57 protein-coding genes and 1 pseudogene (1 of these 58 running past the window's edge) are annotated in these 55085 nt (G+C 62.2%); 44 read left to right on the plus strand and 14 right to left on the minus strand.

The features are described from left to right. Window positions 1-16 precede the first annotated feature (16 nt). The 10 genes from PVZ78_RS21990 (at window position 17) to PVZ78_RS22035 (ending at window position 9302) form a co-directional block, all read left to right on the plus strand. Window positions 17-2239 carry a type VI secretion system Vgr family protein gene (locus PVZ78_RS21990; RefSeq protein ID WP_273829260.1) on the plus strand — a complete coding sequence of 741 codons (2223 nt, stop codon included), beginning with the start codon at window positions 17-19 and terminating at the stop codon, window positions 2237-2239. Continuing rightward, complete coding sequence (locus tag PVZ78_RS21995; RefSeq protein ID WP_233146653.1) at window positions 2236-3252, plus strand: DUF2515 family protein; 1017 nt, start codon at window positions 2236-2238, stop codon at window positions 3250-3252. Before PVZ78_RS21990 ends, PVZ78_RS21995 begins: the two co-directional genes overlap by 4 nt. A gap of 71 nt (window positions 3253-3323) precedes the next feature. Then, the gene (locus tag PVZ78_RS22000) at window positions 3324-4130 is read left to right on the plus strand and encodes a hypothetical protein (RefSeq protein WP_233146652.1); all 807 of its coding nucleotides are present in this window, start codon (window positions 3324-3326) and stop codon (window positions 4128-4130) included. 27 nt (window positions 4131-4157) lie between these two features. Next, the gene (locus PVZ78_RS22005) at window positions 4158-4316 is read left to right on the plus strand and encodes a hypothetical protein (RefSeq protein WP_158484748.1); all 159 of its coding nucleotides are present in this window, start codon (window positions 4158-4160) and stop codon (window positions 4314-4316) included. Between the two features lie 79 nt (window positions 4317-4395). Continuing rightward, window positions 4396-5235: a DUF4123 domain-containing protein gene (locus PVZ78_RS22010; RefSeq protein WP_273829261.1), complete on the plus strand. Its 840-nt coding sequence runs from the start codon at window positions 4396-4398 to the stop codon at window positions 5233-5235. Window position 5236: 1 nt separating this feature from the next. Further along, the gene (locus tag PVZ78_RS22015) at window positions 5237-5719 is read left to right on the plus strand and encodes a DUF3304 domain-containing protein (RefSeq protein WP_273829262.1); all 483 of its coding nucleotides are present in this window, start codon (window positions 5237-5239) and stop codon (window positions 5717-5719) included. 91 nt (window positions 5720-5810) lie between these two features. Continuing rightward, window positions 5811-6311 carry a DUF3304 domain-containing protein gene (locus PVZ78_RS22020; protein WP_273829263.1) on the plus strand — a complete coding sequence of 167 codons (501 nt, stop codon included), beginning with the start codon at window positions 5811-5813 and terminating at the stop codon, window positions 6309-6311. Between the two features lie 127 nt (window positions 6312-6438). Further along, a complete protein-coding gene (locus tag PVZ78_RS22025; protein ID WP_273829264.1) occupies window positions 6439-6939 on the plus strand; it encodes a DUF3304 domain-containing protein in 501 nt (166 codons plus the stop codon). Continuing rightward, complete coding sequence (locus tag PVZ78_RS22030) at window positions 6936-8756, plus strand: phospholipase effector Tle1 domain-containing protein (RefSeq protein ID WP_273829265.1); 1821 nt, start codon at window positions 6936-6938, stop codon at window positions 8754-8756. The genes PVZ78_RS22025 and PVZ78_RS22030 overlap by 4 nt, the downstream gene beginning before the upstream one ends. A 285-nt stretch (window positions 8757-9041) precedes the next feature. Beyond that, window positions 9042-9302 (plus strand): DUF2790 domain-containing protein, encoded by a 261-nt coding sequence (locus PVZ78_RS22035; RefSeq protein WP_038579170.1) that lies wholly within the window; start codon window positions 9042-9044, stop codon window positions 9300-9302. A gap of 148 nt (window positions 9303-9450) precedes the next feature. Here PVZ78_RS22035 and PVZ78_RS22040 read toward each other — a convergent pair whose 3' ends face one another. After that, window positions 9451-9720: a DUF1652 domain-containing protein gene (locus tag PVZ78_RS22040; RefSeq protein ID WP_009048914.1), complete on the minus strand. Its 270-nt coding sequence runs from the start codon at window positions 9718-9720 to the stop codon at window positions 9451-9453. Between the two features lie 474 nt (window positions 9721-10194). Here PVZ78_RS22040 and eco point away from each other — a divergent pair, with 474 nt between their 5' ends. Next, entirely contained in the window at window positions 10195-10677 is a 483-nt protein-coding gene (gene eco, locus PVZ78_RS22045; protein WP_009048913.1) for a serine protease inhibitor ecotin, read from the plus strand. 186 nt (window positions 10678-10863) lie between these two features. On the opposite strand, the pseudogene ilvA reads toward eco, so the two are convergent. Beyond that, window positions 10864-11871 (minus strand): annotated as a pseudogene (gene ilvA, locus PVZ78_RS22050) (threonine ammonia-lyase, biosynthetic); the annotation flags it as partial. A 264-nt stretch (window positions 11872-12135) separates the two neighbouring features. Between ilvA and PVZ78_RS22055 the strand changes: the two are divergent. The 3 genes from PVZ78_RS22055 to map all read left to right on the plus strand — a co-directional run bounded on the left by PVZ78_RS22055 (window position 12136) and on the right by map (window position 13514). Beyond that, entirely contained in the window at window positions 12136-12471 is a 336-nt protein-coding gene (locus PVZ78_RS22055) for a DUF2834 domain-containing protein (protein ID WP_101282417.1), read from the plus strand. A 78-nt stretch (window positions 12472-12549) separates the two neighbouring features. Beyond that, complete coding sequence (locus PVZ78_RS22060) at window positions 12550-12753, plus strand: ParD-like family protein (RefSeq protein WP_009048910.1); 204 nt, start codon at window positions 12550-12552, stop codon at window positions 12751-12753. Continuing rightward, the gene (gene map / locus PVZ78_RS22065) at window positions 12750-13514 is read left to right on the plus strand and encodes a type I methionyl aminopeptidase (RefSeq protein WP_009048909.1); all 765 of its coding nucleotides are present in this window, start codon (window positions 12750-12752) and stop codon (window positions 13512-13514) included. The genes PVZ78_RS22060 and map overlap by 4 nt, the downstream gene beginning before the upstream one ends. A gap of 4 nt (window positions 13515-13518) precedes the next feature. Here map and PVZ78_RS22070 read toward each other — a convergent pair whose 3' ends face one another. Further along, window positions 13519-14460, minus strand: a complete 942-nt coding sequence (locus PVZ78_RS22070; protein WP_009048908.1) for a magnesium transporter CorA family protein — start codon at window positions 14458-14460, stop codon at window positions 13519-13521. Window positions 14461-14467: 7 nt separating this feature from the next. Next, window positions 14468-16054, minus strand: a complete 1587-nt coding sequence (locus PVZ78_RS22075; RefSeq protein WP_124301551.1) for a RimK family protein — start codon at window positions 16052-16054, stop codon at window positions 14468-14470. Between the two features lie 92 nt (window positions 16055-16146). On the opposite strand from PVZ78_RS22075, the gene PVZ78_RS22080 reads away from it, so the two are divergent. After that, the gene (locus PVZ78_RS22080; RefSeq protein ID WP_273829266.1) at window positions 16147-17253 is read left to right on the plus strand and encodes a GNAT family N-acetyltransferase/peptidase C39 family protein; all 1107 of its coding nucleotides are present in this window, start codon (window positions 16147-16149) and stop codon (window positions 17251-17253) included. A gap of 112 nt (window positions 17254-17365) precedes the next feature. On the opposite strand, the gene PVZ78_RS22085 is transcribed toward PVZ78_RS22080, so the two are convergent. Next, entirely contained in the window at window positions 17366-18517 is a 1152-nt protein-coding gene (locus PVZ78_RS22085; protein ID WP_273829267.1) for a PQQ-dependent sugar dehydrogenase, read from the minus strand. Window positions 18518-18584: 67 nt separating this feature from the next. Next, a complete protein-coding gene (locus PVZ78_RS22090) occupies window positions 18585-18941 on the minus strand; it encodes a hypothetical protein (protein WP_009048904.1) in 357 nt (118 codons plus the stop codon). A 215-nt stretch (window positions 18942-19156) separates the two neighbouring features. Between PVZ78_RS22090 and ku the strand changes: the two genes are divergently transcribed. Both ku and ligD read left to right on the plus strand, forming a co-directional pair. Then, window positions 19157-20029, plus strand: coding sequence for a non-homologous end joining protein Ku (gene ku, locus PVZ78_RS22095; RefSeq protein WP_041984006.1), 873 nt, complete (start codon window positions 19157-19159; stop codon window positions 20027-20029). Window positions 20030-20061: 32 nt separating this feature from the next. Then, window positions 20062-22587 (plus strand): DNA ligase D, encoded by a 2526-nt coding sequence (gene ligD, locus PVZ78_RS22100; protein WP_273829268.1) that lies wholly within the window; start codon window positions 20062-20064, stop codon window positions 22585-22587. Window positions 22588-22673: 86 nt separating this feature from the next. Here the strand turns inward: ligD and lpxO are convergent, their stop codons facing one another. After that, window positions 22674-23573, minus strand: a complete 900-nt coding sequence (gene lpxO / locus PVZ78_RS22105) for a lipid A hydroxylase LpxO (protein WP_009048901.1) — start codon at window positions 23571-23573, stop codon at window positions 22674-22676. Window positions 23574-24110: 537 nt separating this feature from the next. On the opposite strand from lpxO, the gene PVZ78_RS22110 reads away from it, so the two are divergent. Together PVZ78_RS22110 and PVZ78_RS22115 are read left to right on the plus strand one after the other, a co-directional pair. Next, window positions 24111-25697: an ABC-F family ATPase gene (locus PVZ78_RS22110; RefSeq protein ID WP_009043780.1), complete on the plus strand. Its 1587-nt coding sequence runs from the start codon at window positions 24111-24113 to the stop codon at window positions 25695-25697. A 243-nt stretch (window positions 25698-25940) separates the two neighbouring features. Further along, entirely contained in the window at window positions 25941-27128 is a 1188-nt protein-coding gene (locus PVZ78_RS22115; protein ID WP_053268989.1) for an MFS transporter, read from the plus strand. Window position 27129: 1 nt separating this feature from the next. On the opposite strand, the gene PVZ78_RS22120 is transcribed toward PVZ78_RS22115, so the two are convergent. Next, window positions 27130-28167 carry an alpha/beta hydrolase family protein gene (locus PVZ78_RS22120; RefSeq protein ID WP_009048899.1) on the minus strand — a complete coding sequence of 346 codons (1038 nt, stop codon included), beginning with the start codon at window positions 28165-28167 and terminating at the stop codon, window positions 27130-27132. A gap of 243 nt (window positions 28168-28410) precedes the next feature. Continuing rightward, window positions 28411-29022 carry an FMN-dependent NADH-azoreductase gene (locus PVZ78_RS22125; protein ID WP_273829269.1) on the minus strand — a complete coding sequence of 204 codons (612 nt, stop codon included), beginning with the start codon at window positions 29020-29022 and terminating at the stop codon, window positions 28411-28413. Between the two features lie 129 nt (window positions 29023-29151). Here PVZ78_RS22125 and PVZ78_RS22130 point away from each other — a divergent pair, with 129 nt between their 5' ends. Both PVZ78_RS22130 and PVZ78_RS22135 read left to right on the plus strand, forming a co-directional pair. Further along, a complete protein-coding gene (locus PVZ78_RS22130) occupies window positions 29152-30060 on the plus strand; it encodes a LysR substrate-binding domain-containing protein (protein WP_009048897.1) in 909 nt (302 codons plus the stop codon). A 23-nt stretch (window positions 30061-30083) separates the two neighbouring features. Further along, the gene (locus PVZ78_RS22135) at window positions 30084-30428 is read left to right on the plus strand and encodes an MmcQ/YjbR family DNA-binding protein (protein ID WP_009048896.1); all 345 of its coding nucleotides are present in this window, start codon (window positions 30084-30086) and stop codon (window positions 30426-30428) included. On the opposite strand, the gene PVZ78_RS22140 is transcribed toward PVZ78_RS22135, so the two are convergent. Continuing rightward, complete coding sequence (locus PVZ78_RS22140; protein ID WP_009048895.1) at window positions 30425-30850, minus strand: DUF1294 domain-containing protein; 426 nt, start codon at window positions 30848-30850, stop codon at window positions 30425-30427. The two genes, PVZ78_RS22135 and PVZ78_RS22140, sit on opposite strands and share 4 nt — an antisense overlap. Next, on the minus strand, window positions 30850-31680 hold the full coding sequence (locus tag PVZ78_RS22145; RefSeq protein WP_009048894.1) for an undecaprenyl-diphosphate phosphatase: 831 nt from the start codon (window positions 31678-31680) through the stop codon (window positions 30850-30852). The genes PVZ78_RS22140 and PVZ78_RS22145 overlap by 1 nt, the downstream gene beginning before the upstream one ends. A 285-nt stretch (window positions 31681-31965) precedes the next feature. Between PVZ78_RS22145 and PVZ78_RS22150 the strand changes: the two genes are divergently transcribed. The 9 genes from PVZ78_RS22150 (at window position 31966) to PVZ78_RS22190 (ending at window position 40186) form a co-directional block, all read left to right on the plus strand. Continuing rightward, window positions 31966-33600 carry a methyl-accepting chemotaxis protein gene (locus PVZ78_RS22150; protein ID WP_110175784.1) on the plus strand — a complete coding sequence of 545 codons (1635 nt, stop codon included), beginning with the start codon at window positions 31966-31968 and terminating at the stop codon, window positions 33598-33600. Between the two features lie 107 nt (window positions 33601-33707). After that, window positions 33708-34274 carry a nicotinamide riboside transporter PnuC gene (pnuC, locus tag PVZ78_RS22155; protein WP_009048892.1) on the plus strand — a complete coding sequence of 189 codons (567 nt, stop codon included), beginning with the start codon at window positions 33708-33710 and terminating at the stop codon, window positions 34272-34274. Continuing rightward, window positions 34271-34795 (plus strand): AAA family ATPase, encoded by a 525-nt coding sequence (locus tag PVZ78_RS22160; RefSeq protein ID WP_009048891.1) that lies wholly within the window; start codon window positions 34271-34273, stop codon window positions 34793-34795. Before pnuC ends, PVZ78_RS22160 begins: the two co-directional genes overlap by 4 nt. A gap of 357 nt (window positions 34796-35152) precedes the next feature. Next, window positions 35153-35614, plus strand: coding sequence for a hypothetical protein (locus PVZ78_RS22165; protein ID WP_135006553.1), 462 nt, complete (start codon window positions 35153-35155; stop codon window positions 35612-35614). Between the two features lies 1 nt (window position 35615). Then, complete coding sequence (locus tag PVZ78_RS22170; protein ID WP_124340118.1) at window positions 35616-36194, plus strand: adhesin; 579 nt, start codon at window positions 35616-35618, stop codon at window positions 36192-36194. Between the two features lie 63 nt (window positions 36195-36257). Beyond that, window positions 36258-37313: a heme utilization protein gene (locus PVZ78_RS22175; protein ID WP_273829270.1), complete on the plus strand. Its 1056-nt coding sequence runs from the start codon at window positions 36258-36260 to the stop codon at window positions 37311-37313. 63 nt (window positions 37314-37376) lie between these two features. After that, the gene (locus PVZ78_RS22180; RefSeq protein WP_009048887.1) at window positions 37377-38057 is read left to right on the plus strand and encodes a C39 family peptidase; all 681 of its coding nucleotides are present in this window, start codon (window positions 37377-37379) and stop codon (window positions 38055-38057) included. A gap of 44 nt (window positions 38058-38101) precedes the next feature. Further along, a complete protein-coding gene (locus PVZ78_RS22185; RefSeq protein WP_039968451.1) occupies window positions 38102-38848 on the plus strand; it encodes a hypothetical protein in 747 nt (248 codons plus the stop codon). 45 nt (window positions 38849-38893) lie between these two features. After that, entirely contained in the window at window positions 38894-40186 is a 1293-nt protein-coding gene (locus PVZ78_RS22190; protein ID WP_009048885.1) for a transporter, read from the plus strand. A gap of 61 nt (window positions 40187-40247) precedes the next feature. Here PVZ78_RS22190 and PVZ78_RS22195 read toward each other — a convergent pair whose 3' ends face one another. Further along, window positions 40248-41573 (minus strand): sigma-54 dependent transcriptional regulator, encoded by a 1326-nt coding sequence (locus PVZ78_RS22195; protein WP_009048884.1) that lies wholly within the window; start codon window positions 41571-41573, stop codon window positions 40248-40250. A 352-nt stretch (window positions 41574-41925) separates the two neighbouring features. On the opposite strand from PVZ78_RS22195, the gene PVZ78_RS22200 reads away from it, so the two are divergent. Further along, the gene (locus PVZ78_RS22200; protein WP_009048883.1) at window positions 41926-42192 is read left to right on the plus strand and encodes a hypothetical protein; all 267 of its coding nucleotides are present in this window, start codon (window positions 41926-41928) and stop codon (window positions 42190-42192) included. 273 nt (window positions 42193-42465) lie between these two features. Here the strand turns inward: PVZ78_RS22200 and paaX are convergent, their stop codons facing one another. After that, complete coding sequence (gene paaX / locus PVZ78_RS22205; RefSeq protein ID WP_009043762.1) at window positions 42466-43389, minus strand: phenylacetic acid degradation operon negative regulatory protein PaaX; 924 nt, start codon at window positions 43387-43389, stop codon at window positions 42466-42468. Between the two features lie 87 nt (window positions 43390-43476). Then, a complete protein-coding gene (gene paaY / locus PVZ78_RS22210; RefSeq protein WP_009048880.1) occupies window positions 43477-44073 on the minus strand; it encodes a phenylacetic acid degradation protein PaaY in 597 nt (198 codons plus the stop codon). Between the two features lie 357 nt (window positions 44074-44430). Between paaY and paaF the strand changes: the two genes are divergently transcribed. The 13 genes from paaF to PVZ78_RS22275 all read left to right on the plus strand — a co-directional run. Continuing rightward, window positions 44431-45204 carry a 2,3-dehydroadipyl-CoA hydratase PaaF gene (gene paaF, locus PVZ78_RS22215; protein WP_009048879.1) on the plus strand — a complete coding sequence of 258 codons (774 nt, stop codon included), beginning with the start codon at window positions 44431-44433 and terminating at the stop codon, window positions 45202-45204. 51 nt (window positions 45205-45255) lie between these two features. Beyond that, complete coding sequence (gene paaG, locus PVZ78_RS22220) at window positions 45256-46047, plus strand: 2-(1,2-epoxy-1,2-dihydrophenyl)acetyl-CoA isomerase PaaG (protein ID WP_009048878.1); 792 nt, start codon at window positions 45256-45258, stop codon at window positions 46045-46047. Window positions 46048-46049: 2 nt separating this feature from the next. After that, window positions 46050-47567 carry a 3-hydroxyacyl-CoA dehydrogenase PaaH gene (gene paaH, locus PVZ78_RS22225; RefSeq protein WP_257373837.1) on the plus strand — a complete coding sequence of 506 codons (1518 nt, stop codon included), beginning with the start codon at window positions 46050-46052 and terminating at the stop codon, window positions 47565-47567. Beyond that, window positions 47560-48009, plus strand: a complete 450-nt coding sequence (gene paaI / locus PVZ78_RS22230) for a hydroxyphenylacetyl-CoA thioesterase PaaI (RefSeq protein ID WP_273829271.1) — start codon at window positions 47560-47562, stop codon at window positions 48007-48009. The genes paaH and paaI overlap by 8 nt, the downstream gene beginning before the upstream one ends. After that, window positions 48002-49207, plus strand: coding sequence for a 3-oxoadipyl-CoA thiolase (pcaF, locus tag PVZ78_RS22235; RefSeq protein WP_273829272.1), 1206 nt, complete (start codon window positions 48002-48004; stop codon window positions 49205-49207). Before paaI ends, pcaF begins: the two co-directional genes overlap by 8 nt. Before the next feature lie 102 nt (window positions 49208-49309). Further along, entirely contained in the window at window positions 49310-50632 is a 1323-nt protein-coding gene (gene paaK, locus PVZ78_RS22240; RefSeq protein WP_273829273.1) for a phenylacetate--CoA ligase PaaK, read from the plus strand. 177 nt (window positions 50633-50809) lie between these two features. After that, window positions 50810-51799: a 1,2-phenylacetyl-CoA epoxidase subunit PaaA gene (gene paaA / locus PVZ78_RS22245; RefSeq protein WP_016704782.1), complete on the plus strand. Its 990-nt coding sequence runs from the start codon at window positions 50810-50812 to the stop codon at window positions 51797-51799. Between the two features lie 65 nt (window positions 51800-51864). After that, the gene (gene paaB, locus PVZ78_RS22250) at window positions 51865-52146 is read left to right on the plus strand and encodes a 1,2-phenylacetyl-CoA epoxidase subunit PaaB (protein WP_007926505.1); all 282 of its coding nucleotides are present in this window, start codon (window positions 51865-51867) and stop codon (window positions 52144-52146) included. Between the two features lie 8 nt (window positions 52147-52154). Beyond that, a complete protein-coding gene (paaC, locus tag PVZ78_RS22255) occupies window positions 52155-52916 on the plus strand; it encodes a 1,2-phenylacetyl-CoA epoxidase subunit PaaC (RefSeq protein WP_198918827.1) in 762 nt (253 codons plus the stop codon). Then, window positions 52903-53436 (plus strand): 1,2-phenylacetyl-CoA epoxidase subunit PaaD, encoded by a 534-nt coding sequence (gene paaD, locus PVZ78_RS22260; RefSeq protein ID WP_273829274.1) that lies wholly within the window; start codon window positions 52903-52905, stop codon window positions 53434-53436. Before paaC ends, paaD begins: the two co-directional genes overlap by 14 nt. Before the next feature lie 24 nt (window positions 53437-53460). Continuing rightward, complete coding sequence (paaE, locus tag PVZ78_RS22265) at window positions 53461-54537, plus strand: 1,2-phenylacetyl-CoA epoxidase subunit PaaE (RefSeq protein WP_273829275.1); 1077 nt, start codon at window positions 53461-53463, stop codon at window positions 54535-54537. A 178-nt stretch (window positions 54538-54715) separates the two neighbouring features. Beyond that, entirely contained in the window at window positions 54716-55024 is a 309-nt protein-coding gene (locus PVZ78_RS22270; RefSeq protein ID WP_009048869.1) for a DUF485 domain-containing protein, read from the plus strand. Beyond that, window positions 55021-55085, plus strand: the 5' end (the start) of a protein-coding gene (locus tag PVZ78_RS22275) for a cation acetate symporter (protein WP_009048868.1). The gene runs 1582 nt beyond the window's last position; the window shows 65 of its 1647 coding nt (coding positions 1-65); it begins with the start codon at window positions 55021-55023; the stop codon falls past the right edge of the window. Before PVZ78_RS22270 ends, PVZ78_RS22275 begins: the two co-directional genes overlap by 4 nt.

The following is a 55085-nucleotide window of genomic DNA, read 5'->3' on the forward strand; positions in this document are numbered from 1 at the left end:
GGATGGATTTCACGGCATGCTGGATGCTAACGCTACCCATATTTCCCTGACGATCGAAGGCGCCTCGGTCGACCTTCAGGTCCTCAGTTTCGTTGGCCGCGAAGCCCTCAATCAGCCCTTCTGCTTCGATATCGAACTGGTCAGCGCGCGTCCCGACCTCAAGCTCGAGGAACTGCTGCACAAGCCGGCCTGCCTGACCTTCGGCGGCTTAGGCAAAGGCAGTGGCAAAGGCCTGATCCATGGCCTGGTGTACCGCATCGCCCAGGGTGATTCCGGGCGCAAGCTGACCCGCTACAGCATCAGCCTGACCCCGCAGCTCAACTACCTGCGCCACAACTTCAACCAGAAGATCTACCAGCACCTGAGCGTGCCGAAGATCATCGCCCAGGTCCTCGAGGCCCGCGGCATCCTGGCCGACGCCTACAGTTTCCAGCTCGGCGCCACCTACCCGGAACGGGTCTACTGCACCCAGTACGACGAGTCCGACCTGCACTTCATCCAGCGCCTGTGCGAAGAAGAAGGCATTCACTTCCACTTCCAGCACAGTACCGGCGGCCACAAGCTGGTGTTCGGCGACGACCAGACGGTGTTCCGCAAGCTGGCGGCCGTGAACTACCAGCAGGACTCCGGCATGGCCGCCGAACAGCCGGTGATCAAGCGCTTCAACCTGCGCCTGGAAACCCGCACCAGTCGCGTCAGCCGCCGCGACTACGACTTCGAGAAACCACGGCTGCTGCCCGAAGGCGCGGCCAAGTCCGGGGCCATGCCGGACCTGGAAGACTACGACTACCCCGGCCTGTTCACCCAGCAGGCCCGCGGCAAGCAACTGGCGACCCGCGCCCTGGAACGCCACCGCAGCGACTACCAGCTGGCCGAAGGCAAAGGCGACGAGCCGAGTCTGGTCAGCGGCCACTTCCTGACCCTGGCCGCCCACCCGCGCAGCGAATGGAACGACCTGTGGCTGCTGCTGGAAGTGATCCATGAGGGCAAGCAACCGCAGGTGCTGGGCGAGAACATCACCAGCGATGTCACCAGCCACAAGGACGACTTCCACCAGGGCTACCGCAACCGCTTCCTCGCCACGCCCTGGGACGCCCACTACCGCCCGCCGCTGGAACACCCGAAACCCAAGTCCCTGGGCAGCCAGACCGCCGTGGTCACCGGGCCCAAGGGCGAAGAAATCCATTGCGACCAATACGGCCGGATCAAGGTGCAGTTCCACTGGGACCGCGACGGCCTGGCCGACGACAACACCTCCTGCTGGGTCCGCGTCGCCAGCGGCTGGGCCGGCAAGGCCTACGGCGGCATCGCCATCCCGCGGATCGGCATGGAAGTGTTGGTGACCTTCCTCGAAGGCGATCCCGACCAACCGCTGGTCACCGGCTGCCTGTACCACAAGGAAAACGTGGTCCCCTACGACCTGCCGGCGAACAAGACCCGCAGCACCTTCAAGACCCTCAGCTCGCCGGGCGGCAAGGGCTATAACGAACTGCGCATCGAAGACAAGAAAGGCGCCGAGCAGATCTACCTGCACGCCCAGCGCGACTGGGACGAAAACGTCGAGCACGACCAGCGGATCCGCGTCGGCAATGAACGCCACGACACAGTCGAAGCCAACACCCTCACCGAACTCAAGGCCGAAGAACACCGCATCACCCACCTCGACCGCAAGAGCGAAATCCGCGCCAACGACCACCTCACCGTGGCCGTCACCCAGCACGCCAACATCGGCACCGCGCAATTCGTCGAAGCTGGCCAGGAGATTCACTACAAGACCGGCAACATCGTGGTCCTGGAAGCCGGCGCCGAACTCACCGCCAAGGCCGGCGGCAGCTTCGTCAAGCTTGATGCCGGTGGCGTGACCATCAGCGGGGCCGATGTGAAGATCAATTCCGGCGGCGCGCCGGGAACGGGTACAGGACTGAATATTCTGATGCCCGGGATGCCGCTGATTGCCGATCAGGATAGAGCGGGAAGCGTGTTAAAGAGCAAAGAGATCAGCAGCAGCTTTTACGAGCGGTGCAAGTTCGTCACCAGTTCTGGCACGCCCGTCGAAGGTCTCAAGGCTGCCTTTATCTTACCGAGCCTCACTGCACCATTGATCTTCAAAAGCGACGCCGATGGCCATTCCCCACAAGTTGAGGCGCAGACCGTACAAACAGCCAAGGTTCATCTTCTTTGGGATGACTTTGACGTCCCGGATGGGGCAGATGATTATGAACGGAGTCGGAAGCAATGAGCACACCTCCAGTTGCCACACCCGAGATCAACAAGGCCAAGAACGCTCCTCCCCATGAGGTGAAGATCAACTGCGCGCAATTGTGGTCTCTGGCCCAAGCGCAAGCAATCAGGCGACTAAGCACTCAGCGTAACGAGTATTACCTGTTCGGCAGTAAGAAGTGGATGCTGGTCGGCGACTTTACTACCAGAGCCGCGCGTATTGCCGGTGTGTATGCGTCCTTCTACCTAGAAAGAGAAGATGGAGGACAGGCAGCGTTCAAGGGCCGGTTCTATTGGATGGGGCTGGCTGCCTTTGCGAGCAAGCAGGTGATGTGCGGCCTCAAGTTCACGAAACTGGTAGATGCCGCAACGAACACCCCCTTACTTGCTCCCGCAAAAGTACCAAACCAGGTCGGCAAGAATGGACTCGGAAAAGGAAACTTCTGGCTTTTCCAGGACATATTCTGTTGGCACTGGTTTTACAGCAAATTCCCAGACAGCTTCTTTTCATGCAAGAGTGCACGAAACAGTGATACGTTCGAGAAACCGATAGCTGACGCTGTTAAAAAACTTCCTTGGTCGGAAGAGTCATTACCAGTAATTAATAACCTCAAGGTGACACCCGAGGTAAGTTCAGCCTTTGAACTGATTAAGGAGACGGAGGCTCTGACGGGGGAAGAAAGAGCTAAAAAGCAATACAAATCACTACTTGCGATAGCCAATCACGAGCAACTTAACATACTGCAAAAGTTAATTTACAACGACTGGTCGTTCCAAAAAACGCTCGATGTTCAAAAACTCGCAGAAGGCGCTCCACTAGTACCTCTACGTTCAGCAGCATTTTCTACTCTATGCGATCTTGATGATCCTGACCTGAGAGAGCAAATGCACGATGGCAAACTGTATCATGCGCAACAGCGAATGGATTTCATCGTAAAAATCGCCGATAAATATCACAATCTCATGAGAAAGAAGAAAAGCTACATGGAAGGCGAGATCGCTTCGATTGCCAGTTGGAAGAACATAGAATGAGAATATTCTGGTTACTATTTTTTATCTTTCTCGTCGGTTGTGATGGCTCTCCTAGTGAAGGAATATACAAGGTGAAAAGTGAAATCAAGAGTATAAACATTCAGCTAGGGTCGCCTGTTGAAGATCTACTTAAACAAAGCCCTATCAAGTTCAGTTCCGATTGCTTAGCTGCCGCCAATATATGCTGGCACGAAATCAATCAAAGCAGAGATGACCAGAATCTATTGAGTGTAAGTATTACTCAGCCGAAAAGCACCCTCGAACTGGATCAGGTCGTGTCCCTCGGCATTGTGGCAGACGATGATATTTCCAAGGACATTGAGGAGGTTGAGGTTACGCTCCGTGGTTTGCCAGACAACAGCACACATGAAGAGAATAGAGCACTTGTCTATAGCCTCATAGACAAACTGAAATCAGCAGGATGGCATAAATATTACTTCCCTTCGGATCCTCGAATCCCCGGCACCGAACTTGATAAATTCGACTGGAAAAAATCGATATTCGGGCGAAGTCCTTTGAGCCATCCGCTCTTTGACCCTAACAGAAAAATGAGCCTTGAACAGTGGATAGGCTCAGACATGCTCTATGACTGGTACTTGTACAGTGGCGACTATCTCGCTCACGTCAAAGTCTTACGAAACTCGGCAGTTGCCTCAACAGAAACTGGGACCTATTTAATAAAAATTGAACTCACCTCACTAAATACATTTTGGCAAAACAGCTTCGAAGAGGAAGAGCGCCCTAACTGGAAAAAGCTTTTTCCTGAGCACTTGAAAACTCTTTTACTGCTTAGATCGGAAGCCGAGTCCAAGGCAAGAACTGCAGGAGTGGAAATTGATCAGAGTTATCAAGCTCCCGCCATGGAACAGGTTGACTGAGATAGTAGAGACGAAGCGACGAGGCCGGTGGCGTTACCATCCGGCACCCATGTGAAGGTCAACTCCGAGAGAGCGCCAGGAGCGGGTACGCCACCGGCGTCGCTGTTGCCGGGCCTGCTGAAGCTTGCCGACGCCGACAAGGCCGGCGGCCTGCTGCTGGGTCATTTGAACGCGCCAAGACCCTGATGCCGCCCAAGGGTATATGTGTCGAATGCCTGCTCAAGGCCATCCGCCAACGCCAGGCGATTCTGTCCGGAGCACAGCCATGAGCGATTTGCAGCAAGGCCAGCAGGACTGGGTCAACGCCGCCGCCAAGGGTTTCAACCTCGCGGTGATCGTCGAACAGGCCCTGCTCAGCGCGCCGCAGCGCAGCGCCCTGGTGGAGCTGGAAGGCGCCCGCTGGCCCCTGATGTACCAGCCCGAGCTGGTCCAGTTGCGCAATGACGGGCCGCTGTTGCTGGACATGACCGGTCAAGCTTTCGAGCGACTGGTCGCGATCCACGAGCTGTTCGGTTCGAACCTGGCCGGCTGGTTGAGCAGCACCCTGCCAGCCAATCGGCTGGCCACCCACCTAGGCGACGCCCTGGTCTGCCAGGACGCCAACGATGCGGTGCTGCTGATCCGCAGTTACAGCGCCGAGGTACTGCCCCTGCTCCACCAGCAAAATGACCAGCCATGGCACCAGTGGCTGTTCGGCCCCCTCGATACCTGGTGGGTCAAGGCCGAAAAAGACTGGCAGCGCTTTGCCGGCCCGGCGCACAGCGAAGTGCCCGAGTACCACCCGATACGCCTGGATGAGCCGATGATGCACAGCCTGCAGCATGACGCCCACGCCGAGCAGTTGCTGGTACAGACCGAAAACGTCGCCCCCGAGGCCTTTGCCAGCGACTGCCACGGCGAACGCCTGCAACAGGTGCAAGACTTGCTGCAGATCGCCAGAGCCCAGGGCCTGGACCAGCAGGAGGATCAGTCGACCTTCGTATTGCACAGCCTGATCACCCGTAGCCCGCTGCACCAGCGCCCCGAATGGGCCGAAGTCCTGCGTCAGGTCACGGATGACCAGGACAGCCTGGAAAACGCCCTGGCCGCGCAAGAAGGCGCCTGAGGTGACGTTGCCCCCGTCACTCGCACAGTACTGGAAGCGCCTGTCCAGCCGCCAGAAAACCCTGATCCACTGGCTGGTTTTGGCAGCGCTGGTTGTCGGCTATTTCATCTGGCAATACAGCCGCATGCCGGGCGCGGCGCTTTATGGGCATAACCATACGGATCGCCCGATTTTCAGTTATTTCGTTAATGACAATTGGGGTGGCAATGGAGGCGTGACCTGTTGCTGGCGTATCGAGGGCAAGATGCTAAAGGTGGACTGGATAAAAAGTCGTACGGGCGAACAGGCACGCCAAGGCATTAACGAGGAAACCCTTTCAATCGAGATGCCTAACCCGCCCCGAAAGCGAACCGACGATACCCTGCATGTGCATTTTCTGCCCGGAGATCAGGTGCGGCTGGCCTGGAGCGACAAACATACCAGCCCACTCAAAGAAGAGCTGCGCGAGTTTTATGCCGGGGATCAGGAGCGCAGGCCTGAATGAATGCTCTTAATTTCGATTGGGCTGTCGTTCTACGGCTTTTGGTGCCATCGGTTGAAAGGCTTGCAGGCAGCCGGACAAGGAGTCTGTTGTGATGGGGTCACTCGTAAACCGCTGGAAATCGTTACCCAGGACTCAGAGAACCCTGATCAACCTATTGGTGTGGGGCGTGCTGATCGCTGCCTACTTCATCTGGCAGTACAGCCAGATGCCTGGGGCAATGCTCTATGTCCATAACCAAACCGATCGTCCCATCTTCAGCTACTTCGTCAATGACAACTGGGGAGGCAATGCCACTGCGAACGGCGGAGGCGGAGCAACCTGCTGCTGGCGCATCGAGGGCAAGACGCTGAAGGTGGATTGGATAAAAAGCCGTACTGGCGAACAGGCGCGCCAAGGGATTAAACAAGAAACCCTTTCAATCGAGATCCCTAACCCTCCCCGCCAACGCAGTGACCGCTATTTGCATGTGCACTTCTTCCCTGGCGACCAGGTTCGCCTGGCCTGGAGCGCCAATCTCGACACCCCTTATGAAAACCTCAAGGAGGCACCCGCAGTGCCTGATGCCAAGGTTCAGGAAGCCCAATCCCAATGAATCACGGGTTTTCGGCGCCAACTATTGAAAGAGATGTAAACAGACTGGGCTGGGCAACAGAAGTGCACCCCCGGCAAAAGAACGTGACCGTACGCAGAAACAAGTTCGCCCCAACAAGGAGTTTGTTGTGAGATCGATTCAATTACTCAGAGATCGCTGGAAGTCCCTGTCCGGCCTGCAGAAGATCCTAATCAATCTGATGGTTTGGGGAGCGTTGATTGCGGCCTATTTCATCTGGCAATACAGCCGTATGCCGGGTGCCGCTCTCTATGTTCATAACCATACGGAGCGTCCTATCTTTAGCTACTTCGTGAATGACAATTGGGGGGGAAATGCTGCTGCAAATGGCGGGGGGGGAGTGACCTGTTGTTGGCGTATCGAGGGCAAGGCATTGAAGGTGGAGTGGATAAAGGGCCGTACAGGCGAGCAAGTACGCCAAGGATTAAAAAAAGAAACTATTTCAATCGAAATATCTAACCCGCCTCGAAAGCGAACCGACGATACCTTGCATGTGCATTTTCTGCCTGGTGATCAGATCCGTGTGGCCTGGAGTGACAAACACACCAGCCCACTCAAGGAAGAGTTGAAAGAGTTCTACTCCAAGGATCAGGAGCGTAAATCTAAATGAGTACCCGTAATACTGATCAGGCGGCTGCCGCCAATGCCCGCTGTGTCGCTCCGTTCAACAGTTCTCACATCACCACTTGTGAACGAACCTTGCGGATCGGATTTTTTTTTGACGGTTTTGGACGCCATTTACTGAAAGACCTGCAGACAGGTCGTGCCAGTAATGTCGGCAAGATGTATATGGCACATCCCCACATCGAAAAGGATGAGGGCTCTTATAACTATCGGCGTGTATATGTTTCCGGGATGGGCGAAGAATACATCGCAGACCTGACCACCACTGCCAGTACCGGCCTGGATATCGCTAGCAGTAAAGCGGCGGATGTCCCCAAGGATGTGGCGAAGGATGAAGGGAAAAAGATCCTGAAGGATGTGCTGGAGCGCCGTGACTGGTGGGAGCGCTTGAAGCATGACCTGGGCGACCTGGTAAATGCCCCCTACAAAGCCTTCAAAGTGTTGAAGGGCGCGGTGGTTGACGCCGTGTCTGAAGCCGTACCTCCCCTGCGCGATAACCCGATCATGGCTCAAGTGGCCAAGACCGGAGCCAATATCCGTATTGACGGTGCGATTGATCGCCTTAACAAGGACATCGACGAAATCAAGGCATTGGGCGGCCCGCCGTTGAAGCGCATCGAACTGTCCGTATATGGCTTCGACTATGGCGCCACCCTGGCTCGGGGCTTCCTGCATCGTCTGCTGGAGCGCAGCCTGATCAATGGCGAGGAGGTCGAGTATCAGGGGGCACGCCTGGTTGTGTTGTTCGCCGGCCTGTTCGATGCGGTGGATCGCAGCCATAGCGAAATACCGCTGATCGACGACTATATGCCCGTGCCCACCAGCACGGTACTGGGGGACTTCAACAGCCTGCCCAAGCAGGTGCGGCAGGCGCTGCATCTGGTAGCTGCCCACGAGCGACGCTTTTACCGGCGCGCCTGCATGCTCGGCAAAGGCAACGCCAAGTGGCGCGAAGAACTGATGCCTGGGGTCAGTGAGGATGTCGGTGGCAGCCTGCTGCCCGGCGAGCAGAAGCCCAGCGCCGAGCTGGCCCTGGTCAGTTTGCATCGCATGTACCGCGCAGCGTTCCAGGCGGGAGTACCGTTCCTTCATCTTGAAGATTTGTACGAAAAGGACGCCGACACCGCTGAGCTATTCACCTTCAACGACCATATCAACGGCAAGACTGCCCTCGGGCTGGTCAAGAAGTATCAGTCAGCCGCCAAGGCCAGCATCGCCCAGCTGAAAAACCTCAACCTGGGTGATAAAGCGCCCTTCCTCGGCCATATGCGTTTGTATATCCGCTGGCTGGCGTCGATCTCGCGCCCTTATGTGCAGCGCCTGCGAGAGATCGGCGAAGAGGAAGATCGCCTGAACGCCAGCCAGTATGCCGCGGGGAATAGCGCCGGGATGTTCGGCCGCCCGGTGGAAACCCAGGAAAAGAGGCAGGCCCGCCTCAAGCGCACCCAGGAACTGCAAACCGAGCGCGAGACGCTAAGAGCACAACTCGGCTGGCTGGAAGATGTAGACAGCGAGGCTCGCAGCATGCGCAGCGGCCGGGCACGGGATGGCTACAGGGCCGCCGGCACACCGCAGCAGATGCTGGTGTGGCAGGTGCTGTTGGAAGAGGAATGGTTCAAGGAGCAACTGTCGCCATTGCCGGAGGAAGTGAGCCTGTTGTTCGGTCACTTCATTCATGACCAATTGGTACAGTCCCTCGCTCAACAGTCAGCCAAGTCTATGAGCGGGCAATGCTACTTCGATATCCGTGGGATCGATCTGCCGGAGGAAGAAGAAAAGGAAAAGGAGAAAGAGAAGAAATAACTGTATTCAATGCCTGCCCGGAATCGGGCAAGGCGTTGACAACCAGCAAGGCAGGGGCTTCTGTCCCCTGCCTTCAGCCCTTACCGCCGAACACCAAATACGCGTTTTTGCCCAAGGAACATCTCGGCGGGCAGTTTCCCTTCCGCACAAATCATTAGCCCCCTACTTAATCTTCGATTAATCCCCCAGCCCAAAACTGTACGAGACCGCGCAGCGCAGAATCCTCTGCCGCCCTCCGCGGCGTGCTCGATGGTGGTTTGTGTCGGGCTTATCGGAGAAATTCTCATGAACATGCGTATTTTGCTGGTCGGGGCCTTGGCTTTTGTCGGGGCTGTGGGTGTGGCTCAGGCGGACACGGCCCAGGTGCAGCCGGTGCCTTATCACTATGGCATGCCGCTGAATGTGGCCAAGGTGGTGTCGATGACCGAGCCTGCGACGCCGGAGTGCAAGGTGATCACCGCGGACATGACCTTTATCGACAAGGCGGGCAAGCTGGAAGCCATCAGCTACCGCAAGTTGTCGGACGCCTGCAGTTATCAGAACTGAAGACTGCTCCTGCTCTACCGCGCGCAAGGTTACAGGCAGCTCTGTGAGATTCAGGCGGGGATTTTATTCGCGGTGAGGGTCGAGTCTGTGCCTGGCCCGGGATCTATCCAGGCCAGGCAGGCAACGCAGGCATTGGCAAAGCAGCCGATCAATGAGCCCTGGATTTCAGGGTGATGGGCTGGCTTCCCGGATGATTGGCCAGGTCGTAGCGCAGTTCGGCGATCAGGTCGTTGATTTCCCGGCAGCCGTTGAGGCTCGCCGCATCGATACCGGTGACCACCAGGTCCACACGGTCGGTTTCATGGTCGCCATAGACTTTCACGGTCATGTGCAGGTCGGGGCTCAGGGTGCACTCGCAGCGTTTGGGCAGGAAGCTGCATTCAATGATATTGCGCAGTTCCAAGGCAGATAAGAACATGGCAGATCTCTCCGTTGGTGCAGTGGCCATTCAATGATGGCAAGAATATCGTCTCGGGATTCCACCCCCGAAATACGGCGTACGGCATGACTAAACCTCCCTGGAAGAGAAAGCCAATTCCTAGACTAGGCCGTATTTGCGCTTCTACTAAATTCTATTTTGCTCTGAGCAGTGAGGCTTTTTTCACCCTCAGTCCTGGGACTTTCGCCCGCCTGGAGGACCTCCTGCGGATCCGATAGCGGCCTCTCGCCGATAGCGGATGGAGCATATGCATGCCGTCCTCCCGCTCGTTTTCATGCTTTATAAATCATTGACTTACCACTGGATATTGAAGGAATACATCATGTCAGTTGCCGCGGCGAAGCGGGCCACGGTTTGCATGACCGGGTGTTACCCGGTCAAACTGCCCGGCGTTTCAAGCAAGCGACTCCCTCTAAATGGAGAGAGCCGTCGATCAACCTGCAAGGAGGCCTTATGCGCTTTTTTCCTGTTTCCACCGCCGTCGCTGTGCTGTTGAGCGGTATTTCCACCCTGAGCCATGCGGCCAAGCTCGAAGACGTGGCGCCCTACCCCAAGGCCGAAGACGGTTTTGTGCGCCAGGTGATCCATCTGCCCAAGCAGGCCAAGGAAGAAGACTTCAAGGTCGAGGTGCTGGCCGGCAAGACCCTGACCGTCGACTGCAACCGTCAGCGCCTGGGCGGCACCCTGGAAGAGAAGAACCTGGATGGCTGGGGTTACCCCTACTACCGCCTGGACAAGGTCAGCGGCCCGATGAGCACCCTGATGGCCTGCCCCGAAGGCACCAGCAAGCAGGCGTTCGTGCCAGTGGTCGGCGAAGGCTTCGTGCTGCGCTACAACAGCAAGCTGCCGATCGTGATCTACGCCCCCAAGGACATCGAAGTGCGCTACCGCCTGTGGTCCGCCTCCGATAAAGTCGAAAAGGCCCGCGCGGAATAATCCAGACCGCGGCGGCTGCATCACAGGTGATGTAGCCGCTGCCGCAGGCTGCGATCGGCTACGCAGTAGCCGCCAGGCCAGGCAACGCGGTGCAGCAGTGGTTCGGTTGGCGAGCGCTTCGCGCTCGTGCGCAGGCTTCGCCAGCGGCTACAGAGGCCCTGCTCCTTCTTACACCAGCGCAACCGCGCCCAAAGCCGCGCGCTCGGCCACATGCCCCAGGCGATCGAAGTTGATATTGGCCCCGGAATCGATGGCCACCAGGGTTTCGCCCTGTACGCCGCTGCGGGCCACGTACCGCTTGATCCCGGCCACCGCCAGCGCCCCCGACGGCTCGGTGATGGAACGGGTGTCGTCGTAGATGTCCTTCATCGCGCAGCAGAGTTCGTCGTTGCTGACCGTGATCACCTCGTCGACCAGCACTCGACACAGCTCGAAACAATGGGCGCCGACCTGCGCTACGGCGACCCCGTCGGCGAAGGTGCCGACGCTGGGCAGCACTACCCTTTCCCCGGCCCGCAACGCCTGCTGCAAACAGTTGGAGTGTTCGGACTCGACGCCGACGATGCGCACCTCGGGCCGCAGGTATTTCACATAGGCGGCGATGCCGGCGATCAGTCCGCCACCGCCCACCGGGACGAAGATCGCGTCCAGGCGCCCGGCGTGCTGGCGCAGGATCTCCATGCCCACCGTGCCCTGCCCGGCGATCACGTCCGGGTCGTCAAAGGGCGAGACGAAGGTCTGGCCGCTGTGCTCGGCCAGTTGCAGGGCATGGGCCAGGGCAAAGGGAAAGCTCTCGCCGTGCAGCACCGCCTCGGCGCCACGGCTGCTGACGCCCTGCACTTTCAGCTGCGGCGTGGTGGAAGGCATGACGATGGTCGCCTTGATCCCCAGTTCCCGCGCCGCCAACGCCACGCCCTGGGCGTGATTACCGGCGGATGCGGTAATCACTCCGCGACGCTTCTGCTCGTCACTGAGCTGCACCAGCTTGTTGTAGGCACCGCGGATCTTGAAGGAAAAGGTCGGTTGCAGGTCCTCGCGCTTGAGCAGCACCTGGTTGCCCAGCGCCGCCGACAAGGCCGGCGCCGGCTGCAACGGCGTACGCACCGCCAGGTCGTAGACCGGCGCCGCGAGAATCTTCTTCACGTAGTGCTCAAGCAGGTCCAGTTGCGTGTCGGGCTCGGCGGGATGGTTCATACGGCTCTCCTGGCTGTGTTGAAGGCCCCGGAGACAGAAAGAAAAAACCCGCCTCTAGGGCGGGTTGGGTGCAGTGTCAGGCCCGCCAATCAGGAATGGCGGTAATAATGCTTGGCTGGGAACGCAATGCGGAAAAAGTCATGGCCAGGAAATTAACCGGCGCGCTGCTGGCAAGTCAATGGCCAATTCTTTGAGACGACCGCAGCCTGCGCTACTCTCGCGGCTCGCTTCTCAGCCCTCATTCAACCACCAAGGAAGGAACCCATGAAGTCTGTCGGATTGCCGTTGATTGCCCTGATCGCCTTTGCCGGCTACACCTTCGCGGTGATGCTGCAGGCGGAACAATCGCTGATCGAGTTTGGCCTCGGCCTGATGTCCCGCCCCGACACCGCGCAGGTGGTGATCGACCTGTACCTGCTGGCGACCCTGGCCGGCATCTGGATGTACCGGGACGCCCGCTCCCGTGGCCAGTCCGCATTGTCGGTGCTGCCTTATCTGCTGCTGACGGCAGTGTTCGTCTCCATCGGTCCGCTGTTGTATCTGGTGGTTCGCGGCTTTCGTGAACGGAGAACCACCCGCCCTGCCCGCCAGCAGGCTTGAGCCCGATCGAGCGATTGTCGTTTGCCGACGAATATATGAAACGTATATGCTTCGTATATTTACCAGAGCAGAAACCTCGTGGGCATCGTCAAGATTTCAGATCAGCTGCATGAACAGATCCGCGTCGCCAGCGACGCCATGGATCGCTCCATCAACGCCCAGGCCGAGTTCTGGATCAAGATCGGCCTCTTGGCCGAGCTCAATCCGCACCTGGCCTACAACGACCTGATCAACAAGCTGCTGCTGAACAAGAGCGATCTGATCCGGGGGCGCAGCGAATGACCCAGGCCCTGATCAAGACCCCGCAACAACTGGCGCTGATGCGTGAGTCCGGGCGCCTGTTGGCGACGGTGTTCACCTTTCTCGACGATCTGGTCGCGCCCGGCCTTTCCACCATGGAGCTGGACACCGCGGTGGAGCGCTTCATTCGCCACGACCTGGGCGCCCGCCCGGCCAGCAAGGGCCAGTACGGCTACCCCTACTCGATCAACACCTCGATCAACGAGGTGGTGTGCCATGGCATGCCCCATGAAAAGGCCATTCTCAAGGACGGCGACATCATCAACATCGACATCACCCTGGAAAAGAACGGCTTTATCGCCGACGCCAGCAAGATGTACCTGGTCGGCAATGTCAGCCCCAAGGCCCAGCATCTGGTCAGCACCACCTTCGAGGCGATGTGGCAAGGCATCAAGGTGGTTCGCCCCGGCGCGCGCCTTGGCGATATCGGCCATGCCATCCAGAAACACGCGCAAACTCAGGGCTATAGCGTGGTGCGCGAGTATTGCGGCCACGGCATCGGCCGGCAGATGCACGAAGAGCCGCAGATCCTGCACTTCGGTCGCCCCGGCACCGGCCTGGAGCTGCGCGAAGGCATGGTGTTCACCATCGAGCCGATGATCAACCAGGGCAGCGCCCGGGTGCGCGGCCTGAAAGACGGCTGGACCGTGGTCACCCGCGACAACCGCCTGTCGGCGCAGTGGGAACACACGGTGGCGGTGACCCGCGACGGTTATGAAGTGCTGACCCTGCAACCGGCCTGAAGGCTCAGGCGCACTTGCCGCTGCCCCCGGCCAGGCGCCTGAGACCGAGCACCATCCCCCCTGCCGCCAGCAGCATCGCCACGAGGAACAGCGGGTAGGCAATCCACCAGGGGGTGCCGGCGGTCATCATGCTGAACTCGGACATGCCGCCGATGCTGGCGATCAGGTTCAGCGGCAGGAACACCACGTTGATCAAGGTCAGTTTGCGCAGCAGGCTGTTCATGTTGTTGTTCATCAGGTTGCCGCGCGCATCGATCAGCCCGGAAAACACCGTCGAATAGATCTCCGCCTGTTTGTAGCACTGGTTGTTCTCGATGATCAGGTCGTCGATCAGGCCGATGGCCTCGGCGCTGAAATGTTCCTTCTCGGCGTGGTTGCGCAGGCGGGTCAGCACCGCGCCGTTGCTGTGAATGGCGTTGATGTAATAGATCAGGCTTTCGCTGAGGTTGAACATCTGGATCAGGTGGCGGTTTTCCATCGAGTCGTTGAACTGCTGCTGCAACTCCCGGGCGACCATCTTGATCACCTTGAGGTGCCCCAGGTAGTGATGGATGTTGTTGGACAGCAGGTCCAGCAGCACATCCAGGGGGCTATTCAAGGCCTGGCGCGCGCCCAGGCCGCTGAGCTGGCTGTCGTCATGGGCGATCAGCAGCAGCCGTTGCGGGGAAAACAGCAGGCCGCAGGACGACACCTCGAACGACAGGCTGCCGCCGCCGGAATAGTTCTCCGGACGCTTCCAGATCAGGAACAGGTTGTCCGGGTGGAACTCGATGCGCGACACCTCGTCCGGGTCCAGGGCCGAGGCCAGAGCGTGTTCGTCGAGCTTGAAGCCGGTGTGCAGCAGGTCGCGTTCGGCGAGGTCGGGGTTGCTGAACAGCATCACCTCGGCGTCCAGGCGCTCCACCGCCAGCAGGCGGCCCTGGCTCAACTGATAGCTCTTGATCATCGGCCGTTCACCAGGCCTGTCCGCGGCGCTTGAGCTCCAGGCGGCGGACGAACTCCTCGAGCACCAGGGAATACAGATCGTCGCGCAGGTAGGCATCTTCGATGCCGGAGTCCAGGTTGGGGTTGTCGTTGACTTCGATCACCACCACCTTGTCGCCGGACTGTTTCAGGTCCACGCCGTACAGGCCGTCGCCAATCAGGTTGGCGGTCTTCACCGCCAGCTCCACCACCGCCCGCGGCGCCTCGTGGATCGCCAGGGTGCGGCATTCGCCGTTGATGTCCTGGCCCTTGGCCTTGTGGTTGTAGATCTGCCAATGGCCCTTGGACATGAAGTACTGGCAGGCGAAGATCGGCTTGCGGTTGAGCACGCCGATGCGCCAGTCGTACTCGGTGTAGAAAAACTCCTGGGCCAGCAGCAACACCGAATGCTCGAACAGCTCAGCGGTGGCCTCCAGCAGCGCCTGCTGGCTCTCGACCTTGATCACCCCGCGGGAGAAGCAACCGTCGGGAATCTTCAGCACCAGCGGGAAGCCCAGGCGTTCGCCGACCCGCTCGAAATCTTCCGGTCGCTCCTTGTAGAGAATCTCGGTGGCGGGCATGCCCAACTGGTGGCTTTTCAGCAGATCGGTCAGGTAGACCTTGTTGGTGCAGCGCAGGATCGAGGTCGGGTCGTCCATCACCACCAGGCCCTCGCTTTCGGCCTTCTTGGCGAAGCGGTAGGTGTGGTTGTCGACGCTGGTGGTCTCGCGGATCAGCAAGGCGTCGTATTCGGCGATCCGCGGGTAGTCCTTCTTCTCGATCAGCTCGACGTCGATGCCCAGGCCCTTGCCGACCCGGACAAAGTTCTCCAGCGCCCGGGCGTTGGAAGGCGGCAAGGCTTCCTGGGGGTCATGCAGGATGGCCAGGTCATACCGGGCCAATCTTTTCGAGCGCGGCACACGCCAGATCTTGCGGCTGAAACTGTCCAGGGAATGGGCGAATTGATCTTCCTGGTCTTCACGCAACTTATGTAAGGCCCCGGACTTCACGCCTTCGATATGCCAGCCGTTAGTTCGTTTGAAGTCCACCAGCAATATCGGACAGGGGAAAACTTCGAATAACTGGCGGGCCAACTCCTGTAACGGTTCGATATGGGTCTTGCCGAAGTAGAGGGTCAGGGTAAAACCTTCGGTATCGCTGTAAAGATGATTGCTCAGGGCCTTTTCCAGGGTTTTATCCAGGTCGTCCAGGGCCAGCCCGTAGAGCGACTTGCGGGTCAGTTCACTGATGGTGCGCACCGAGGGAATCACCTTGTGCCCCCGCGCCTCGGCCAGCAACGAACAGTAGTAACCGTGGCCCAGGTACTTGTAGCTGCGGCACAGGTTGATCACCTGGACCCGCTTGCCGGGCTGGGTTTCGCGGCTCTGTTCCAGGTACTCCTGGGCGCTGAGGATGTCTTCGCTGGGGAAGTAGGAAGCCCAATCTTCCTTACGCTCGACAATAATCACCAACTGACTGGAAGTTTCACTCACCGTTGAAAAATAATTAACCGGCGTTATTGTCGCCGGCAGACTTTGCTCGGATACTCCACGCCAATGACCTTGTACCGCTGACATAATGTTTGATCCGCTTAAGAACAAGACCTTTTCTATTAAGCACGAACTTTTCTGAAAGTCTCGTTTCGTTACGCAACTTTTACGGCGGTTATATGGATCTTGTCTTTCGCATTGCCACACCTGAGGATTTGCCCGCATTAGTGCAACTGGAACAGCAGTGTTTCACCACCGATCGCCTGACGGTGCGCAGCTTCCAGTGGATGATCAGCCGCGCCCATGCGCGCCTGATCGTCGCCGAGCAGGCGGACCAGCTGCTGGGGTACGCCCTGGTGCTGTTCCATCGCGGTACGTCCCTGGCCCGCCTGTACTCCATCGCCACCGCGGTCGAGGCCCGCGGGCTGGGCCTGGGCAAGCGCCTGCTGGAGCGGATCGAGGCCTGCGCGCGGGAGCATGACTGCGCCTACCTGCGGCTGGAGGTGCGTACCGACAACCCGACGGCCATCGCCCTCTACGAGCGCAGCGGCTACCGGCGCTTCGCCGTGCTGCACGACTACTACGAGGACCACACCGATGCCCTGCGCCTGGAAAAGCGCATCCTGCAGCATCGCGAGACCCGCAGTATCAGCGTGCCCTATTACCAGCAGACCACCGATTTCACCTGCGGCCCGGCCTGCCTGTTGATGGCCATGGGCGCGCTGCAACCCGGACGGGCCCTGGAGCGACGCGAAGAGCTGCAGCTGTGGCGCGAGGCTACCACCGTGTTCATGACTTCCGGCCACGGCGGTTGCAGCCCCCAGGGGCTGGCATTGGCCGCGTGGCGTCGGGGCTTCAGGGTCAGGCTGCAGGTCAATACCCGCGGGCCGCTGTTTCTCGGCGGGGTGCGCGACGAGCATAAAAAAGACGTCATGCGCCTGGTGCACGAGGAGTTCTGCACAGAGCTGGATAGCAGCGACGTCTTGCAGGTGCTGGGCGGCCCGCTGGACCTGCCGAGGCTGCTGGCCGACGGCGGCCAGCCCCTGGTGCTGATCAGCAGCTACCGCCTGACCCGCTCCAAGGCCCCGCATTGGGTGATGGTCACCGACTGCGACGAGGAGTTTGTCTACCTGCACGATCCCGATGTCGACCACAGCCAGCACCGTCAGCCGATGGATTGCCAGCACCTGCCGGTGAGCCACGGCGAGTTCGCCAAGATGTGCCGTTTCGGCAGCGGCAAGCTGCAGGCGGCGGTGATCCTCTACCCGACCGCAGTGCCTCTGTAGGAGCGAAGCTTGCTCGCGATAGCCGCGAAGCGGCGATTCATCCTGCCAACACGCGTTATCGTTGAAGATTTTTTCGCGAGCAAGCTTCGCTCCTACAGAAGAAGGGATTGGTTTATTCCAGGCCAACCTTGTACAGCGTGCCCTTGTCCTCGTCGGTCAGCACATACAGATAACCGTCCGGCCCCTGGCGCACGTCGCGGATGCGCTCCTTGAGTTCACCCAGCAGGCGCTCTTCGTGGCCCACCTTGTCGCCGTCGAATTGCAGGCGGATCAGTTCCTGGGAAGCCAGGGCGCCGATAAACAGGTTGTGTTGCCAGGCCTTGAAGCGGTCGCCATCGTAGAAGGCCATGCCGCTGATGCCGGGGGACTTCTCCCAGACATGCCGTGGCCCCACGGTGCCCGGGGCGGTCTTGCCCTCGGCTTCGGGAATCGGCGCACCGGAATAGTTGATGCCGTGGGTTGCCAGGGGCCAGCCGTAGTTCTTGCCACGCTCGATCAGGTTGATTTCGTCGCCGCCCTTGGGCCCATGCTCGTTATCCCACAAGGTGCCGCTCCAGGGGTTTAGCGCCGCGCCCTGGGGGTTGCGGTGGCCGTAGGACCAGATTTCCGGGCGCACGCCCGGCTGGCCGACGAAGGGGTTGTCCTCAGGGATCCGGCCATCCGGATACAGGCGCACGATCTTGCCTTGCAGCTTGTCCAGGTCCTGGGCAGTCGGGCGCTCGTTGTTTTCCCCCAGGGTGATGAACAGGTAGCCATCGCGGTCGAACACCAGGCGCGAACCGAAATGGTTGCCGGTGGAAAGCTTGGGCGCCTGGCGGAAAATCACCTGGAAATCCTTGAGTGTCTTCAGGTCCTCGGACAGCCGCCCGCGCCCCACCGCCGTCCCTGCCGTGCCACCCTCGCCGCCACCTTCGGCGTAGGACAGATAGACCAGGCGGTCCTGCTTGAAGTCCGGCGACAGCACCACATCCAGCAAGCCGCCCTGGCCCTTGGCCCAGACCTGCGGCACGCCGCCCAGGGGCGCCGAGAGCTTGCCGTCGGCGCCGACCAGCCGCAGGTTGCCCGGCCGCTCGGTCACCAGGATGCCCTGGCGGTCCGGCAGGAATGCCAGGGCCCAGGGGTGATCCAGGCCCTCGACCACCGGGGTCACGCTCAGCGGGCCCTGTTCGCTCTGCAATTGTTGGCGGGTGGCGGCCGCGGCCGGTAGCGCGCTACTCAGGACAAGGCTGGCGCAGACTGTCGCCAAGAGGGTTTTACGCAACATGCACGATTCCTTCTGTCGATAAAAAGGGGGCCGCCCGGAGCCGGCATCGGCCTCGGGCGGTCAGCGTTTATCGCTGCTGTTGGTTACGCGGTGGGGTCACGGGTGTCGGATCGATGATCCGCGGCTGGGTGATGGTGCGCGGGTAACCGTTGCCGATGCCGCCGTTCTCCAGGGTCGGAGGGCGTTGCACCGGTACCGGATTAACCCCGCGGACAGCCGGGGCACTGGGCTGGGTGCCCTGCATGCTGTTGGGGTTGGCCCGGCGTATCGGGCTGTTGTAGGGATTGTTGTTGCTGCTGCCGGGCAGGTTCTGCGCCAGCAGCATGGCGGTGCTGTCCGAGGACGCCTGGGGTGCGGCGAACGCCGCGATGCTGGCCCCGCTCATCAGGGCAAACACGGCAAGACCGCGAAGCAGGTTGTTCATGGCGACCCTCCTGGATGGCGACGAGTTATCGCATTCGAGTCCAGGCTACGTCGCAGGTTCGGCCTTGTTAATTAAATAATCCGCCAGACATGTAACACGAGTTATCGGCTCGCCCCTGCAAGCCGGCACCCCGGGGAAACTTTCGCGCCACGCCACGGGTCACCTGAAAACCAGTCGCTGCATAGCGATTCCACAGTCAATACGGGGACAGGCTCATGGCACGGGCAATCTGGAAAGGCGCGATCAGTTTCGGCCTGGTTCACATTCCGGTGGCGCTGGTCTCGGCGACCTCCTCCCAGGGCGTCGACTTCGATTGGCTGGACCAGCGCACCATGGACCCGGTGGGTTACAAGCGGATCAACAAAGTCACCGGCAAGGAAGTCAGCAAGGAACATATCGTCAAGGGCGTGGCGTACGAGAAAGGCCGCTATGTGCTGCTCAGCGAGGACGAGATCCGCTCGGCCCACCCGCTGTCGACCCAGACCATCGACATCTTCGCCTTCGTCGACAGTCAGCAGATCCCGCTGCAGAACATTGACACCCCTTACTTCCTGGCCCCGGACAAGCGCGGCGGCAAGGTCTATGCGCTGCTGCGCGAAACCCTGCGGAGCACCTCGAAAGTCGCCCTGGCCCTGGTGGTGCTGCACACCCGCCAGCATCTGGCGGCGCTGATGCCGCTGGAGTCGGCGCTGGTGCTGGTAATGCTGCGCTGGCCGGCCGAGGTGCGCAGCCTCGACGAACTGGCCCTGGGGCCGGAGGTGACTCACCCGGACCTGACCAAGGGCGAGCGGGACATGGCCAAGCGCCTGGTAGCGGACATGAGCACCGATTGGCAGCCGGAGGAATACCGCGACAGCTTCACCGACAAAATCATGGCCCTGGTGGAGAAAAAGGCCCAGGCTGGCAAGATCGAAGACGTGGAAAGCCGCACCGGCGAAGCGCAACGCAGGAGTGCCGATGTCATCGACCTCACCGAAATGCTCAAGCGCAGCCTGGGCGGCAAGTCCAGGAGCAAGCCGCCCGCCAGCCCGGACAAACCCGGCAAGGCCGCTGCGACCAAGAAAACCACGAAGCGATCCAGTGCCTGAACGGCGCGGCTCGCATGACAAGGCAGTGGGTCATGGCCAGATCCTTGACTGAATACCAGCGCAAGCGCAACTTCGCGATCACCTCGGAGCCGGCGACGGACAAGCCTTCCAGCAAATCCGCCTCGGCCCTGCGTTTCGTGATCCAGAAGCACGCTGCGCGCAACCTGCACTACGACTTTCGCCTGGAACTGGGCGGCAGCCTGAAAAGCTGGGCGGTGCCCAAGGGCCCGAGCCTGGACCCCAGGCAAAAACGCCTGGCGGTGCATGTCGAGGACCACCCGCTGAGCTATGGCAATTTCGAAGGCAGCATCCCCACCGGGCAATACGGCGCCGGCGACGTGATCGTCTGGGACCATGGCATCTGGCAACCCCATGACGACCCCGACGCCAGCTACCGGGCCGGCAAGCTCAAGTTCACCCTGATCGGCGAGAAGCTCGGCGGCGACTGGACCCTGGTGCGCACCCATATGCGCGGCAGCGGCGACAAGGAACAGTGGCTGCTGATCAAGGAGCAGGATGCCCAGGCACGACCGAGCGACGAGTACGACGTGGTCCAGGCCCTGCCCAGGAGCGTGCTCAGCGGTGCCACGGTGGGCGACAACAAGCGCGCCAAACCCCAGGCCGCGAAAAAAACCGCGAAGAAACCGCCAGGAAAAAAGGTCGTCGCCCTGCCGCAAAGCCTGGCGCCGCAGCTGGCAACCTTGGTGGACAAGGCGCCCAGCGGCGACTGGCGCTACGAGATCAAGTTCGACGGCTACCGGATCCTCGCGCGGATCCAGGACGACGAAGTGCGCCTGCTGACCCGCAACGGTCACGACTGGACCAGCCGCCTGCCCCAGCAAGCCAAGGCCCTGGCCGCCCTGAAGCTCAAGGACAGCTGGCTGGACGGCGAAATGGTGGTGCTCAATGACCAAGGCCTGCCGGACTTCCAGGCATTGCAGAACGCCTTCGATATCGGCCGCAGCGTGGACATCATCTATTACCTGTTCGACGCGCCCTTTCTGCAGGGCGAGGACCTGCGCGAAACGCCGGTGGAACAACGCCGTCAGGCACTCAAGCAGGCGCTCGGGCGCAAGTCGAGCAAGGTCCTGCGCTTTTCCGAAGCCTTTGCCGCCCATCACCAGGACATCCTCGAAAGCGCCTGCGCCCTGTCCCTCGAGGGGGTGATCGGCAAGCGGGCCGGCAGCCCCTATGTGTCGCGCCGCAGCGCCGACTGGATCAAGCTCAAATGCCGGCTGCGCCAGGAGTTCGTGGTGGTCGGCTATACCCGCCCGCAAGGTTCGCGCAGCGGCTTTGGCGCCCTGCTGCTGGGGGTCAACGACGCAAGCGGGCTGGTGTACGCCGGCCGGGTCGGAACCGGTTTCGACCAGAAGACCTTGAAGCAACTGCATGAGCGGATGCAGGAACTTGAACGGGATTCATCGCCACTGGCCAAGCCCCTGACCGCGGCCCAGGCCCGCGGCGTGCACTGGATCGAACCGCAACTGGTGGCCGAAGCCGAGTTCGCCGAGTGGACCCGCGAACAGGTGGTGCGCCAGGCAGCCTTCATCGCCCTGCGCAGCGATAAGCCGGCCAGCGAAATCGTCCGTGAGCGGCCACAGACCTTCAAGGCCGTCGAGACCCGCAGTCGGCATACGGCCTCCCATTCGGATAAATCGGCCGCCCACAGCGTCGCCGGGGTCAGAATCACCCACCCGGAACGGGTCATCGACCAGCAGTCCGGCACCACCAAGCTGCAACTGGCGCAGTTCTACGCCAGCATCGACCAGCAGATCCTGCCGCACCTGCGCGACCGGCCGGTGTCGCTGCTGCGGGCGCCTGAAGGAGTGGAAGGCGAGCAGTTTTTCCAGAAACATGCCGAGCACCTGGCCATCCCCAATATCCGTCACCTCGACCCGGCGCTGGACCCCGGCCACGCGCGACTGATGGAAATCGACAGTACGTCGGCGCTGATCGGCGCGGTGCAGATGGGCACCATCGAGCTGCACACCTGGGGCGCGACTCACGATCAGATCGAAACCCCGGACCTGTTCGTGCTCGACCTCGACCCGGACCCGGCCCTGCCCTGGAAAAGCATGCTGGAAGCCACCCAACTGACCCTGTCGGTGCTCGATGAGCTGGGCTTGCAGGCCTTCCTGAAAACCAGCGGCGGCAAAGGCATGCACCTGATCGTGCCGCTGGCGCGCAAGGCCGACTGGGAAACGGTCAAGGGCTTCGCCAAGGCCGTCGCGCAGTTCATGGCGCAGCAGTTGCCGGAACGCATCACCGCGACCATGGGCCCGAAAAACCGGGTCGGCAGGATCTTCGTCGATTACCTGCGCAACACCCGCGGCGCCAGCACCGTGGCCGCCTATTCGGTACGGGCGCGCCCGGGACTGCCGGTCTCGGTGCCTATCGCCCGGGATGAGCTGGGCGATGTCCGGCATGCCCAGCAGTGGAATGTGGCGAACCTGAGTCAGCGCCTGGAGGCCTTGACCGAGGATCCGTGGCACGGCTACGCCCATCGGCAGCGGATCACCGCGAAGATGTGGCAGCAATTGGGGGCGGACAAGCCTTGAGGAAGTGATGGCGGACAAACCTCGTTCCTGCAGAACCCATGCAGGAGCGAGGCTTGCCCGCGATCAGCGATTCGCCGGGCGGCGAATCAGATGAAGATGAACAGCAGCAACAGCGCAGCGAAGATCGCCCACTTTTCCAGGTAATAAAGCTTGCGGTTGCGCTTTTTCAGCTCTTTACCGCGCAGGCGGATCTTGTACAGCTTGGTGAAGGCGCGGTTCAGGCCCCCGGTGCGGTCGCCGGCATCGTTGGGCGCACCGGCGGCGGCCATCACGGTGCGGCTGAACCAGCGGTTGAAAGCGGCGGCCCAACGGTACTTCATCGGCCGCTCGACATCACAGAACAGGATGATGCGGTTCTGCTCGGTGGTGTTTTCCGCGTAGTGGATGTAGGTCTCGTCGAACATCACCGCTTCGCCATCGCGCCAGTGATACTTCTCACCGTCGACATTGATGTAGCAACCGGCGCTGTTGGGCGTTTCCAGGCCCAGGTGGTAACGGTAGGAACCGGCATAAGGGTCGCGGTGGCGCACCAGCTTCGAGCCCGGCGGCAGTTCGGCGAACATCGCCGCCTTGATCGAACCGATGCTCTGCACCAGTTCGGTGGTCCGCGGGCACAGCTTCATCGCCGAAGGATGGCTGTCGCCGTACCACTTGAGGTAGAAGCGCTTCCAGCCGGTCTTGAAGAACGAGTTGAAGCCGACGTCGTCGTACTGCTCCGAACGCTTGATCTCCCCGGCCCTGAGCAGGCTCTGGCCCTCGGCGCGGATTTCTTCCCAGTGGGCCTGCAACGGGCTCAGGTCGGGAAAGTCGGCCGGATCGAGGTACGGGCGGTTGGGGATCTTCGAGAACAGATAAAGGAAGCAGTTGATGGGAGCCAGGAAGCTCGAGTGATCACTCAGCTGGCGGCCCAGTTTATGGCGCACGCGACCACGCAGGTGCACATACGCGATGGATAGAACGTAAACAGCGGCAATGATGAGTTTCACGGAAATCGTCACATGTCAGAAGAGAACATACTGCGCCCCCCACTCGGGCCACCTGGGCCGGGGGTCATATGCAGCGTCCGAAAGCGATAAGAGGTCCTGATGGCGCGTCCCTGAGCCCATGCCAATGATGGCATGTGGCAACTGGTCCGCATTTTAGCCACAGTTTGTAACCAAAGGTTAACTCCGATTTGTGAAAATGTGTCCGCCCGCGGTGCCACGACCTAAGTCGCATTGCCCGGGACAAATCCGCAGCGGCGACTTTTACAACGGCTGGCGCTGAGCCGCCTGGATGAAAAATCCGTGGCTCGCCGTCATACAACTGCCGGCGCACATATGCGACAATGCGCGCCAAATTCCAACATGACCTCCCACCTTTATTGCCCAGCAACTTGGCCATAGCGTCCAGATGTTGCTGTCTACTTATGCTCGCTGGCTCGACTCTGGCGATGACCGGGGCGAAATGGAAACGCTCCAACATGCCCCGGGAATGACCCAAGAGCCAACACGATGCTCGCAACCCCTTGATAGGTAAAGTAATTGATCTCCACAGCTAACATCACGATGCAGTTCGGCGCCAAGCCGCTATTCGAGAACGTTTCGGTCAAGTTCAACGGCGGCAACCGCTATGGCCTGATCGGCGCCAACGGTTGCGGCAAATCGACTTTCATGAAAATCCTCGGCGGCGACCTCGAGCCGTCCGGCGGCCAGGTCATGCTGGAGCCGAACGTTCGCCTGGGTAAACTGCGCCAGGACCAGTTCGCCTACGAAGAGTTCACCGTGATCGACACCGTGATCATGGGTCACGAAGAGCTGTGGAAGGTCAAGGCCGAGCGCGACCGCATCTACTCGCTACCGGAAATGAGCGAAGAAGACGGCATGGCCGTGGCCGAGCTGGAAACCGACTTCGCTGAGATGGACGGCTACACCGCCGAATCCCGCGCCGGTGAACTGCTGCTGGGCCTGGGCATTCCCCTGGAACAGCATTTCGGCCCGATGACCGAAGTCGCTCCGGGCTGGAAACTGCGGGTCCTGCTGGCCCAGGCGCTGTTCTCCGATCCGGAAGTGCTGCTGCTCGACGAACCGACCAACCACCTGGACATCAACACCATCCGCTGGCTGGAAACGATTCTGACGGCGCGTAACAGCACCATGATCATCATTTCCCACGACCGTCACTTCCTCAACAGCGTCTGCACCCACATGGCCGACCTGGACTACGGCGAGCTGCGCCTGTTCCCGGGCAACTACGACGAGTACATGACCGCGGCGACCCAGTCCCGCGAGCAACTGCTGTCGGACAACGCCAAGAAGAAAGCCCAGATCGCCGAGCTACAGACCTTCGTCAGCCGCTTCTCGGCCAACGCCTCGAAAGCCAAGCAGGCCACCTCCCGCGCCAAGCAGATCGACAAGATCCAGCTGGCCGAGGTCAAGCCATCGAGCCGCGTCAGCCCGTTCATCCGCTTCGAACAGACCAAGAAGCTGCACCGCCAGGCCGTGACCATCGAGCAGATGTCCAAGGGCTTCGACGGCAAGACCCTGTTCAAGAACTTCAGCTTCACCGTCGAAGCCGGCGAGCGCGTGGCGATCATCGGCCCGAACGGCATCGGCAAGACCACCCTGCTGCGCACCCTGATGGGCGAGCTGACCCCGGACGCCGGTTCGGTGAAATGGACCGAAAGCGCCGAGCTGGGCTACTACGCCCAGGACCACGCCCATGACTTCGAAGACGACGTCAGCCTGTTCGACTGGATGGGCCAATGGACTCAAGGCGAGCAGATCATCCGTGGCACCCTGGGCCGCATGCTGTTCTCCAACGACGAGATCCTCAAGTCGGTGAAGGTCATCTCCGGTGGTGAGCAGGGCCGCATGCTGTTCGGCAAGCTGATCCTGCAAAAGCCCAACGTCCTGGTGATGGACGAACCGACCAACCACCTGGACATGGAATCCATCGAGGCGCTGAACCTGGCGCTGGAAAACTACCCGGGCACGCTGATCTTCGTCAGCCACGACCGTGAGTTCGTATCGTCCCTGGCCACTCGCATCATCGAGCTGAGCCCGAACGGCGTGACCGACTTCAGCGGCACCTACGACGACTACCTGCGCAGCCAGGGCGTGGTGTTCTAAGGAACGCCCGTTGCTTGCCAGTCTGAAAGCCCCGTCCTGGTGACGGGGCTTTTTTTGTCCGGCTATAAAAACATCGCGGGCAAGCGTGCGCACACGTTTCTGTAGGAGCGAGGCTTGCCCGCGATGACGTCCTCCCTGCCCCCACAAATAGCCGGCCATAAAGAAATCGTTAGCCTGCTTCCTTTTATTTCCAGCCCGCGCCATGATGCAGTTCTCCAACCGCCCGCCCGCGAACGAGCCCTCATGTCTGCGCAACAAAAGCCCGTGCCCAGCTCCATGGCGATCACCCTGCAGATCGTCTCCATCGTCTTCTATACCTTTATCGCGTTTCTCTGCATCGGCCTGCCAATCGCGGTATTACCCGGTTACGTCCACGGCGAGCTGGGCTTCAGTGCGGTGGTGGCCGGGCTGACCATCGGCGCGCAGTACCTGGCCACCCTCCTCAGCCGGCCCATGGCCGGGCGCCTGTCGGACAACCTCGGCACCAAACGTGCGATCGTCTACGGCCTGGCGGGGATTTTCCTCAGCGGGCTGCTGACCCTGGCGTCCACCCTGCTGCTGGCAATGCCGCTGCTCAGCCTGGGCATCCTGCTGCTCGGACGTTTGCTGTTGGGGGTGGCCCAGGGCCTGATCGGCGTGGGCACCATCAGCTGGTGCATGGGCCAGGTCGGCGCCGAACACACCGCGCGCTCGATTTCCTGGAACGGCATCGCCTCCTATGGCGCGATTGCCATCGGCGCGCCGCTGGGGGTGGTGATGGTCGCCGACTACGGTTTCGAAAGCCTGGGGCTGGCCTTGTCGCTGCTGGCGGCCCTGGCCCTGCTGCTGATCCGCAACAAGCCGTCGGTGCCGGTGATCCGTGGCGAGCGCCTGTCATTTCGCGCGGTGTTCGGCCGTATCGCGCCGTACGGCGCCGGCCTGAGCCTGGCGTCCATCGGCTACGGCACGTTGACCACCTTTATTACCCTGTTCTACCTCAGCCGTGGCTGGACCGGCGCGGCCTATTGCCTGACGGTATTCGGCGTCTGCTTTATCCTCTCGCGCCTGCTGTTCATCTCCAGCATCAGCCGTTTTGGTGGCTATCGCGCGGCCATCGCCTGCATGAGCATCGAGACCCTGGGCCTGATCCTGCTGTGGCTGGCGCCCTCGACGGCGTTCGCCATGATCGGCGCCGGGCTCGCCGGCTTCGGCCTGTCGCTGGTGTACCCGGCGCTGGGGGTGGAAGCGATCAAGCAGGTGCCCAGCACCAGCCGTGGCGCCGGCCTGAGCGCCTACGCGGTGTTTTTCGACCTGGCGCTGGCGATTGCCGGCCCTCTGATGGGCGCGGTGGCGTTGAACCTGGGTTATTCGTGGATTTTCTTCTGCGCGGCGCTGCTGTCGCTCAGCGCCCTGGGCCTGACCCTGCTGCTCATGCGCCGGGCCGACGCCTGACTCACTGATCCGCGGTCTGCATCCCGGCCCGGCTCGGCTTGCCCAGGGCCTGGGCAAAGAAGCGGCCGGCCTCGGCAATCAGACTACGGTGGATGTCCGCGCGGTCGACGCCATCGGCGTCGGTGCACAAGGCCGGCATGCTCAGTAACTGCTCCTCGGTGCACGGCGCCATGAACACGAAGTGCCCGGCCCCGGCCAACAGCCTGAAGTCCGGCGCCACCGGCAGCTTGCGGGCCAGGGCCGCGGCGTTCTTGTCCAGGGCCACCAGCTTGTCGACGTCGCCGCTGTACAGCAGCACCGGCACATGCACGCCAGACAGGGTCTGCCGCCCGAACTTGAGGCTCAACGGCGCCATCAGCAGCAAGGCCTGGACCCGCGGGTCGGCAACCGGTTGCAAGTCGTCGCGATCGACGATCAGCTCGCCCTGGGTATTGCAGGCATCGTGATCGTCGGGGCGCTCCTGGCAATAGCGGCGCAAACGGTCCAGGTCGGGAGTCGCCCCGGACAGGATCAGCGCGGTTTCACCGCCGGCCGAGTAACCGATGACCCCGACCTGCCCGGCATTGACGAAAGGCGACAGCATCGGGTCGGCCAGGGTCGCGGTGATGGCTTCGGAAATCTGGATCGGCCGGCCATAGAGATTGCTCAGGGTGCCCAGCCGGCTGTGATCCTTGTAGTTGTCACCCGGATGAATCACCGCCACCACCACGAAGCCCTTGCGCGCCAGCGAGGTGGCCAGGTCGTGCAGGGCCAGCGGCGTGCCGGTATTGCCGTGGGACAGCATCAACAGCGGAAAGCGGCCGATGGCGATCTTCGAATCCCGGGAGGCGGCAATCTGGTAACCCTCGACCTTGCTGTGGTGCTCAATGCCGGTGGAGGGATAGAAGGCAATGGCGCGCATCGGCTGCTGGTCCAGCGGGTCGAGAAAGCTCATCTCATGGAAACCCACGCTCCAATGTGGATGGGGCGCGGGCGCGGCGTGCACGATAATCGGGCCGCCAAGCAGGCAGATCAGTGACATTGCCCAAAGACGCATCATGGATGCACCACCTTCCCTACCTGATGAAAACGCCGGTTCATTGCTTCACTGGCCAGGGTTTCGCTGGCCTGATGCCTGGGTTGTCGGCCGGATCACGCCGCTGTATGCGCTGCAATCTGCATAACCCGGGCCAGAACGAAAAAAGCACGAACACGAAAAACTCCGTATCCCGCTGCCTGGAGGGCATCAGAATACAGAGTTTAAAGGGCCTTGCCTGGGGCGTAAGCGACTTTTACACAAGCCTTACGCGGCAGCGAAAAGTTGCTCGCTGATTTGCGCCTGGGCGTCGTTCAAGGCCTTGGTGCGGACTTCGTCGCCATAAGCCAGGCCGTGGGCGCGGACGAATTCGATGTCGGTGATGCCGAGGAAACCGAACAGCACTTTCAGGTAGTCCTCGTGAGCCACGCCAGTGGCCTGGCCGGCGTGCAGACCGCCGGAGGTGGAGACCACCACGACTTTCTTGCCACCGCACAGGCCTTCAGGGCCGGCTTCGGTGTAGCGGAAGGTCTGGCCGGCCACGGCGATGCGGTCGATCCAGGACTTGAGTTGGGTCGGAATGGTGAAGTTGTACATAGGCGCGGCGATCACCACGGCGTCGGCGGCCTGGAATTCGGCGAGGGTCGAAGCGCTCAGCTCGGCTTCGTGCTGCTGGGCGGCGTTACGCACTTCGGCCGGGGTACCGGCGGCCACCAGGGTGGCAGAGCTGAAATGGCTGATGGCGTCGGCGGCCAGGTCGCGGTAGGTCACCTCAACGCTGGCGTCGGCGTTTTTCCAGGCCTTGACCACGCTTTCGCTCAACTGACGGGAAGCCGAGTTGTCACCAAGGATGCTCGAATCGATATGCAGCAGTTTCATCTGGGATTCTCCAAGTGAGGATCGCCACCGGGCGATCAATTGAGGACAATCCTACAGATGAAACCAATAGCTGATTAGTCGGCACAAATGCGATAGTTTGTCCCATCAGCAGGACAGTCGAGTCATTCTATGCAAGACCTCAACGATCTTTATTACTTCGCCAAGGTGGTGGAAGCCGGTGGTTTCGCCGCCGCCGGGCGTTTACTCGGGGTGCCCAAATCCCGTTTGTCGCGGCGTATCGCCGAGCTGGAAGAGCGGCTGCACACCCGCTTGCTGCAACGCACCACCCGCCAACTGAAGCTGACCGCGGTCGGCGAGCGTTACCTGCGCCACTGCCAGGCCATGCTGCTGGAAGCGGAAATGGCCGACGAGGCCGTGGCCAGCATGTCCAGTGAACCTCGCGGGCGCCTGCGGGTGTCCTGTCCGGTCGGCCTGGCCCATCATATGTTGCCGACTGTCATCAGTTCCTTCCTCGAGCAATACCCCCAGGTCCAGCTCGACATGCAGTTGCTCAACCGCCGGGTCGACGTGGTCGCCGAAGGCATCGACGTGGCGCTGCGGGTTCGCGAGCATGGCGACGAAGATCCGTTGCTGGTGACCCGGCGCCTGCGCCAGGCGCAGACTGTGATGGTCGCCAGCCCGGCGTTCGCCCGCGAATGGCCGATCCACAGTCCCGAAGACCTGCACAAGGTGCCGGTGCTGGGTGCCCTGGAGGCCGACCGCATGGTGCATCTGCGCATGCTCGACGCCCAGGGCGAGAAATGCGACCTGGTCCTGGAAGCACGCCTGGGCATCGACGATTTTCTGGTGCGCCGCTCCTGCGCCCTCGCCGGCCTTGGCTGTACCATCCTGCCGATGATGTATTGCGAGGAAGAACTGCAGACCGGGCAGCTGGTGCAACTGCTGCCGCAATGGTCATTGCCTGGCGGTTGGCTGCAGGCGGTCTACCCTCACCGGCGCGGGGTATTGCCAGCGGTAAGGGCCTGGATCGAGCATGTCAGCGAAGCGTTCAAAGGCTGCGGAGACCGAACGTTATGACGGCCGCGATAAAAGGAAAAACCATGACTGAAGCGGATGTGGCGCAATTCTGCCTGGACTTGCCGGGTGCGCGCGAAGACTACAAATGGGGCGGCGTGCGGGTGTTTTCCGTGGCCGGCAACAAGATGTTCGCCCTGCAGAACCTGCGGGGCGAGTCACTGGCGTTCAAGGTGGACAAGGAGCTGTTCCTCGGCCATGTCGACCGTCCCGGCATTGCGCCGGCGCCGTACCTGGCCCGGGCGCACTGGATCATCATGCAGACGCCCTACCCGCTGGGCGCCGGCGAGCTGCAGGACTTGCTGCAGCGTTCGCACCAGTTGGTGGTGAGCAAGCTGCCCAAGCGGGTACAGGTCGGGTTGTTACTCTAGAACAGCGAGAACAGGCTGCCTTCGAGAAACAGCCGGTCGATCCAGAACACCTGGTGCAGCAGCACGATCAGCCAGAACACCAGTTGATAGGACAGCTTGCGGGTCTTGTGGCGAAAGGCCTGTTGCGCCAGCAAGGCGCCTGGCCAGCCACCGGCCAGTTCCACGGCATGCAGGACGTTTTCCGGGGTCCGCCAGCTGTCGCTGCGGGCCTTGCGCTTGTCGCTCCAGTAGAGGAAGAACGTCAGCACGCTGACCGCGCCGTAGGCCGCCAGCGGCACCCAGGAAATCCCCTTCACACCCAATAGCAGCGAGCCGCACAGGGGCAAGGCGCAGAGCAGCAGGAAAACCACCGCCTTGAGCCGTGGCTGCTGGATCCGTGCCCCGGCGGCTTCGCCGGGGCGGTTCTGGTTGCGTGCGTTCATCAGGAATGGACCGCGGTCCAGTCGACCCAGCCGAACTGCCAGGTGGCGAGGATCACCAGGCCGAAGGCAATGCGATACCAGGCAAAGGCCGCGTAGCTGTGGTTGGCGATGAACTTGAGCAGGCCCCTGACCGCGATCATCGCGAAGATGAACGAGGTGATGAAACCAACGGCGAACACCGGCAGGTCGTCCGGCTGGAACAGGTTGCGGTATTTGTAGCCCGAGTAGACCGCGGCACCGACCATGGTCGGCATGGCCAGGAAGAACGAGAACTCGGTGGCGGTCTTGCGCGACAGGCCGAACAGCAGGCCGCCGATAATCGTGGAGCCCGAGCGCGAGGTGCCTGGAATCATCGCCAGGCACTGGGCGAAACCAACCTTCAAGGCATCTTTCCAGCTGATCTCATCCACGCTGTTGGCATGTATTTCATGCTGCCGGCGTTCGGCCCAGAGCATGACCAGGCCACCCACCACCAGCGCCGTGGCGACGGTGATCGGGTTGAACAGGTATTCATGGATCAGGTCGGCGAAGATCACCCCCAGGACCACGGCGGGCATGAAGGCGATCAGCAGGTTGATGGTGAAACGCTGGGCGTTGCGCTGGGTCGGCAGGCCGGTGACCACGTCAAGGATCTTGCGGCGAAACTCCCAGACCACCGCGAGAATGGCCCCCAGCTGAATGATGATGTTGAACGCCATGGCGCGCTCGCCACCGAAGTTGAGCAAGTCCGCAACGATAATCTGGTGGCCGGTACTGCTGATGGGCAGAAACTCTGTCAGCCCTTCCACAATCCCTAAAATCAATGCCTGTACGGCGGTCCAAAGCTCCATCAATCCCCCGAAGGTCATGCCGTGGCATGCCTTTTTAGTTTTTCTTCAATGTTCACTGACACGTGCGTCGCGACTTCACAGCCGCAATAGGATCATCAGCACCCCTGAAAATTCCGTGAAAAATCAGCCGGATTCAGGTTTTTCGCGATGAGGCCGAAATCCTAGCAGACAGACGCGAGAAACGCTGTCGCGTTGCGAGAATCCGATGGACCTGACTGCAAGGAGCGCATGACGGATGTACAGGGTGTTTCCATTACAAGAACAACAATCGGGAGTGACAGATTCATGAACAGCTTACGCAGAATGTCGATCAGCCGCCGGCTGTGGCTGATCCTGATTGTGGCGGTACTGATGCTGATGACCCTGGGCATGCTGATGCTCAAGCAGATCAATGAGGACCTGTACCAGGCCAAGGTCCAGAAGACCCAGCATGTGGTGCAGACCGCCAACGGCGTGCTGGCTTATTTCCAGGGCCTGGAAAGCGCCGGCAGCCTCGATCGCGCGACGGCGCAGAAGCAGGCACTGAGCGCCATACGCGGCCTGCGCTACGACCAGAGCGACTACTTCTGGATCAACGACCTGACCCCGGTCATGGTCATGCACCCGACCAACCCCAAGCTCGACGGCCAGAACCTCTCGGCCATTCGCGACCCGGACGGTCTTGCCCTGTTCAACGAAATGGTGGCCATCGCCAAGGCCAAGGGCGCCGGCATGATCAACTATCGCTGGCCGAAACCGGGCGCCAGCGAGCCAGTGCAGAAGACCTCCTATGTCCAGCTGTTCCAGCCCTGGGGCTGGATCATCGGTTCGGGGGTGTACATCGATGACGTGCAGGCCGAGTTCCGCAGCCAGGTGGTGAAAGCCTCGGTCGTCGGTATCGCCATTGCCCTGCTCATGGCCCTGCTGGTGCTACTGATCGCTCGCAGCATCGTCCGCCCGTTGCAGGAAACCGTGCACGCCATGGCCAACATCGCCAGCGGCGAAAGCGACCTGACCCGCACCCTCGACACCCACGGCCAGGACGAAGTCACCGAACTGGCCCGGCACTTCAACGGCTTCACCGCCAAGCTGCGTCTTGTCGTCAGCCAGTTGCAGGTGTCGGCCAGCGCCCTGGCGCAATCCTCCGCCGACCTGGGCAGCAACGCCAGCCAGGCCCAGGAGCGCAGCCAGCAGCAGTCGCAGCAGATGGAGCTGGTGGCCACCGCCATCAACGAAGTGACCTACGGCGTACAGGACGTGGCGAAGAATGCCGAGCACGCCGCCAGCGAGATGCGCGACGCCGAGGCCCAGGCCCAGCAGGGCCAGGTGAATATCGACGGCAGCCTGCAACAGATCGACCGGCTCTCGGCCACCATCGACCAGGCCGTGGAAGTGATTCGCACCCTGGCCCAGGAAAGCACCCAGATCGGCAGCGTGCTGGAGGTGATCCACTCGATCGCCGAACAGACCAACCTGCTGGCGCTCAACGCGGCGATCGAAGCCGCGCGGGCCGGCGAACAGGGTCGTGGCTTTGCCGTGGTGGCCGATGAAGTGCGCCTGCTGGCCCAGCGGACGCAGAAGTCCACCGCCGAGATCCAGTCGATGATCGAGCGCCTGCAAGGGCACTCGGAAGCCGCGGTGAAAGTCATCGGCGACAGCAGCCGGGCTTCGCAACAAACCATCGAGCAGGCCGGGCTGGCCGGGGAAAGCCTGAATGCCATCGGCCAGGCCCTGCGCAACCTCAATGGGCTGAACGCCTCCATCGCCAGCGCCACCCTGCAACAGGCCCATGTGGTCGAAGACATCAACCAGAACGTGACCCAGGCCGCCGGCCTGTCCCACAGCACGGCCCTGGCGGCCGAGCAGTCCAGTGCCGCCAGCCTGCACCTGAAAGAGCTGAGCGAGCAGCTCAACGGCCTGTTGCGCCAGTTCCGGGTCTGAGACGTTCCGTTGGCGGGGTTCGCCCCGCCACGGTTGCCGGCCTTCACTAACATGCAAGGCCGCTTCTGGTTACAATCCGCACCCTCCTCCGCTTCCAGGTAGTTTTCATGTCCGGGCTTGAACTGTTCGCCGCTGCACTCGGCGTGATCGCCGTCTGGCTGACAGTCAGACAGAACCCCTGGTGCTGGCCGATCGGCCTGGTCATGGTGCTGCTGTACAGCTGGATCTTCTTCGAAGTGAAGCTGTATTCGGACATGCTGCTGCAAGTGGTCTACGCCGCCCTGCAACTCTATGGCTGGTGGCAATGGACCCGTGGCGGCGCCAGCCATCAGGGGCGTCCGGTCAGCCTGCTAGGGCCCCGCTCGATGCTGTTCGGCCTGAGCCTCGGAGCCGTCGGCAGCCTGCTGCTGGGAGCGGCCATGGCCCATTGGACCGATGCCGCGCAACCCTGGCTGGACGCCGCGCTGACCGGCTTCAGCCTGGTGGCGCAATGGTGGATGGCGCAGAAGCGCGTGCAATGCTGGCCGCTGTGGATTGCCGTCGACGTGATTTTTGTCGGCCTGTTCATCTACAAGGACCTGTACCTGACAGCGGCACTGTACGGGCTGTTCACCCTGCTGGCCGTGCAGGGCTGGCGTGCCTGGCGGGCCGACCCGGCGCTGCGCCCGGCATGAAGGTCCTGGTGCTGACCGGCCCCGAGTCCAGTGGCAAAAGCTGGCTCAGCGGCCACTTGCAGGCGCGCTTCGGTGGCATCCAGGTGGGCGAGTACGTCCGCCATTTCATCGAACAGCATCGGCGCGACACCTGCCTGGCGGATATCCCGGAGATTGCCCGCGGCCAGTTGGCCTGGGAAGACCAGGCCCGGGCGCAACACCCGCCGCTGCTGATTCTCGACACGCACCTGCTGAGCAATATGCTCTGGAGCCAGGCCCTGTTCGGCGCCTGCCCGGACTGGCTGGAACCCGAGCTGCTGGCTCGCTGCTATGACCTGCACCTGCTACTCTCCCCGGAAGATGTCGGCTGGAGCAACGACGGCCAGCGCTGCCAACCCGAACTGAGCGAGCGCCTGGCCTTCTTCAAGGCCACCGGTGATTGGCTGGTGCAACACCAGCAGCCCTTCGAAGTGATTCGCGGCGATTGGGAAGCCCGTCGGCAACGGGCATTCGAGCTGGTCGAGCGCCTGCTTCAGGGTTGACCGAATACCTTTCGTGTCCGCGTTTTTTTCTCCTGCACAAGCAGGACAAATGTCCACTCCTGAAACACCCGCCGCTGCGCAAAGCGGCCAATTCAAAGGGCTTCTCATTGCCCTTCAGCCATCTGTTAAAACGCTGATACAACCCGACGCGAGCCTCCCGATCCAGAGCGTCGCCACGGTACTGCCGGGCTACCGGAGGCGGCACCGGTCTCATCGTTGAAACACTCCTGTCCCTGTAACGCCCTTGGTTATTCGTAACCTGTTGAATTTTTGAAACAATCAAAAAAGCGGCACGGCTTCTGCTCTCTACCCTCGCAACGCCGGCTAGGGCCAGCGACAGAAGAAGGGAATGCTGCCGTGGAGAATCGCAATTCAGCTCTGACCCACCTCCTGCTGATCGGCTGCGCCATTAGCTCGCTGCTCAGCCTCCCGGTCCAGGCTGCCGACGACATCAGGGACGGCAGGATCGTTCTCGACCGCGACGTTCAACCTCGTAGCGTCGGCCGCCCTCCGCTGCATCCAGATCCCTACCCGACCACCGTCAATGCCAACCCTTCGGCCCGGGTCAAACAGATGACCAGCAACACCGAATTGAGCGACGGCGATTTTGCCGGGGTCAGCAGCGGTTCCACGATCAGCAGCAGCGTCATGCCCAACGGCGTCAACCTGCAGGGGCTGAACAGCGTCGCCAACCCCAACGGCATGGCCGGCATGAGCGCCGGCCACGGCGGCGGCAGCGGTGGCGCCATCTCCGGCACCATCAACCGCTCGCTGAATTCTGGCCTGGCTCCTTTGGGCAGACTGGCCGGAGGCCAATGAGATGATTCGCACCCTCGTATTGCTTGCCCTGTTCGGCTGCCCTTCGGCAATGGCCGACCCAGGCATCCAGGCGGTGGACACCGCCACCCTTCACAACTCCGGCGCCCGCTACAACGGCAACTTCAACGTCAACCAGGCCGCCGGCGACCAGCAGCAACAGACCAACACGCGCGCCATCGCCATCGGCACCGACGCCCAGGCCACCACCGTGGTCCGGCAGAAGCTCGGCACGCCGGCCAGCAGCGCGATCGACGCCACCAGCAGCATCGGCGGCAACGCTTTCAGCAACGGCAACGGGGTCCTGGGCGTGAACCAGGGAGCCGGGGCCAACAACCAGATGGTCAACGCAATGCGGGTGAGCATCAGTGCCCAGCCGCAAAGCATCGACGACAGCGTCCTGTCCCAACAGAACGTGACGCTGTTACCAGGCTCGGGAGCAACTGACGCTTCCAAAGGCAGCCGCCAGGTCGTTACCAGCGACCAGGCCTTCACCGGCAGCCGGGGAGTGATTCAGGTGAACCAGAGTGCCGGGGTGGGGAACCGAATGGCTAACACCCTGAGCATACGGGTCGCTGACTGACCCGCAGCAGTGCGATTGGAAGGTACCAACACTTAACCAACTAAATAAGCACGGAGAAACACCATGAAACCTACAATGGCTCTCAAGCCACTGGTTTTTGCCCTCGCCGCAGTCATGGCGATCGCCGCACATGCGGGCAACGACGACAATCACGGAGGTCACGGCGGTCATGGCGGCCACGGTGGCCATGGCGGTCACAATGGTCACCACGGTGGTCATGGCGGTCATGGCGGTCATGGAGGCCACGACGGTCTAGACCTCAAAACCAAGCTGCAAATCACCGCCGGAGCCGTGGCCAACGTAACCGATGAGCAGTTCAGCTCGGGCAACAGCGTCAGCAACCGCGGCACCAACAACAACGCCGACGCCAGCGACTCGATGAACAACTCCAACGGCAACATGGGCGCCAACGTGGCTGCCGGCGCCGGCAACCAACAAGACAACGCCGTCGCCCTGGCCACCGCCGATGAAAGCTTCATCTTCGGCAGCGCGGTAGCCACTTCCAGCGCTACCCAGACCAACACCAACAACACGGTGAAAAACTGGTCCACGCAAAACAACGCAACACTCGACAATGCTGGCAACGGCGGCTCCGGCAACATCGGCATCAACGTCACCGCCGGCGACCTCAACCAACAGAAAAACAACCTGGCAATCGCCGTATCCGGCGGACGCGTAGCGACCGCATCGGCTTCGGCCGACCAGACCGTCACTGGCCTGGACGTGGACAACAAGGGTGTGCGTACCTACAAAAAAGACACCCTTACCAGTGAGTTCAATGCCTCCGGCACCTACAAAGGCACCGGCTACGGCAAGATCCAGGGCGACGACGATCACCATGGCGGTGGTCATCATGGCTACGGCGATCGTAGTGGTGGCTACGATAACGACGATCAGAAGTTCACCTTCAAGGAACAAGGCACGATCGAACTTTCCGGCGTCTGGACGAAGCAAGTGCTGACCAAAGACGGCTGGAAAAACCCTGTGATCAACAACGCGTCGATGTCTGGCTCGATGAACGGCTTCTCCGGCAACGGCGGCGCCAACGTCTCGGCGGGTGTCGGCAACCAACAAAGCAACTCGCTGTCCATCGCTGCCGGCTGCAGAGCCTGCCTGTAATCACGAGCGTGACGAAAGCCCCGGAAACGGGGCTTTTCCACAGTCCCACAAGGCGTAGCGATCATGCGAATGGCGACCTTCTCCCTTTTGCTTTGTCTGACGGGCCTGGCTCAGGCCGCACAGATGCCAGTGGCCGTATTGCCGGGCGGAAACCTGGTGTACAAGCAGGTGCAGAGCGTACGGGAGCGCAAATTCGCCGACCTGGTCGAGCAGAAAACCGACTTCAGCTGCGGCGCCGCCGCGCTGGCGACGGTACTGCGCCAGGCCTACTGGCTCGACGTCGATGAGGAGCAGGTCATCAAGGGCATGCTGGCCACCGCCGACCAGGACCTTGTGCGTACCCAGGGTTTCTCCATGCTGGACATGAAGCGCTACCTGGAAAGCATCGGCATGCGCGCCCGGGGCTACCGGATACCTCCCGACAAACTGCAGGCGGTCTCCATTCCGGTGGTGGTACTGATGGACATTCGTGGTTACAAGCACTTCGTGGTCATGCAGCGGGCATACAAAGACTGGGTCTATATCGGCGACCCCGTCCTCGGCCATAAACGCTACTCCCACGAAGACTTTGTCAAAGGCTGGAACGGTATCGTCTTCGCCATCGTCGGCCCCGGCTACGACAAGGCCAACGCCTTGCTCGACCCGCCCAACCCGCTGACCGCAAAGAACAAGCTGGATACCTTCAACCCGGTCAAAGACGCAGAACTGATGGAATTCGGTTTCATTCAGAGCGACTTCTTCTAGGGTCGCCCTAAGGATAAAGGGGCAGGATGCTCCGGGAGCAGCAGATGAAAAGCGCTTACTGGCTGGCCGCTGCCTGCCTGGTCACAAGTTTTCCTGCGTACGCCAACGCAGGGTTCAAGCCTATAGAAATCAAGGACCAGGAACTCTCCGAGCTCCGCGGTCGCTACGTCATGCCGGGGCGGATCATCAGCTTCGGCATTGTCATGAGCAGCACCTGGCGCAACGCCTCGGGCGATCTGATCGGCGCCACGACCTCGATGCAGATCCAGCAATCGACGATCAAGCCGGAATTCTATGTCTCCACGATCACCGAAACCGGCAACGGCTCGACGCCGACCCAGGGCTCGGGCAACGTGATCGGCGGCGCGGGCCTGGCCACCACCCAGGGTGTGACCCAGAGCGTGCGCGCGGCGGGCGATGGCAACACCGCCTATAACAACCTTTCCATCGACGTCAAGGAAGCCAGCCATGCTCCGGCGCTGGTGCCGGCGCAAGGCCAGCTATTGATGAGCGGGCAAACCATCAGCGGCAGCAACGCCGCGGGCAGCGTGGCCGTGTCCGCCACCGGTGGCGGCATCCAGATGGCCATCCAGGCCAATAACAACCAGGGCTCGGCCGTGCAACAAGTGGCCCAGGGCGGCTTGCTGCAGAACACCCGCCTGCTGGGCGACAGCAACCTGGTCAGCAACATGACCCAACTGAACGTGGTGCTCAACAATAACGGGGCGAGTACTGGCGCGTTGGATTGCAACCTGACCCAGCTCAAGGGCCTTCGCAACCTGGGATATTGAACTACGCTGATTCTCGATCATTAGGCTCAAAGGGACGGCTTACTCATGTATCGATCAGTCTCGCTGCGCGCAGTTGTATGTTTGAGCACGCTCTTCCCGGCTGCACTGCTGCAGGCAGCGCCTGATGCCGACGTAGAGGCCCTGAAACAAGAATTACTGGAGCTCAAGCAACGTTACGAAGTGCAGCAGAAAGCCCTGGCGGTATTGGAACAACGGGTACGCCAGGTCGAGGAGCAACCGGCGGCGCCACCACCGAAACGCCTGGCCAAGTCGCCAGCGGACATGCGTGGTAACCAGCAGGTGGCCGGGACCACGAGCAAAGGCCCGACCCCGGCCGGCGGCAGCTCCTACGGGGAATCGCTCAGGGATGATTCGCAACCGGCACAGAGCGTGTCCAACCTGTACGACGAAGCCAGCGGCTTCTTTGGCGGCGGCAAGTTCAGTGTCGAGACCGGCCTGACCTACTCCCGCTACGACACCCGGCAGCTGATTCTCAACGGCTTCCTGGCGCTGGATTCGATCTTCCTCGGCAACATCAACCTGGACCGGATCAAGGCCGACAACTGGACCCTCGACCTCACGGCCCGCTACAACCTGGACAACCGCTGGCAGTTCGATGTCAACGTGCCGGTGATCTACCGCGAGTCGACCTACCAGTCCGGCGGCGCCCAGAACGGCGCGGCGGGCGTCACCAGCGAAAAAACCGTGTCCAAGGACCCGACCCTCGGCGACGTGAACTTCGGCATCGCCTACAAGTTCCTCGACGAGTCGGTCAATACCCCGGACGCGGTGTTGTCCTTGCGCGTCAAGGCGCCGACCGGCGAAGAGCCGTTCGGCATCAAGCTGCGCCAGGTCCAGGACAACACCAACCTGTTCGTCCCGGATGACCTGCCGACCGGTAACGGCGTCTGGTCGATCACCCCCGGTATCACGCTGGTCAAGACCTTCGACCCGGCGGTGCTGTTCGGTACCCTCTCCTACACCCACAACCTGGAAGAATCCTTCGACGACATCAGCTCCACGGTCAACCTGAAGACCCCGGGCAAGGTCAAGCTCGGCGACAGCTTCCAGATCGGCATGGGCATCGCCTTCGCCCTGAACGAGAAGATGAGTATGTCGTTCTCCTTCTCGGACCTGGTCCAGCGCAAGAGCAAGCTCAAGGAAGACGGCGGCGACTGGCAGTCCGTGGTGTCCAGCGATGCCAACGCCGGTTACTTCAACGTCGGCATGACCGTGGCGGCCACCGACAACCTGACCATAGTGCCCAACCTGTCCATCGGCCTGACCGACGATGCGCCGGATTTCACCTTCAGCCTGAAATTCCCCTACTACTTCTAAACACCAGGCAAAAAAAGGCCCGCGGCGATCACCTCGCCGCGGGCCTTTTCGTCGCACCGCCCTAGCGGATCTGATGCTTGTGCAGCAACCGGTAGAAGGTCGGGCGCGATACGCCCAGCACCCTGGCCGCGACACTCAGGTTGTCGCTGTGCCGATTCAACACATCGCACAGGGCCTGGCGCTCGGCCCGGTGCTTGTAGTCCTCCAGCGTGCCCATGGGCGCGATGCTGGCCTGCGGACTGAGCAGCCCCAGGTCCCGGGCCTCGATCTGCCGGCCCTCGGCCAGCACCAGGCCGCGCCGCACCCGGTTGGCCAGCTCGCGGACATTGCCCGGCCAGTCGTGCTTGCCCATGGCCACCAGTGCGTCCTCGCTGAAACTGCGCGGCCGGCGCCCGGTTTCCAGGCTATAGAAGTGGGAAAAATGGCTGGCCAGCATGCCGATATCGCCATGCCGTTCGCGCAATGGTGCGGTAACCACCTGCAACACGTTCAGGCGGTAATACAGGTCTTCGCGAAAGCGCCCCTTGTCGATCGCCGCCTCGAGGTCGACGTGAGTCGCCGCCAGCACCCGTACATCCACCGGGATCGGCTGGCTGCCGCCCACGCGTTCAATGTGTTTTTCCTGCAAAAAGCGCAACAGATTGGCCTGCAGCTCCAGCGGCAGGTCGCCGATTTCGTCGAGAAACAGCGTGCCGCCATGGGCCGCCTCGATACGCCCGACCTTGCGTTGATGGGCGCCGGTGAACGCGCCCTTCTCATGGCCGAACAGTTCGGACTGGATCAGGTGCTCGGGGATCGCCCCACAGTTGATCGCCACGAAGGGCTTGCTGTGGCGCTGCGACTGGCGGTGCAGGGTCCTGGCCACCAGTTCCTTGCCGGTACCGCTTTCGCCGCGAATCAGCACCGGCGACTCGGTGGGCGCCAGTTTGCTCAAGAGTTTGCGCAAGTCGCGGATCGGTCGGCTGTCGCCCAGCAACTCATGCTCGGGCTGAGCGACATGGATGTGCCCCTGGCCACGCAGGCGGGCCATGCCGAAGGCCCGCCCGAGGGTCACCTGGACCCGCGAGACATCGAACGGCAGGGTGTGGAAATCGAAAAACCACTCGCAGACGAAATCGCCGACTTTCTGCAGGCGCAGCACCTCCGGGCTGAGCACCGCGATCCACTCGGTGCCGCTGCGGCTGATCAGGTCCTTGACCGCTTCCGGTCGCTCCAGGTGAAAAGCCTGCAAACGTAGCAAGCCGACGTCACAGCCGCGATCGACGGCCGCTTCCAAGTCACAACTGTCGACATCCCAGCCCGCCGTGCGTAATCCAGGCAGCAGACGATGGCAATCGTCGCACGGGTCAACCACTAAAAGGCGGCGTAAGGCGGTCGCTTCAAGCATGACTGTTCCTTGGCGCCAAAAAGAGGAAAAGTTATTAGAAACAGTAGTTTGGCAAACCTGGCTGTAACATTAGCAATTACTTGACGGGGGTCTTGTATCGATTGTTTATAGCGCCAATCACCATTTGGACTAACTGTTACATGGATCCAAAAGCCTGGTTTAATTCCGTGCGCCAATCTTTCATTCAGCTTTCAAAAGAAGGCTCTGCATCGCGGGTGTGAACAAAAGTTGTAAATTCTGGTCTTTCTATGTGACCTGATCCCTGGTTCGAGACATCAGTACAAGTAACCAGCCGAACGGTAAGCCCAACCGACGGCACATCATTTGATTGGGCACATAGAGAGAAGACCCCATGAACGCCCCGCTCCGTATCAACGAAGCACTTTTGATCGCCGACCGCGCATTCCAGCCATTCCAATGCGTCGCCTGGGCCCCACAAGACGGTAACGGCGAACTGAGCCTGACCGTCATCGACCGCACCAATACCCGTATTGGCCGCAAACAGATTCCAAGCAGCGCCTACTCCGACCCGGCGCAACTGGAAGACCTGCTGAAACAGGCCCGCGCCGAACTGAGCCAGGAAGGTTACAAACTGCAATCCTGGGCCATGCCAGAGTAAGAACACGGACGCAGATCACCTTCGGGTGATCTGCGTTATTTTGTCGCAGTTGATATACCAGCACTTTAGCCAGTTTGCAGAAAGTTCAACTTTCGCGACCTGACTTGCCTCTCTCCCGCCTGTTTCAAGGCGAATCTCCAGACGCTCGTTAAAACCTCTTTATTACCGCCTTAGTCCGTGCCTGACATGGCGCTTTAGTATCTGCCGCACATCCCTCGCCAGGCGCCCCCGATACTCGAGTGTTCCTGAACGAGGGTTGCATCTTGAAACGCCTTACTTCAAACCGCCAAAACGCCGATAGAAACTTTCGCCCACATCCGGCAGCGGACCGTCGGCGTTTTCCAGCGCGTCGTTGAGCCATTCCTCGGCCTTGGCGTAGATCAGGCGATAGATGTTGCGGCACAGCTGGCGCGCCGCCCGGCCTTCCCAGTCACCAGGGAGCAGCTCGTCCGGCAGCTGCGGATCGCGCAGCAGCAGTTTGCGGTATTCGTGGATCAGCAGCAGGCGCGCCAGGAAACAATCGGCCGGTTGCAGCTGCTCCTGCTCGCGCAGCGCTTGCCACAGCGGCCGGAACAACTGGATGAACTCGCTGTAATGAGCCGCCAGCTCGTCGATATTCCAGCTTTCGCGCACCTGCAGGCGCAGCGCCTTGGAGGCCAGCACGTCCTGGGCGGTGGTCTCGAACACAATGGTGTCTTCCTGGGCGCCGAGGTCCACCAGGGTCGCGTTGATATCCGCCCGATCGCTGCGCGGACAGGCCAGCAGCACCGGCGAAATCGCGCCAAAACCTTGCCACTCCAGCTCTTCGCGCACCTGCTTGCGCTTGTCCTGGCCGAGCTGCGACAGCATCACCAGGCACCAGGAACCGTCCCAGGCCGGCACGCTGGCGTTGTAGACCCGCTTGAAGGCCTTGTCGAAACGCCGGCGGCCGGTACCGGTCAGGCTGTAATAGCTGCGGCGCCCGACTTTCTCGGCGGTCAGCCAGCCTTCCTTGGTCAGGCGGAAGATCGAGGTGCGGATCAGTCGCTCGTTGATGCCGATGGGTTCGAGCAACTGGATCAGGCTGCCCAGCCATACCGTACCGCCGTGGGGTTCGATGGCATCGCCGTACAGGGTAATGATCAGGGAACTGGCGCGAATCGGCGTCTGCTCCTGGAAACGGGTCACAAGGTGATTCAAAGGTGCTAGGGACGACATGGGCGTACCGGACAAAAAGGAAGAAATATACCGGGTTTCACCGGCTTGGAGTGGCCTGGAGCGCACGACCCACTGTGCCCTGGTTGTTCACTGGGCGGTATTTTTCGGGCGCAGGCCGCTGTCGGTGATACGCGGGCGATTGGCTTCGGGCTCCGCGAGCGGCTCACAGACCTGCATTTGCTCCAGGCAGCGCCTGGCCAGCTGTTGGTATTCACGGGTGCCGGCCTGCTTCCAGTGCAGCTCTTCGTCGCTGAGGCGGCGTTTGACACTGGCCGGGGCGCCCATGACCAGCGACTGCTCCGCACACTCGAAGCCGGCCTTGACGAAGGCCGCCGCGGACACGAAGCAGCGTGGCGCGATCCGGGCGTTGTCCATCACCACCGCATTCATCCCCACCAGCGCATCGGCGCCGATCCGGCAGCCGTGCAGCACCGCGCCGTGGCCGATATGGCCGTTGCGCTCGACCACCGTGTCGCTGTCGGGAAAGCCGTGCATCACACAGGTGTCCTGCAGGTTGGCCCCCTCCTCCAGCACGATCCGCCCGAAATCGCCGCGCAGGCTGGCCAGCGGGCCGATGTAGCAATGGGCACCGACTATCACGTCGCCGATCAACACGGCGGACGGATGCACATAAGCACTGGGATGGACCACCGGAGTCAGGCCGTCGAGGCTGTAGCAGGTCATGAGGTACTCCTTGGCTAAGCGGCAGTCGACATAGCGCGCAAAGCGATGCCGATCAGGATTTATTTTGTATCACATAAAGCTTAAACGAAAAAGCGGAAAAACAGTATCGCGTCTCTACTCAGCGAAGGCCGCCAGACAAAGGCCACAAACCCCAATAAAACCTGGAAAATCACGACTTGATCGCCCCTCTTCGTCCTGGCGCAACAGACTCAAATCCTCAACATAAAGACACACTAATCATATTTTTACATTGCATTTATGTATCGTATTGGCGATATACTCGGCGAAAACCGGCTCCCCAGCCAATCCAATAATGACCCGGCCCTGCGCCGAGCGTGCACCGTGAGGGCATCCGCCATGCCTCAAACCCTTGCTGTCGAAAACCTCGATGGCGGCGTTCGACTGATTACCCTGCAACGCCCCGCCGCCCTGAATGCCCTGACCACCGAATTGCTCGGCGAACTGGCAGCCGCCCTGGACGCCGCCCAGGCCGACAGCGAGACCCGGGTCGTGGTGCTGACCGGCAGCCGCAAGGCATTCGCCGCCGGCGCCGACATCAATGAAATGGCCGAGCGCGACCTCACCGGCATCCTCAACGACCCGCGCCAGGCTTCCTGGCAGCAGATCACCGGCTTCAGCAAACCGCTGATCGCCGCGGTCAACGGCTTTGCCCTCGGCGGCGGCTGCGAGCTGGCCATGCACGCCGACATCCTGATCGCCGGCGAGGACGCCCGTTTTGGCCAGCCGGAAATCAACCTCGGGATCATGCCCGGCGCCGGCGGCACCCAGCGCCTGCTGCGGGCGGTCGGCAAATCCCTGGCCATGCAGATGGTCCTCGGCGGCGAGTCGATCGATGCCCGCCATGCCTTGCGCGCCGGCCTGGTCAGCGAGGTCACCCAACCGGAACTCACGGTCGAGCGTGCCCTGCAGCTGGCGCGGCTGATCGCCGGCAAGGCGCCGCTGGCCCTGCGCCTGGCCAAGGAGGCACTGCTCAAGGCGCTGGACACCGACCTCGCCAGCGGCCTGCGCTTCGAGCGCCACGCCTTCACGGTGCTGGCCGGCACCCGCGACCGCGAAGAAGGCATCCGCGCCTTCCAGGAAAAACGCCGGCCCAGCTTCACCGGCCACTAGGCCGCCGCAGCGGCCAACGACTCCCACGACCCGTCAGAGAGCGCCAGAACCATGAACTTCGAACACATCCTGTTTTCCGTCGAGGCAGGCGTCGCCCTCCTCAGCCTGAACCGCCCCGAGCAGCTCAACAGCTTCAATGCGCAGATGCATGGCGAGGTCCGCGAAGCGCTCAAGCAGGTGCGCGCCAATCCCGAGGCCCGGGTGCTGCTGTTGACCGGCGAAGGCCGTGGCTTCTGTGCCGGCCAGGACCTGAGCGACCGCAACGTCGCCCCCGGCGCGGAGGTGCCGGACCTGGGCGAGTCCATCGAACGTTTCTACAACCCGCTGATCCGCCAGTTGCGCGACCTGCCGCTGCCGGTGATCTGCGCGGTGAACGGCGTGGCCGCCGGGGCCGGGGCCAACATTCCCCTGGCCTGCGACCTGGTGCTGGCCGGTCGTTCGGCGAGCTTTATCCAGGCGTTCTGCAAGATCGGCCTGATCCCCGACTCCGGCGGAACCTGGACCCTGCCGCGCCTGGTCGGCATGGCGCGGGCCAAGGCCCTGGCCCTGCTGGGCAATCGCCTGACGGCCGAACAGGCCGAGCAATGGGGCCTGATCTATCGCTGCGTCGAAGATGCCGAGTTGCGTGACGAAGCCCTCAAGCTTGCACGCCACCTGGCCACCCAGCCGACCTACGGCCTGGCGCTGATCAAGCGCAGCCTCAACGCCAGCCTGGACAACAGCTTCGACGAACAGCTGGAACTGGAAAAAGACCTGCAACGCCTGGCCGGGCGCAGCGAGGATTACCGCGAAGGCGTGAGTGCCTTCATGGACAAACGCACACCGACCTTCAAGGGGCGCTGAACATGAGCGCACTGACACTCCAGGCCCGTGTCGCGGTGATCGGCGCCGGCGCGATGGGCGCCGGCATCGCCCAGGTCGCGGCCCAGGCCGGCCACCCGGTCTGGCTGCTGGACAACCGCCCGGGCGCCGCGGCGCAAGCCATCGCCGGCATCGACCGGCAACTCGCCAGGCGCGTGGCCAACGGCAAGCTCGACGCCCAGGCGCACAGGGCAACCATGGCCCGGTTGCAGGCCGCCGAATCCATCGAGCAACTGGCCGACAGCGAGCTGATCGTCGAAGCCATCGCCGAGAACCTCGAGGCCAAGCGTGAGCTGTTTCGCCAACTGGAAAGCCTGTGCCGCGACAGTTGCATCCTTGCCAGCAACACCTCTTCGCTGTCGATCACCCGCATCGCCGCCGGCCTGAAGCATCCCGAACGCCTGCTGGGCCTGCACTTTTTCAACCCGGCGCCGGTCATGCCGCTGGTTGAGGTCGTCTCGGGGCTGGCCAGCGACCGGCAACTGGCGCAGCGCCTGTACGACACCGCGACAAACTGGGGCAAGAAGCCGGTGCACACCCGCTCCACCCCGGGCTTTATCGTCAATCGCGTGGCCCGGCCGTTCTACGCCGAAAGCCTGCGCCTGTTGCAGGAAGGCGCCAGCGACTGCGCCACCCTCGACGCCCTGCTGCGCGAAGCCGGTGGTTTTGCCATGGGTGCCTTCGAGCTGACGGACCTGATCGGCCATGACGTCAACTACGCAGTGACCCGCTCGGTCTTCGAGGCCTATTACGGCGACATGCGCTTTCAGCCGTCACTGATCCAGCAGGAACTGGTGGATGCCGGGCATTTCGGCCGCAAGAGCGGCCAGGGCTTCTATTCCTATGCCGAGGGCGCCGAACGCCCAGCCCCTGTCGAGCTGCACAGCGATCAGCCCATCGAACACTGTGTGGTCGAGGGCGACCTGGGGGTTGCCCAAGGTTTGCTGCAACGCCTGCGCGAGTCCGGCGTGCGCCTGGTCGAGCGTGACGGCCCTGGCCTGTTGCGGGTCGGCGACGCGGTACTGGCCGTCAGCGACGGGCGCCTGGCCAGCGAGCGCGCCCGCGACCACGGCTTGAGCAACCTGATCCTGCTGGACCTGGCCCATGACTATGCCAGCGCCGGTCGCCTGGCCATCAGCTGCTGCGCCGGCACCAGCCCACTGGCCCGCGACCAGGCGGTGGCACTGTTGCAACGCGCCGGGTTCAAGGTCAGCCAGCTCAGCGACAGCCCGGGGCTGCTGGTCCTGCGCACCGTGGCGATGCTCGCCAACGAGGCCGCCGACGCCTTGCTGCAAGGCGTGGCCTCGGCGGTGGACATCGACCTGGCGATGCGCGCCGGGGTCAATTACCCCGAAGGCCCCCTGGCCTGGGCCGACCGCCTGGGCCTGCCATGGGTGCTCGAGGTCCTGCAAAACCTGCAGGCCGCCTACGGCGAGGAACGTTATCGGCCGTCCCTGCTGTTGCGCCGCCGGGTTGCCGAAGGGAGGACGCTGCATGCTTGATCACCCTGCCATGAGCCTGGCCAGCGCGTGCGCCCAGAGCCTGTTCAAACGCGACAACGCCAGCCAGGCACTCGGCATGCGCCTGCTGTCGGTGGCGCCCGGCGCCGCCCGGCTGGGCATGAGCGTGCGCGAAGACATGCTGCAGGGCCACGGCACCTGCCACGGCGGCTTGCTGTTCACCCTGGCGGACTCGGCCTTCGCCCTGGCCTGCAATACCTACGACGAAGCCACCGTGGCCATCGGCTGCAGCATCGACTACATCACCCCGGCCCGCCTCGGCGACACCCTGACCGCCGACTGCATCGAGCAAAGCCGCAGCGGCCGCACCGGCAACTACGACGTGCGGATCGAAAACCAGCATGGCGTGCTGATCGCCCTGTTCCACGGCAAATCCTACAAAGTGCGCGGCCCGGTGCTGCCGCAGGAGAACCCCAATGAATGACGCCCTGATCATCGATGCAGTCCGCACCCCCATCGGCCGTTACGGCGGCGCCCTGAGCAGCGTGCGCGCCGACGACCTGGGCGCAGTGCCGTTGCGCGCCCTGATGCAGCGTAATCCCGGGGTCGACTGGAGCCGGGTCGACGAAGTGATCTACGGCTGCGCCAACCAGGCCGGCGAAGACAACCGCAACGTGGCACGCATGTCGGCGCTGCTCGCCGGGTTGCCGGTGGAGGTCCCCGGTACCACCCTCAACCGCTTGTGCGGCTCCGGCCTAGACGCCATCGGCACCGCCGCCCGCGCCCTGCGTTGTGGCGAGGCCCGGCTGGTGCTGGCCGGCGGCGTCGAATCGATGTCCCGCGCGCCGCTGGTGATGGGCAAGGCGCAGACCGCGTTTTCGCGCCAGGCCGAGCTGTTCGACACCACCATCGGCTGGCGCTTCGTCAATCCGCTGATGGAACAAGGCTTCGGCATCGACTCGATGCCGGAAACCGCGGAAAACGTCGCCGCGCAGTTCGGCATTTCCCGCGCCGACCAGGACACCTTCGCCCTGCGCAGCCAGCAGCGGGCCGCGGCGGCGCAAGCCAGCGGACGCCTGGCCAGGGAAATAGTCGCGGTGCCCATTCCCCAGCGCAAAGGCCCGCCGACCCTGGTCGAGCAGGACGAACACCCAAGGGGCGACACCACCCTCGAACAGCTGCAGAAGCTCGGCACGCCATTCCGCCAGGGCGGCAGCGTCACCGCGGGCAACGCCTCGGGGGTCAACGACGGCGCCTGCGCCCTGTTGCTGGCCGATGCAGCAACCGCACAATGCTACGGCCTCAAGGCGCGTGGTCGGGTGGTCGCCATGGCCACCGCCGGGGTCGAGCCACGGATCATGGGCATCGGCCCGGTGCCAGCCACGCGCAAGGTGCTGGAGCTGGCCCGGCTGAGCCTGGCGGACATGGACGTGATCGAACTCAACGAAGCGTTCGCCGCCCAGGGCCTGGCGGTGCTGCGCGAGCTGGGCCTGGCGGACGACGACGGGCGGGTCAACCCCAACGGCGGCGCCATCGCCCTGGGTCACCCCCTGGGCATGAGCGGCGCGCGCCTGGTGACCACCGCGCTGCACGAACTGGAACAACGCCAGGGTCGCTACGCCTTGTGCACCATGTGCATCGGTGTGGGCCAGGGCATCGCCCTGATCGTCGAACGAGTTTAAGACCAGATACACCCGCGCCCGGAGCCCCCGAGGGTATCCTGGGCACAGGCACTCAGGAGCCGCCCGCCGGCGGCTCGACACAACAATAATTCGAGTGAAGCCATGAACATGCCAATTGCCAAAGCCGTGCTTGACCCCCTGCTGGACCCGCTGGAAACCGCCAGCGTCGACCAGTTGCGCCAGCATCAGCTGGAACGCCTGCGCTGGAGCCTGAACCACGCCTACCGGAACGTGCCGCTGTACCGTCAGCGCTTCGACGCGCTGGGCGTGCACCCTGATGATGTGCGCAGCCTGGAGGATCTGGCGAAGTTCCCGTTCACCAGCAAGTCCGACCTGCGCGACAACTACCCCTACGGCATGTTCGCCGTGCCGATCCAGGACGTGGTGAGGCTGCACGCCTCCAGCGGCACCACCGGCAAGCCGACGGTGGTCGGCTACACCCAGAACGACATCGACACCTGGGCCAGGGTGGTCGCGCGCTCGATTCGCGCCGCTGGCGGCCGGCGTGGCGACAAGGTCCATGTGTCCTACGGCTACGGCCTGTTCACCGGCGGCCTGGGGGCGCACTACGGCGCCGAGCGCCTGGGCTGCACGGTGATCCCGATGTCCGGTGGCCAGACCGAAAAACAGGTGCAGCTGATCAAGGACTTCCAGCCAGACATCATCATGGTCACGCCCTCCTACATGCTCAACATCGCCGACGAGATCGAGCGCCAGGGCATCGACCCGCAAAAGCTCGCCCTGCGCCTGGGGATCTTCGGCGCCGAACCCTGGACCGCCGAACTGCGCAGCGCCATCGAACAGCGCCTGGGCATCACCGCGCTGGATATCTACGGGCTCTCGGAAATCATGGGCCCCGGCGTGGCCATGGAATGCGCCGAGACCAAGGACGGGCCGACCATCTGGGAGGACCACTTCTACCCCGAGATCATCGACCCGGTGACCGGCCAGGTGTTGCCGGATGGCCAGATGGGCGAGCTGGTGTTCACCTCGCTGAGCAAGGAAGCCCTGCCGATGATCCGCTACCGCACCCGCGACCTGACCCGCCTGCTGCCCGGTACGGCGCGGCCCATGCGGCGTATCGACAAGATCACCGGGCGCAGCGACGACATGCTGATCATTCGCGGGGTCAACGTGTTCCCCACGCAGATCGAGGAGCAGGTGCTCAAGGTCCGGCAACTCTGCGAATGCTACGAGATCCACCTGTACCGCAACGGCAACCTCGACAGCGTCGAGGTGCATGTGGAGCTCAAGAACGAGCACCGACAGCTGGGCGACGAGCAGCAGAAAGCCATCTGCGACGAACTGAGCCGGCACATCAAGACCTACATCGGCATCAGCTCGCGTATCGTTTTGCGCCCGGCCTTTTCCCTCAAGCGCTCCGAGGGCAAGGCCAGCCACGTGGTGGACAATCGGCGGAAATAGGCCTTTCCAAGCTTAAAGCCCCGCTTCGGCGGGGCTTTTTTTGCCCGAGGGAAAACCCTTGCCGGGCAAAGCGATATAAAAACATATACGACACGTTATTTTGTGTTTGATATTTATTTTTGTATCACATATAAAGTTCTCCATGCCCAGGCAATCCTTCACGGCAGGAGACGCACCATGTACGCACAGCTGGTAGAGACCGGAGTCAAAAGCATCAAGCCCCGTTCGGAGATGTCCGAACAGGAACGTGCCTTCCAGGAAAAAATCGATTCGGAAATCAAGATCGAAGCCAAGAACTGGATGCCGGATGCCTATCGGCAAACCCTGATCCGGCAGATTTCCCAGCACGCCCATTCGGAAATCGTCGGCATGCTGCCCGAAGGCAACTGGGTAACCCGCGCCCCGACCCTCAAGCGCAAGCTGCAACTGATGGCCAAGATCCAGGACGAAGCCGGCCACGGCCTGTACCTGTACAGCGCGATGGAAACCCTGGGCGCCGACCGCGACGAGGAAATCGCCAAGCTGCACAGCGGCCGCGCCAAGTATTCGAGCATCTTCAACTACCCGACGCTGAACTGGGCCGACATGGGCGCGGTGGGCTGGCTGGTGGACGGCGCGGCGATCGTCAATCAGGTGGTGCTGCAGCGCACCTCCTACGGCCCCTACTCCCGGGCCATGGTGCGCATCTGCAAGGAAGAAAGCTTCCACCAGCGCCAGGGTTACGAAATCCTCCTGACCCTGATGCGCGAGGGCAACCAGGCGCAGAAGGACATGGTCCAGGACGCCATCAACCGCCTGTGGTGGCCGGCCCTGATGATGTTCGGCCCCAGCGACGAACACTCGCCCAACAGCGCGCAGTCCATGGCCTGGAAGATCAAGCGCCAGAGTAACGACGAACTGCGCCAGCGCTTCATCGACCAGACCATCCCGCAGCTGGAACTGCTCGGCTGCACCTGCCCGGACCCGGACTTGAAGTGGAACGCCGAACGCGGCCACTACGACTTCGGCGAGATCCAGTGGGACGAATTCTACGAAGTGCTCAAGGGCAACGGCCCGTGCAACCAGGAACGCGTCGCCACCCGGCGCAAGGCCATCGAGGATGGCGCCTGGGTCCGCGAAGCCGCGGTCGCCCACGCCCGCAAGAAAGCCAATAAAAACGCCGCGTGAACCCTGGCCGCGGCAACCCGCGGCCAGGGCCACAGCGCTTCAGCCCCTGATGTGGAGTCACCCTTATGTCTGAATGGACCCTCTTCGAAGTCTTCGTGCGCAGCAAGCACGGGCTCAACCACAAGCACGTCGGCAGCGTGCATGCCGCCGACAGCGCCATGGCCATCGAGAACGCCCGCGAGCTCTACACCCGCCGCAGCGAAGGCGTGAGCCTGTGGGTGGTGCCCTCGGCGCTGATCGTCGCCTCGTCCCCGGATGAAAAGGACCCGCTGTTCGACCCGGCGGACGACAAGGTCTATCGCCACGCCAGCTTCTACGAGCTGCCGGCCGAAGTCGGGCACATGTGAGGTCGACCATGAACACGCAAAATGAATTGATCCAATACCTGCTGCGCCTGGGCGACAGCGCCCTGGTCCAGGGCCAGCGCCTGTGCCAGTGGTGCGGCCGCGCGCCGGCCCTGGAAGAAGAACTGGCGCTGATGAACGTCGGCCTCGACCTGGTGGGCCAGGCCCGCAACTGGCTGGACTACGCCGCCGAACTGCTGGACGACGGCCGCGACGCCGACCACCTGGCGTTCCGCCGCGACGAGCGCGCCTATCGCAACCTGCTGCTGGTGGAGCAGCCCAACGGCGATTTCGCCGTGACCCTGCTCAAGCAGTTTCTCTACGACGCCTGGCACCTGGAAGTGCTCAAGGGCCTGGCCCGGTCCAGCGACGAGCGCATCGCCGGGATCGCCGCCAAGGCGGTGAAGGAAGTCACCTATCACCTGCGCCGCTCCAGCGAATGGGTCGAGCGCCTGGGCGACGGCACCGAGCACAGCCACCAGCGCATGCTGGAGGCGATCCCCCTGCTCTGGCGCTTCACCGTCGAACTGATCAGCGGCGACGACAGCGAAAACCACCTGCACGACGCCGGCCTCATCGCCGACCCCGCGCAGGTCGCCAGCGCCTGGCAGGCCACGGTGACGCGGATCTTCGCCAGCGCCACCCTGCCCCTGCCAGCGACCCCCAGCCATTTCTACCTGGACGCCCGCCGCGGCCTGCACAGCGAACACCTGGGCATTCTGCTGGCTGAAATGCAGGCACTGCCACGAGCGTACCCCGATGCAACCTGGTGAGCTGATTTCCAGCGACCGTGGCGCCCGCGCCCTGCAGCCGGGCGACCTGGAGGCGGCCTGGAACATCCTCGGCGCGGTCATGGACCCGGAGGTGCCGGTGGTCAGCGTGGTGGAGCTGGGCATCGTCCGCGACCTCGGCTGGCACGACGGCCACCTGCAGGTGGTGGTCACCCCGACCTATTCCGGCTGCCCGGCCACCGAGGTGATCGAGGGCGATATCCGTGCCGCCCTGGAACTCGCCGGTTTTCCCGCGCCCCGCCTGCAACGCCGACTGACCCCGGCCTGGAGCACCGACTGGATCACCGCCAGCGGCCGCGAACGGCTGCGGGCCTACGGCATCGCCCCGCCTGTGGGCAGTAGCAGCAAGCGCAGCCTGCTGGGCAAAAGCGCTGCCATCTGCTGTCCGCAATGTGGCAGCAGCCACACCGAACAGCTCAGCGAGTTCGGCTCGACCGCCTGCAAGGCGCTGTATCGCTGCCGGGACTGCCTGGAGCCGTTCGACTATTTCAAGTGCATCTGACGCCGTGTCAGTGGGAGAACAACCATGAGCAAATTCCACAGCCTGACCATCAAGGATGTGCGCAGCGAAACCCGCGACGCGGTGTCCATCGCCTTCGAGATTCCGCAGCACCTGCAGGACAGCTTTCATTTCACCCAGGGCCAGCACCTGGTGATGCGCACCCAGCTGGAGGGCGAGGAAGTGCGCCGTTCCTATTCGATCTGCGCCGGGGTCAACGACGGCGAGCTGCGCATTGCCGTGAAGCGCGTGGCCGGCGGGCGTTTTTCGGCATTCGCCAATGACCGGCTCAAGCCCGGGCATTGCCTGGATGTGATGCCGCCGGCCGGGCACTTCCATGTCCAGCTCGATCCCGAGCGCCATGGCCAGTACCTGGCGGTGGCGGCCGGCAGCGGCATCACGCCGATCCTGTCGATCATCAAGAGCACCCTGGAAACCGAGCCCCACAGCCGCGTCACCCTGCTGTACGGCAACCGCGCAAGCTCCGCCGCCCTGTTTCGCGAACAGCTGGAAGACCTGAAGAACCGCTACCTGCAACGCCTGAACCTGATCTTCGTGTTCAGCCGCGAACAGCAGGACATCGACCTCTACAACGGCCGGATCGACGCCGACAAATGTGCCCGGCTGTTTTCCCGCTGGCTCGACGTCAAGGCCCTGGACGCAGCCTTCATCTGCGGCCCGCAGGCGATGACCGAAACCGTGCGCGACAGCCTGAAAGCCCACGGCATGGCCGCCGAGCGCATTCACTTCGAGCTGTTCGCCGCCGCTGGCAGCCCGCACAAGCGCGAGGAGCGCGAGGCGGCCCGGCAGCTCGATGCGGCGGTCAGCCAGATCACCGTGATCAGCGACGGTCGCGCCCAGGCCTTCGACCTGCCGCGCAACAGCCAGAGCATCCTCGATGCCGGCAATGCCCAGGGCGCCGAGCTGCCCTATTCGTGCCGCGCCGGGGTGTGTTCCACCTGCAAGTGCAAGGTGATCGAAGGCGAAGTGGAAATGGACAGCAACCACGCCCTCGAGGACTACGAAGTGGCGGCCGGGTACGTACTGTCGTGCCAGTCGTTCCCGGTCAGCGACAAGGTGGTGCTGGACTTCGACCAGCTCTGACCTGTGGCCGCTGCCGGAGGCTGCGATAAGACCGAAGGCCTTCAGCGATCTTAAGACCGTGCGCCCGCTTCGTCGGAGTGCCGCCCAAGTCGATCGCAGCCTCCGGCAGCGGCTACAGAAGCAAAAGAACCACACCGCGTTTCAACCAAAACAAAAACAACATCAAGAGAGCGCTCCCATGACCCCGCAAGACATCGAACAGATCCGCCAGCACCCCGACTTCGTCCAGCTGGTGCGGCGCAAACAGAACCTCTACTGGTCCCTGACCCTGGCCATGCTGGTGATCTACTACGGCTTCGTGCTGCTGGTGGCGTTTTCCCCCAGCACCCTGGGGCGCTCGCTGAGTGGCGGGGTGACCACGGTGGGCATGCTGGTGGGCGTGGCGATCGTGCTGCTGGCCTTCGCCCTCACCGGCTTTTATGTCTATCGCGCCAATAACGTGATCGACCCGCTGAACGAAAAGCTCAAGCAGGAGTGCGCCCAATGAAGCGCTTATTGGCGTTGTTCGCCCTGCCGTGCGTGTTCGCCACCGACCTGGCGCTGGCCGC

Origin of the sequence: Pseudomonas sp. SBT1-2 (genome assembly GCF_028640875.1) — a bacterium.
GTDB classification, from domain to species: Bacteria; Pseudomonadota; Gammaproteobacteria; order Pseudomonadales; family Pseudomonadaceae; genus Aquipseudomonas; species Aquipseudomonas chlororaphis_I.

What these genes read in the sequence shown, in the direction of transcription:
- PVZ78_RS22175 (WP_273829270.1), top strand. Translation starts at nt 36,258, where the DNA reads ATGAAACCTACAATGGCTCTCAAGCCACTGGTTTTTGCCCTCGCCGCA.
- PVZ78_RS22085 (WP_273829267.1), bottom strand. Translation starts at nt 18,517, where the DNA reads ATGTTGCGTAAAACCCTCTTGGCGACAGTCTGCGCCAGCCTTGTCCTG.
- paaA (WP_016704782.1), top strand. Translation starts at nt 50,810, where the DNA reads ATGTACGCACAGCTGGTAGAGACCGGAGTCAAAAGCATCAAGCCCCGT.
- PVZ78_RS22190 (WP_009048885.1), top strand. Translation starts at nt 38,894, where the DNA reads ATGTATCGATCAGTCTCGCTGCGCGCAGTTGTATGTTTGAGCACGCTC.
- PVZ78_RS21990 (WP_273829260.1), top strand. Translation starts at nt 17, where the DNA reads ATGCTGGATGCTAACGCTACCCATATTTCCCTGACGATCGAAGGCGCC.
- pcaF (WP_273829272.1), top strand. Translation starts at nt 48,002, where the DNA reads ATGAATGACGCCCTGATCATCGATGCAGTCCGCACCCCCATCGGCCGT.
- PVZ78_RS22140 (WP_009048895.1), bottom strand. Translation starts at nt 30,850, where the DNA reads ATGAACGCACGCAACCAGAACCGCCCCGGCGAAGCCGCCGGGGCACGG.
- PVZ78_RS22080 (WP_273829266.1), top strand. Translation starts at nt 16,147, where the DNA reads ATGGATCTTGTCTTTCGCATTGCCACACCTGAGGATTTGCCCGCATTA.
- eco (WP_009048913.1), top strand. Translation starts at nt 10,195, where the DNA reads ATGCGCTTTTTTCCTGTTTCCACCGCCGTCGCTGTGCTGTTGAGCGGT.
- paaC (WP_198918827.1), top strand. Translation starts at nt 52,155, where the DNA reads ATGAACACGCAAAATGAATTGATCCAATACCTGCTGCGCCTGGGCGAC.
- PVZ78_RS22270 (WP_009048869.1), top strand. Translation starts at nt 54,716, where the DNA reads ATGACCCCGCAAGACATCGAACAGATCCGCCAGCACCCCGACTTCGTC.
- PVZ78_RS22075 (WP_124301551.1), bottom strand. Translation starts at nt 16,054, where the DNA reads ATGTCAGCGGTACAAGGTCATTGGCGTGGAGTATCCGAGCAAAGTCTG.
- paaG (WP_009048878.1), top strand. Translation starts at nt 45,256, where the DNA reads ATGAACTTCGAACACATCCTGTTTTCCGTCGAGGCAGGCGTCGCCCTC.
- PVZ78_RS22090 (WP_009048904.1), bottom strand. Translation starts at nt 18,941, where the DNA reads ATGAACAACCTGCTTCGCGGTCTTGCCGTGTTTGCCCTGATGAGCGGG.
- paaK (WP_273829273.1), top strand. Translation starts at nt 49,310, where the DNA reads ATGAACATGCCAATTGCCAAAGCCGTGCTTGACCCCCTGCTGGACCCG.
- PVZ78_RS22040 (WP_009048914.1), bottom strand. Translation starts at nt 9,720, where the DNA reads ATGTTCTTATCTGCCTTGGAACTGCGCAATATCATTGAATGCAGCTTC.
- paaI (WP_273829271.1), top strand. Translation starts at nt 47,560, where the DNA reads ATGCTTGATCACCCTGCCATGAGCCTGGCCAGCGCGTGCGCCCAGAGC.
- PVZ78_RS22125 (WP_273829269.1), bottom strand. Translation starts at nt 29,022, where the DNA reads ATGAAACTGCTGCATATCGATTCGAGCATCCTTGGTGACAACTCGGCT.
- PVZ78_RS22030 (WP_273829265.1), top strand. Translation starts at nt 6,936, where the DNA reads ATGAGTACCCGTAATACTGATCAGGCGGCTGCCGCCAATGCCCGCTGT.
- PVZ78_RS22185 (WP_039968451.1), top strand. Translation starts at nt 38,102, where the DNA reads ATGAAAAGCGCTTACTGGCTGGCCGCTGCCTGCCTGGTCACAAGTTTT.
- pnuC (WP_009048892.1), top strand. Translation starts at nt 33,708, where the DNA reads ATGTCCGGGCTTGAACTGTTCGCCGCTGCACTCGGCGTGATCGCCGTC.
- PVZ78_RS22195 (WP_009048884.1), bottom strand. Translation starts at nt 41,573, where the DNA reads ATGCTTGAAGCGACCGCCTTACGCCGCCTTTTAGTGGTTGACCCGTGC.
- PVZ78_RS22160 (WP_009048891.1), top strand. Translation starts at nt 34,271, where the DNA reads ATGAAGGTCCTGGTGCTGACCGGCCCCGAGTCCAGTGGCAAAAGCTGG.
- PVZ78_RS22170 (WP_124340118.1), top strand. Translation starts at nt 35,616, where the DNA reads ATGATTCGCACCCTCGTATTGCTTGCCCTGTTCGGCTGCCCTTCGGCA.
- ligD (WP_273829268.1), top strand. Translation starts at nt 20,062, where the DNA reads ATGGCCAGATCCTTGACTGAATACCAGCGCAAGCGCAACTTCGCGATC.
- PVZ78_RS22120 (WP_009048899.1), bottom strand. Translation starts at nt 28,167, where the DNA reads ATGATGCGTCTTTGGGCAATGTCACTGATCTGCCTGCTTGGCGGCCCG.
- PVZ78_RS22200 (WP_009048883.1), top strand. Translation starts at nt 41,926, where the DNA reads ATGAACGCCCCGCTCCGTATCAACGAAGCACTTTTGATCGCCGACCGC.
- PVZ78_RS22130 (WP_009048897.1), top strand. Translation starts at nt 29,152, where the DNA reads ATGCAAGACCTCAACGATCTTTATTACTTCGCCAAGGTGGTGGAAGCC.
- PVZ78_RS22055 (WP_101282417.1), top strand. Translation starts at nt 12,136, where the DNA reads ATGAAGTCTGTCGGATTGCCGTTGATTGCCCTGATCGCCTTTGCCGGC.
- PVZ78_RS22180 (WP_009048887.1), top strand. Translation starts at nt 37,377, where the DNA reads ATGCGAATGGCGACCTTCTCCCTTTTGCTTTGTCTGACGGGCCTGGCT.
- ku (WP_041984006.1), top strand. Translation starts at nt 19,157, where the DNA reads ATGGCACGGGCAATCTGGAAAGGCGCGATCAGTTTCGGCCTGGTTCAC.
- PVZ78_RS22020 (WP_273829263.1), top strand. Translation starts at nt 5,811, where the DNA reads ATGGGGTCACTCGTAAACCGCTGGAAATCGTTACCCAGGACTCAGAGA.
- map (WP_009048909.1), top strand. Translation starts at nt 12,750, where the DNA reads ATGACCCAGGCCCTGATCAAGACCCCGCAACAACTGGCGCTGATGCGT.
- PVZ78_RS22145 (WP_009048894.1), bottom strand. Translation starts at nt 31,680, where the DNA reads ATGGAGCTTTGGACCGCCGTACAGGCATTGATTTTAGGGATTGTGGAA.
- paaE (WP_273829275.1), top strand. Translation starts at nt 53,461, where the DNA reads ATGAGCAAATTCCACAGCCTGACCATCAAGGATGTGCGCAGCGAAACC.
- PVZ78_RS22070 (WP_009048908.1), bottom strand. Translation starts at nt 14,460, where the DNA reads ATGATCAAGAGCTATCAGTTGAGCCAGGGCCGCCTGCTGGCGGTGGAG.
- PVZ78_RS22115 (WP_053268989.1), top strand. Translation starts at nt 25,941, where the DNA reads ATGTCTGCGCAACAAAAGCCCGTGCCCAGCTCCATGGCGATCACCCTG.
- paaX (WP_009043762.1), bottom strand. Translation starts at nt 43,389, where the DNA reads ATGTCGTCCCTAGCACCTTTGAATCACCTTGTGACCCGTTTCCAGGAG.
- PVZ78_RS21995 (WP_233146653.1), top strand. Translation starts at nt 2,236, where the DNA reads ATGAGCACACCTCCAGTTGCCACACCCGAGATCAACAAGGCCAAGAAC.
- paaH (WP_257373837.1), top strand. Translation starts at nt 46,050, where the DNA reads ATGAGCGCACTGACACTCCAGGCCCGTGTCGCGGTGATCGGCGCCGGC.
- PVZ78_RS22150 (WP_110175784.1), top strand. Translation starts at nt 31,966, where the DNA reads ATGAACAGCTTACGCAGAATGTCGATCAGCCGCCGGCTGTGGCTGATC.
- PVZ78_RS22010 (WP_273829261.1), top strand. Translation starts at nt 4,396, where the DNA reads ATGAGCGATTTGCAGCAAGGCCAGCAGGACTGGGTCAACGCCGCCGCC.
- PVZ78_RS22035 (WP_038579170.1), top strand. Translation starts at nt 9,042, where the DNA reads ATGAACATGCGTATTTTGCTGGTCGGGGCCTTGGCTTTTGTCGGGGCT.
- paaB (WP_007926505.1), top strand. Translation starts at nt 51,865, where the DNA reads ATGTCTGAATGGACCCTCTTCGAAGTCTTCGTGCGCAGCAAGCACGGG.
- paaF (WP_009048879.1), top strand. Translation starts at nt 44,431, where the DNA reads ATGCCTCAAACCCTTGCTGTCGAAAACCTCGATGGCGGCGTTCGACTG.
- PVZ78_RS22135 (WP_009048896.1), top strand. Translation starts at nt 30,084, where the DNA reads ATGACTGAAGCGGATGTGGCGCAATTCTGCCTGGACTTGCCGGGTGCG.
- paaD (WP_273829274.1), top strand. Translation starts at nt 52,903, where the DNA reads ATGCAACCTGGTGAGCTGATTTCCAGCGACCGTGGCGCCCGCGCCCTG.
- paaY (WP_009048880.1), bottom strand. Translation starts at nt 44,073, where the DNA reads ATGACCTGCTACAGCCTCGACGGCCTGACTCCGGTGGTCCATCCCAGT.